Consider the following 55,419-nt stretch of genomic DNA (forward strand, 5'->3'; position numbering starts at 1 on the left):
GACGGCGGCACCGTCCTCAAGGCGAACGTCGTCACGCCCGCCGGAGCCGGCCCCGCCACCCGCCACCCCGTCATCGTGCTGCCCACCAGCTGGGCCATGCCCCAGGTCGAGTACCTCGCCCAGGCCCAGAAGCTCGCCGACTCCGGCTACGTCGTGGTGAGTTACAACTCGCGCGGCTTCTGGCAGTCCGGCGGGGAGATCGAGACGGCGGGTCCCAAGGACGTCGCCGACGCCTCCAAGGTGATCGACTGGGCCCTCGCGAACACCCCGGCCGACCCGGAGCACATCGGCATGGCGGGAGTGTCGTACGGCGCGGGGATCAGCCTGCTCGCCGCCGCCCACGACCCGCGGATCAAGGCCGTCGCGGCGCTCAGCGGCTGGGCCGACCTCATCGACTCCATCTACAGCGGCCGCACCCAGCACCTCCAGGCCGCCGCCCTGCTCGGCGGCGCCGGCTACCTCACCGGACGCCCCGGGCCCGAACTCCAGCAGATCCTGGGCGACTTCCTCTCCTCCGACCTGGCCAAGGAGGAGGACATGATCGCCTGGGGCCGCAAGCGCTCCGCCGCCGAGCAGGTCGACCGGATCAACGCCAACGGCGCCGCGATCATGCTCGGCAACGCCTGGGGCGACACCATCTTCCCGCCCAACCAGTACGCGAGCTTCTACGAGAGGCTCACCGGCCCCAAGCGCCTGGAGTTCCGTCCGGGCGACCACGCCACCGCCGAGGCCACCGGCCTCCTCGGTCTGCCCAACGACACCTGGACCAGCGCCCACCGCTGGTTCGACCGCTACCTCAAGGGCGTCGACAACGGCATCGACCGCGAGCAGCCGGTCCGGCTGAAGCCCCGGTCCGACGCCGGCTACGAGGGCTACCCCGACTGGAAGTCCCTCGACGCGAACCGGCGGAAGTTCGACCTCGACGGTACGCAGCGGATCTGGGCGAACGTAGACTCCGGCGCCGACGGCGGTGTCGTCCTGCTCTCCAACCTCCTGGACCAGTTCTTCCAGGCCCCGCCCGTCGTCTCCGTCCCCCTCCTCCCCCGCGCCTTCGCCGGCGTCTGGCAGTCGGAGCGGTACGACACACCACAGCGGGTGCGCGGCACGGTGAAGGTGCACACCACGGTCAGCTCCACCAAGGAGAGCGGCACCCTCGTCGCGTACCTCTACGACGTGGGCCCGCTCGGGCTCGGCAAGCTGGTGAGCAACGCCCCGTACACCTTCCACGACCGGACCCCGGGACAGCCGTTCGGCGTCGACCTGGAGCTCTTCTCGACGGCCTACGACGTCCCGGCCGGGCACCGGCTCGCGCTGGTCGTCGACACCGTGGACCCGCTCTACATCGAGCACAACCCGACCGGCGCGCAGCTGACCTTCTCGTCCCCCACGGCCGACCCCTCGTACGTGTCGGTCCCGCTGCGGGCTGAGTGATCACCGGCTGCTGCCGGGCGGGTGCGGCTCCCCGCCCGCTACCGCTGTCCCGGCAGCAGCGTCCCCGGTTCGGCCGGGGCGACGTCCACGGCCTTCGTCTTCGGGCTGCGGCGCTCCCTGCGGGCCACCCAGGTGGCGAACCAGGAGAGCAGCATGCACATCCCGATGTAGATCGGTGAGATGACGAGGACGACGGGGATGAACGGCAGGTCGTAGTCGAGGTCGGACGCGATCAGCTTGCCCGCGTGCAGGAACTCCTCGTAGGTGATGAGGAAGCCGAGCGAGGTGTCCTTGAGGGCGACCACGAGCTGGCTGATGATGGCCGGCAGCATGGCGCGGACGGCCTGTGGCACCAGGACGTACGCCATCACCTGGGTCTTGCGCATGCCCAGCGCGTACGCGGCCTCGCCCTGGCCGCGTGCGACGGCGTGGACGCCGGTGCGGAAGACCTCGGCGAGCACGGAGCCGTTGTAGAGGGTCAGGCCGGCGACGAGCGCGGGCAGCGGCTGCACCTTGAGCGCCACGAAGATGAAGAAGATCATCACGAGGACGGGCATGGCGCGGAAGAACTCGACGAGCAGGGTCGAGAGCCGGCGCGGCACCCGGTGCTCGGAGAGGCGGCCGGCGGCGAGGACGGCGCCGAGGGCGAGCGAGAGCACCGAGGCGCAGGCGAAGGCCTTGAGGGTGTTGCCCAGGCCCCTGAGCAGCAGCTCCTGGATGCCCTCGTACGCGAAGGGCGTCCACTTGGCGGAGGTGAACTGCCCGGTGTCGAAGAGGAGGTGCAGGACCCAGCCGGCCAGCGCGACGAGGACCGCGGTGGACGCGAGTCCGTAGAGGAGATGGCGCCGCCGGGCGGCCGGCCCCGGGATGTCGTAGAGGGCGGTGGACTCGGTCATCGGGCGACTCCCCAGCGCTTCTCCATGAGGTTGAAGACGGCGCTGATGGCGAGGGTGATGATCAGGTATCCGACGGCGATCCAGACGAAGGTCCAGACGATGTCGTAGCCGAGTTCGCCGAGGGTCTTGTAGGTGCCGAGGAGTTCGGTGACGCTGAACGCCCCGGCGATCGCCGAGTTCTTGGCGAGGGCGATCAGGGCGGAGCCGATGGGCGGGATGACCGTGCGGAAGGCCTGCGGCAGGACGATCGCGGAGAGGGTCTGGGAGAAGGTCATGCCCAGGCTGCGGGCGGCCTCGCCCTGGCCGCGCGGCACGGTGTTGACGCCGGAGCGCAGCGCCTCGCAGATGAAGGCGGAGGTGTAGCAGCCGAGCGCGAGGACGGCGAACGCCTCGAAGGGGAGCACGAGTCCGAAGCGGGGCAGGCCCAGCATGACGGCGAAGAAGAGCAGGGTCAGCGGGGTGTTGCGCAGGACGGTGACCCAGACCGTGCCGAAGACCCGGAAGGAACCGATGGGCGCGACCCGGAAGGAGGCCATGACGAAGCCCAGGACGAGGGCGAGCGCCGAGGAGTAGACGGTGAGTTCGACGGTGCCGAGGAAACCCTCGGCGTAGAGCGAGAAGTTGTCTGTCAGTACGTCCATGTCAGCGGTGGGGGTCCTCAGTCGGACGGGTAGCGGTCGATGGCGGGCGGCTTCGGGGCGGGGACCCCGGAGAGGCCGAGGGTGGCGTCGTACGCCTTCTTCCAGTCGCCGTTCTTCTCGTGGGCCGCGATGGCGTCGTCGAGGGCGAGGCGCAGGGCGGTGTCGCCGTGCGGGACGCCGATGCCGTACGGCTCCTCGGAGAACGGCCTGCCGACGACCTGGAGTTCGCCGGGGACCTTGGCGGCGTAGCCCATGAGGATCGTGTCGTCGGTGGTGACCGCGTCGACCTGGTAGGTCAGCAGGTTGTCCACGCAGACGGAGTAGGTGTCGTAGGCGACGAGTTCGGCCTTCGGGTAGTCCTTCTCGATGCGCTGGTACGGGGTGGAGCCGGCGGCCGAGCAGACCCGCTTGCCGGCCAGGTCCTGCGGCCCGTGGATGTCGTTCTCGTCGGTGCGGACCAGGAGGGACTGGCCGGCCTGGTAGTAGGGGCCGGCGAAGCCGACGAGCTTCTTGCGGTTGTCGTTGATGGTGTACGTGCCGACGTAGTAGTCGATCTGCCCGTTCTGCAGGGCCGTCTCGCGGTTGGCCGAGGCGATGGTGCGGAAGTCGACGCCGGCCGGGTCGAAGCCGAGGGAGGCGGCCGTCATCTTGGCGATCTCGATGTCGAAGCCGGAGTAGCGGCCGGTGGCCGGGTCCTTCTCGCCCATGTAGGGCTGGTCCTCCTTGGCTCCGACGACGAGCCGGCCTCTCCTCTTCGCCCGGTTCCAGGTGGCTGAGTCCGGCAGGGCGAAGCCCGACTCGACGCGGTAGAGGGGGATTTGGTCGGGCTGCGGGCCCTTGACGGGCGGGCTGCCCTCCTTGCCGCAGCCGCCGAGCGCCGCCGTCACGGCGAGCAGCAGGGCGAGCGCGGCGGGGGTCCGGTGCGTGCGCTGCATGGTTCCCACCCGGTCAGTGCTTGAGGATCTTGGAGAGGAAGTCCTTGGCGCGCTCGCTGCGCGGGGCGGTGAAGAACTCCTCCGGCGTGCGGTCCTCGACGATCTTCCCGTCGGCCATGAAGACCACGCGGTTGGCGGCGGAGCGCGCGAAGCCCATCTCGTGGGTCACGACCACCATCGTCATTCCCTCGCGGGCGAGTTGCCGCATGACCTCCAGGACCTCGTTGATCATCTCCGGGTCGAGTGCCGAGGTCGGCTCGTCGAAGAGGAGGGCCTTGGGGTCCATGGCGAGGGCGCGGGCGATCGCCACGCGCTGCTGCTGACCACCGGAGAGCTGGGCCGGGTACTTGTCGGCGTGCGCGGCGAGTCCGACCCGGTCGAGGAGTTCGCGCGAACGCCGGTCGGCCTCCTCCTTCTTGCGCTTGCGGACCTTGATCTGCGCGAGGGAGACGTTCGCGAGGACGGTCTTGTGCGCGAAGAGGTTGAAGGACTGGAAGACCATGCCGACCTCGGCGCGCAGCCGGGCCAGCGCCCCGCCCTCCTCGGGGAGGGGCCTGCCGTCGATGACGATCTCGCCGGACTCGACGCTCTCCAGCCGGTTCATCGCGCGGCAGAGGGTGGACTTGCCGGATCCGGAGGGACCGATGACCACGACCACCTCCCCGCGTCCGACGGTGAGGTCGATGGACCGGAGGACGTGCAGCGCGCCGTAGTGCTTGTTGACGCCACGCAGTTCGATCAGCGGATCGACGACGGCCATGCGCTGCCCTGCCCCGTTTCTCAGCGGTGTCGCGGTCAGCGCAAACTATCCATGAGAAAAAGGGACTTCACGCCCGACACGCATGAAAACGGAATAATCCGTATTTACTGCGGAAGGGTGGTGGGTGTGCGGTGCGGGGCGGCCCGGTACTCAGTGCTCGGAGGCCTCCGCGTACACCTGGGAGAGCTGCGGCACGCCCGTCATCGCCCAGTCGAGACCGGCCTCGACGACCCGGATCTCCCGGCCGGAGGCGAGCCGCACCACGGGGCCGCCGCCGGGCCACACCTGCCACCGGGCGCCCGGCACGTTCCTGACGATCACGGTGCCGAGGTAGAGCCCGGCGTCGTTCCCGAACCAGGGGAGCTCTTCAGGATCGTTTCGCCAGCGGGGCGGGAGCTGGTCGAGCTCCTGGAGGGAGCCGGGGGTGTCGTCCAGGGTCACTCCGGCCTCCGCGACGCGGGAACGCAGCAGCTCGCACTCGGAGAGGAGCTCGGCCACGCCCTCCGGGTCGCGGTCGAAGGCCGCGACCAGAGGGGAGCCCGCGGACTCGGGCTCATGTCGTTTGCGCCAGCCGTCCAGAAAGGGAATGTTCATCCGAACAGCGTCGCACCGCCACCTCCCGGTCGACCACCCGGCGCGCGGTGATCTTCGTGAGCCGGCGTCAGACGTCGAGGTCGACGACCACCGGCGCGTGGTCCGAGGCGCCCTTGCCCTTGCGCTCCTCGCGGTCCACGTAGCTGTCGGAGACCGCCTCGGCGAAGGACTTGTTCCCGTAGACCAGGTCGATGCGCATGCCCTTGTTCTTCGGGAAGCCGAGCGCGCGGTAGTCCCAGTACGTGAAGGGGTGGTCGTACTTGAGGGGGCGCGGGACCACGTCGGTGAGACCGGTCTCGCGGAGCCCGGCGAGCGCGGCCCGCTCCGGCTCCGTCACGTGCGTGGCGCCCTCGAAGACGGCGATGTCCCACACGTCGTCGTCGGTCGGGGCGATGTTGTAGTCGCCGAGGACCGCGAAGGGGCGCTCCCCCGCCGCGTCCTCCGCGACGGCCGCCTTGAGCGCCTCCAGCCAGCGCAGCTTGTACGCGTAGTGCTCGTGGGCCACCTCGCGGCCGTTCGGCACGTACACCGACCAGACGCGGACCGGGCCGCAGGTCGCGGAGACCGCCCGGGGCTCCTCGACACCGTCGTACTCCGGGCCGCCGGGCAGTCCGGTCGCCACGTCCGCGAGGCCGACCCGGGAGAGCAGGGCCACGCCGTTCCACCGCCCGGTGGCGTTGACCGCCGACTCGTAGCCCAGGGCGCGCAGCTCCTCGACGGGAAACTGCTCGGCGGTGCACTTGGTCTCCTGGATGCACAGCACGTCGGTGCCGCTGCTCTCCAGCCAGGCCAGGAGCCGGGGCAGCCGGGCGGTGATCGAATTGACGTTCCAGGTGGCGATGCGCATGGGCGCAAGCCTACTGGCGGGGTGTGACAGTGCGCGGACTCAGAGCTCGGCGGAGGCGCCGGAGGCCAGCCGCGCGTGGGCCGTGCCGCCCAGCTCGCCGATCTGGCGGTCGTAGATCGGCCGCGCGAGATCGGTGAGCAGGGCGTCGTGGATGTCGTACGCCCGGCGCGGCTTGACCTCGCGCACGTAGTCGATGACCTCGGAGATCTTGTTCCAGGGGGCCATGACGGGCAGCAGCAGCGTGTCGACCGGGTGGTCGGGCACGGTCAGCGCGTCACCGGGATGGAAGACGGCTCCGTCGACGAGGTAGCCCACGTTGGTGATGCGCGGGATGTCCGGGTGGATCACCGCGTGCAGTTCGCCGTGGACCTGGACGTCGAAGCCGGCCGCCGTGAAGGTGTCGCCGTGCCCGACCGTGTGCACCCGGCCCGGAAAGGCCGCCGAGAGCCGGTCGGCGACGCTGCGCAGCGTCCAGATCTCGGCGGCCCCGTTGGCCTCCAGGGCCGCGCGCAGCCGGCTCTCGTCGAAGTGGTCGGGGTGCTCGTGGGTCACGAGCAGCGCGTCCGCTCCGAGGACGGCGTCCTCCTCGGTGAACATGCCGGGGTCGAGGACGAGCGTGCGGCCGTCCTTCTCCAGCCGCACGCAGGCGTGGGACTTCTTCGTCAGCTTCACACCGTCAGGCTACGCCGGGGGCGTCGTCTCCTCCGCGATGACGCGGGCGACCACCCTCAGCGCCGTCTCGGCGGCCGGCAGACCGCAGTACACGCCCGTGTGGAGGACGATCTCGCGGAGCTCCTCGGGCGACAGGCCGTTGCGGAGGGCCGCCCGGGTGTGGTCGGCGAGGGCCTCCCGATGGCCCCCGGCGATGAGGGCGGTGAGGGTGACGGCGCTGCGGGTGCGCCGGTCGAGCCCCTCGCGGCTCCAGACCTCGCCCCACGCGTAGCGGGTGACGAGCTCCTGGAAGGCGCCGTCCGGGTCGTCGGCGAGGGCCTGGTCGACATGGGCGTCGCCGAGGACCTCGCGGCGCAGCCCGAGCCCCTTCTCGTACGGGTCGGGCCGGCCGGCCACGGCGGGCCCGGCCTCCGGGGCCGGGGCGGGCTCGACGACCGGCGCGGGCGGCACGGGCCGGGGCGGCACGGCCAGGATGCCGCCGGTCTCCTGGGCGGTGCCGGAGAAGTGCTCGGTGAGCAGGTCGGTGACGGCGGCCGGCTGCTCGACGGGGGCGAGGTGCGAGGCACCGGGGACGACGGCGAGCCGGGCGTCGGCGATGCCGGCGACCAGGGTGCGGGCCTCGGCGGGGCCGGTGACCTGGTCCTCGGAGCCGACGAGGACGAGGGCGGGGATGCCGATGCCGCCGAGGGCCTCGCGGACGTCGAAGACGGCGAGGGCCTCGCAGGCGGCGATGTAGCAGGCGGGGTCGGTGGTCCGGACCATCTGGACGGCCCAGTCGACGATGGCGGGCTGCGCCCCGGCGAAGAGCGGGGTGAACCACTGCTCGGGGGCGGTGCGGGCCATCGGCTCCAGGCCGTTGGTACGGACGATGACCCCCCGCTGGCGGAACTCGTCGGCGGTGCCGAACCGGGGCGAGGCGGCGACCAGGGCGAGCGAGGCGACCCGGTGGGGCGCGCGGAGGGCGAGGTCGAGGCCGACGGCGCCGCCCAGGGAGCAGCCCGCGTATCCGAAGCGCTGGACGCCGAGCGCGTCGAGGGTGGCGAGGAGCCGGTCGCCGAGTTCGGCGACGGAGGTGAAGGGCTCCGCGGGCGCGCCCCCGTGTCCCGGCAGGTCGAAGCGGACGACCCGCCACTCACGGCTGAGCTCCGGTATCTGCCGGTCCCACATGTGGAAGGTGGTGCCCAGTGATGGTCCGAGGACCAGGACCGGGGCGTCTTCTCGTCCGTCGACGCGGTATTGCAGGGTGTTCGTCGGTGTCTCGCTCACCCGCTCGACTCTCTCATCTCTCGTGCTGCCCCTGTGACGGAGGGCATGGTTGTACAGGCCCGACCAGGTGCAAGACCTCCCGGGCAGCGTAGCGTTCGAGGGCCGCCACGGTGCCGCCCCTCGTGGTGACCGGGTCCTGACCGGCGCGGAGCGAACGCCCCGTCACGCTCGACGCCCGGGATGTCCGGTCGATTGACAGGCCCCTCACTTGCGTGATCAATGGCCGTGCGCCGCTTCCCGGCGTGCTCGGGGGGGGGACCACCCGGCGATGTGCGAGCAGTTGACAGGAGAGTCCGATGCCGATCGTTCCCGAGGGGCACGTGAGCCCGCGCCCGGTGAAGAACCGGCTCTGGTGGCCCGCGGTCGGCCTGGCCGCCCTCACGGCGGTGACCGGCTGCGGATCGCAGCAGGACCCGGCCCCGGCGGCCGGACCCGTGAAGTCCTCCGCACCCGCCACGGCCACACCGGGGGTCCCGGAGAACGACCCGGCGGACCTGCTGTCACGGGCGCGGGCGGCCATGGACGCCGGGACCGGGTGGACCTTCGCGGTGACGGGCGAGGAGTCACTTGAACTGACCGGTGCGCCGAAGGAGCAGGGCAGCGCCGCCTCGTACTCCGCCACGGTGGAGCGGACCGGCAGTCCGGAGGCCCTGCACCAGAGCGGCACGGTGCTCAGCAAGGGCAAGCGCAAGGCCGAGGAGGTGTTCGCCGTGGACGGCACCGGATACGTACGGAAAGGCGCACCCGGCGCCCCGTGGACCAAGGGTCCACTGACCGACCCGGAGATCGCCGCCAAGGTGGAGGACCCGCTGGCCGCGCTCGCCTCCTTCGCCGCGTACGCCGAGCGGGACGAGCGGATCGAGGTCACCACGGTCGGCGGCGAGATCAGGCTCAGGCTGCGGATCCCCGCCGCGCACCTGGCCGACCGGACGGAGCGACCGGCCGTCGCGAAGGCCGCGCGGGAGTTCCGGCCCACCCTGGACAAGCTGCGGAAGGCCGGGGTCACGGCGGGCGAGGAGCGCATCGTGCTGACCGGCCTCGAGGAGGTCCTCGTCCTGGACGCGCGCACCCACCGGATGGCCTCCTACCGGTCCTCCTTCGGCTTCGCCGTCCCGCACGAGGGCCGGCAGCTCCGGTACGAGCAGGAGCTCCGGGCGGACACGCGGGGGTCCTTCACCGGCCGGATCGAGGTTCCCGCCGCAGCCCGGTAGGCCCGCTCGACCGGAACCCGGGTGTGAGGTACCGGTCGAGCGGGGGCTCCCGGGCGAGCACGGCTCCGATGGTGAACGCGAAGGTGAGGGCGGCGCACACCACGATGAGCCAGGAGAGCAGGGTCAGGACCAGGCCGAGGGAGCCGTAATCGCCCAGGGCTCTGTTGAGGGCGCCCGGCATGTAGAGGCGTGCCGTGAGGCCGAGGGCCGTGGCGGCGGTGCCGGCCAGGAGGGCGCCGGGCAGGAGCGGCAGCCAGTCGATCCGCTTGGCGAGCAGGAGGTGCTGGGTCCACAGCCACACTCCCGTGGTGACCAGGAAGTACAGCGGAAGGCCCAGCCAGCCCCCGGCCCCGAAACCGTCGCGGACGGGTGCCTGGAGGAGCACCACCACGACCAGCGCGAGCAGCCACACCAGCCACCGCCAGGCCGCGATCCGGGTCCCGGCCCTGGGCAGCCCCCAGGCCCGTTCGCACACCCGGGCCATGGCGCGGCTGAAGCTCGTGGCCGAGACCAGGGCGACGAGGGCGCCGACGATGCCGGTGGTCTCCCGGAGGCCGTCGGCGTCGGGCTGGTCGAGGACCTGCTGGAGTTCGTGGTCGGCCGCGCCGGTCAGCCCGAACATGACGCGGAGGGACTCGCGCAGCTGGTCGCGTACGGCGAGCGGGGCGAAGGCGGCCAGGGCGAACAGGAGGGGCACCGCGGCCAGGAACGCCTGGGCCGCGAGCCGCGTGGCCGCGTCCAGGAGGTTCCCGCTGACGAGTCTGCCGGTCAGTTCCGTGAGTACGGGGAAGCGGCGCTCGGCTCCGGTCCGGATGCTCCGCACCCGGGTCGCCCATGACATCCCGCCTCCCGACCCCACCCGGCCCGTCCAGTCATTGGACGCCGATGGCGGTGATCGCGCGAGCCGGGCGGGGCGATCGGGAGGCCCCGGTGTCAGGGACTGGTCGTGGAGACCGCGTACACCCGGGGGAAGGCGGGGTCGGTGAGGTCGACGGTGATGTCGGTCCGCGGCCGGGGGGCCTCGCGGGTGACGGTGGTGCCCGCCCAGGTCATGCCGTCGGCGAAGGTCCAGCCGGCGATGTCGGCGTCGCGCTCGCCGACGGTGATCCGGCCCGGGGTGAGCGCGGAGCGGGCGGTCCCGGACTCGGCGAGGAAGGCGTCGAGACCGCCGGCGGTCATCGTGAACTGGACGTACAGCCTGCTGGTCTTCCAGTTGCTGGTCTCGTAGTAGGCGACGCCCCAGGCCCCGGAGGGGATCGGGACCTCGAAGACCCGGCGCTTCATCAGCGAGGGCCAGTTGTCCTGGAGGCCGGCCGCCGAGGACTCGCGCTCCTTGTCGCGGCCGCTGTCGCGGCTCTGACCCGCGGAGATGACGAGGTAGCCGGCCGGGATGCCGACGAGGAGCACGATGATGACCGCCGTCAGCCAGCGGCGGCGGATCATGTGCCGGTGGTCCTCGGGCAGCTTGTCCTGCGGGGGGCGGGGCGGGGCGGACTGGTGGGGCAGGGTCATGAAGGGGGGTCCTCGGGGGTACGTGCGGCCCGGGCCGAGGTCCCGTTGCGCAGGGCCTGGGCGTAGCGCTCGTACCGTTCGTACCGCTCGACGCGGCGCCGGTTGGCACGGCGGAAGCGGCGGGCGACGAGCCGGGCGAGGTCGGCGGCGCCGACCATGCCGGCCTCGGGGCCGAGCTGGGCGCGGGTGATGCGGGCCTCGGGGCGGTAGCCGCGGCCGGTGAGGTGGCGGCGGAAGGCGTCCCTGGCGGGGCCGATGAGCAGGTCGTCGGCGGCGGAGACGCCTCCGCCGATGACGAAGCAGGAGGGGTCGAGGGCGGCGGCGAGGTTGGCGATGCCGACGCCGAGCCACTGGCCGATGTCCTGGAACAGCTCGACGCACATGGCGTCGCCCTCGCGGGCGAGCTCGGTGATGAGGGGGCCGGTGATCTCGGGGATGTTCCCCTTGACCCGCTCGATGATCTCGTACGCGACCGGGGAGTCGGCGGCGGCCAGCTCGCGGGCCTCGCGGACCAGGGCGTTGCCCGAGCTGTACTGCTCCCAGCAGCCGCGGTTGCCGCAGGGGCAGCGGTGGCCGCCGGGGACGACCTGCATGTGGCCGAACTCCCCGGCGACGCCGTACTTGCCCCGCTTGACCTGGCCGTCCTCCAGGATGGCGCCGCCGATGCCGGTGCCGAGGGTGATCATGACGAGGTGGTCCTCGCCTCGTCCGGCGCCGAAGCGCCACTCGGCCCAGGCGGCGGTGTTGGCGTCGTTGTCGACCATGACGGGGACGGCGAGGCGGCTCTGGAGGGCGTCGCGGAGGGGTTCGTTGCGCCAGGCGAGGTGCGGGGCGAAGAGGACCCTGGCCCGGTCTGCGTCGACCCAGCCGGCCGCGCCGATGCCGACGGCGTGCACGTCGTGCCGGTCGGAGAGGTCCAGGACCAGCTCGACGATGGTGTCCTCGACGACCTTGGGGCTCTTGGACTTGTCCGGGGTCTCGGTGCGGAGCTTCTCCAGGATGTTGCCGTCGGCGTCGACGACGCCGGCCATCACCTTCGTGCCGCCGATGTCGATGCCGACGGTCGGCACCCGGGGCGCCGTCAGGTGGGAGCGCCGCTCCCGGGTCCCGACGGTCCGCAGCACGGTCCCGCGGGCGGCTCCCCGGTGGGCGAGGTCACGGTAGGTACTCATCGGCTCCGATTCTGCCAGGTGGGGTGTGAAGGGGCCGTTACGCGCCGGTCGGCCGCTCCAGTTCGTGGCGCAGGTCCTCCAGCTCGCTGCCGCCCGCCATCTGCCGGGTCAACTCGTCGAGCGTGACGGAGTCCTTGGTGTGGCTCGCGGCCATGACGCCCCGCTTGAGGAGGACGAAACGGTCGCCGACGAGGTAGGCGTGGTGCGGGTTGTGGGTGATGAGAACCACTCCGAGGCCTTCGTCGCGGGCGGCCGCCACGTACTTCAGGACGACCCCGGACTGCTTGACGCCGAGCGCGGCGGTCGGCTCGTCGAGGACGAGGACCTTGGCGCCGAAGTGGACCGCGCGGGCGATGGCCACGCACTGGCGCTCGCCGCCGGAGAGGGTGCCGATGGGCTGGTCGACGTCACGGAGGTCGATGCCCATGCGGAGCAGCGCCTCGCGGGTCGTGGTCCGCATCAGCTCGACGTCGAGCCGCTTGAGCGGTCCCCTGCCCTTCGTGGGCTCGGAGCCGAGGAAGAAGTTCCGCCAGACCGGCATGAGGGGGACGACGGCGAGGTCCTGGTAGACGGTGGCGATGCCCCGGTCGAGGGCGTCGCGCGGGTTGGCGAGGGTGACCTCCTCGCCCTCGATGCGGAAGGTTCCGGCGTCGTGCCGGTGGAGGCCGGCGACGATCTTGATGAGGGTGGACTTGCCGGCGCCGTTGTCGCCGAGGACGCAGGAGATCTCGCCCGCGTTCACTTCCAGGGAGACGCCTTCGAGGGCGCGGATGTTGCCGTAGTACTTGCTGACGTCGTCCAGCTCCACGAGCGGAGTGGTCATTTCGTGGCCTCCACGCGCTTGCGGATCCAGGCGTTCAGCAGGGTCGCCAGGAGGAGCATCGCTCCCAGGAAGAACTTGAACCAGTCGGGGTTCCACTCGGCGTACACGATGCCCTTGCTGGTCATGCCGAAGATGAGGGCGCCGACCGCCGAGCCGATGGCCGAGCCGTATCCGCCGGTGATCAGGCAGCCGCCGATGACGGCCGCGATGATGTAGATCAGCTCGTTCCCGACGCCTTCGCCCGACTGGACGACGTCGAAGGAGAGGAGCAGGTGCTGGCCGGAGATCCAGGCGCAGAAGGCGACGCCCATGTAGAGGCCGATCTTCGTGCGGTGGACGGGGACGCCGACCGCGCGGGCCGCGTCGGCGCCGCCGCCGACGGCGAAGATCCAGTTGCCGAAGCGGGTGCGGAGCAGGATCCAGGTGGCGAGCGCGACGAGGGCGAACCACCACAGGATGGTGACCTTGAACTCGACGCCGCCGATCGTCGCCTCCGAGGCGAAGAGCTTCCGCGCGGAGGGGAAGCCCTCCATGTCGGCGATGGTCTTGGTGGAGACGGTGCCGCTGATCAGCTTGGTGAGGCCCAGGTTCAGACCGGACAGCATGAGGAAGGTGCCGAGCGTGATGATGAAGCTGGGCAGCTCGGTGCGGGTCAGCATGAAGCCGTTGAAGGCGCCGATCGCCAGGGTGACGAGCAGCGAGACGCCGACGCCGACCCAGACGTTCGCCGTCATCTGGTAGCTGAACATCGAGGAGACCAGCGCGGAGCTGGTGACCAGGACACCGGCGGAGAGGTCGAACTCGCCGCCGATCATCAGCAGGGCGACCGGGACGGCCATGATGCCGATGGTGGAGGCCGCGTAGAGGACCGTGCCGAGGCTGGAGGGCTTGAGGAAGCTGTCGGCGGCCACCGCGAAGAAGACGAAGACGGCGATCGCGCCGACGACCGAGCCGAGTTCGGGGCGGGCGAGCAGCTTCTTCAGGGGGGTGGTGCGCAGCAGCCGTTCGTCGACGTGGTCGACACCGTCCGACGGCGGGGCGGTGGAGCTCATCGGGTGCCCCGATCCGCGTACTCCTTCAGCGCGGCGGCCTGGTCCCTGGTGATGATCTGGGGACCGGTCAGGACCGGCTTGCCGCCGCCGAGGACGTCGGCGTTGTAGCGGTAGAGCCAGAGCAGGTCGACGGCCTCGTAGCCCTGGAGGTAGGGCTGCTGGTCGACGGCGAAGCCGAGGGTGCCGGCCTGCAGTGCGGTCGCGACCTTGGCGTTGAGGTCGAAGGTGTCGACCTCGGCCTTGCTGCCGGCGCCCTTCGCGGCCTGGACGGCGGTGTCGGCGAAGGGGGCGCCGAGGGTGACGACGGCGTCGACGTCCTTGTCGGACTGCAGCTTGGCCTCGATGGAGGCCTTGACGTCGGGCATGTTGGTGCCGTCGACGTACAGGTTCACCAGCTCGCCGCCGAAGGTCTTCTTCACTCCGGCGCAGCGCTGCTCGTGGCCGACGTTTCCCTGCTCGTGCAGGACGCAGAGGGCCTTCTTCCGGCCGCGCCTGTCGAGTTCCTCGCCGACGGCCTCGCCGGCGACGGTCTCGTCCTGGCCGATGTGGGTGAGCGCTCCGTAGGCCTTGGACTGCTCGGCGCCCGAGTTCACGGTGATCACCGGGATGCCGGCCTTGACGGCCTTCTCGACGGCGGCCTTCATGGCGTCGGGCTTGGCGAGGGTGACGATCAGTCCGTCGACGCCCTTGGCGACGTACGAGTCGACCAGCTGCGCCTGCTGCTGGGCCTCGTCGTTGTGGGCGTAGAGGAAGTTGATGTTGTCCTTGGCCGCGGCCTGCTTGGCGCCCTTCTGGACGATGTCCCAGAAGGTGTCGCCGTCGCCCGAGTGGGTCACCATCGCGAAGGTCCACCGGGGGGTGTCGACGGCCGCCCTGCCCTGGGCCTCGGCGGCCTTGCGGGCGTCCTCCGCCCGCTTCCCGCCGGTGCTGCTGCACCCGGCGAGCGCCGCGGTGAGTGCGAGGGCGAGCACGGCGCCGACTGCGGCGCGTACCCCTCCTGTCCGAAGCCTGGTCACGAGGCCGTGCCCTCCTTTGTGTCCTTCTGCGTGCATTGCAGTATCGGTCATGCGGGTGGTGGCGCTGGTGCGGGCCCCCCTGGAGCGGCTACGGACGGACCATCAGCTGGAACTCGAAGGAGTAGCGGGTGGCCCGGTAGAGGTGGGAGCCGTACTCGACGGCGCGTCCGGTGTCGTCCAGGGTGACGCGCTCCATGGTGAGCAGCGGCGCGCCCTCCGGCTCGTCGAGGAGCGCGGCCTCCTCGGCGGTCGCGGCGCGGGCGCCGACGGCCTGACGGGCGCTGTGCAGGGTGAGCGCGGCGGAGCGGAGCAGGTGGTAGAGGCCGGTGGTCTCCAGGCGTTCGGTGTCGGGGTCGACGAGACCCGGGGGCAGGTGGTTGCGCAGGTACGCCATCGGCTCGCCGTGCGCGGTGCGGAGCCGTTCGAGGTAGTGGACCTCGGTTCCCTCGGGTACGCCGAGGGCGGCCGCGACCGGCCCCGCGGCGGGTTCCGGGCGGTTGACCAGGACCCGGGTGGCGGGGCGCTGTCCGGCGGCGGCGAGGTCGTCGTAGAGGCTGCTGAGCTCCATGGGGCGGCGGACCCTGCCGTGCAGAACCTGGGTGCCGACGCCCCGGCGGCGGACCAGGAGGCCCTTGTCGACGAGGGACTGGATGGCCTGGCGGACGGTGGGCCGGGAGAGGCCCAGGCGGGTGGCGAGGTCGATCTCGTTGCCGAGGAGGGTGCCCGGGGTGAGCGTCCCGTTCTCCACGGCGCTCTCCAGCTGCTGGGCGAGCTGGAAGTAGAGCGGGACCGGACTGGTGCGGTCCACGGAGAGCGGGGGCAGGGGGGAGCCGGACTGCTTGGGCACGGGGGGAGCGTAGCCCGGGGCGTTGACGACCGGAAGCTGATGACGGGAAGTCGTGACGTCCGGTTGTCCTGACAAATCCTTGACAGTCGGGCCGCCCGGCTCCACGGTGGGGCCATGCGCATCGGACTGATCGGTACGGGACGGATCGGGAGTTTCCACGCGGGGGTGCTGGCCCGGCATCCGGAAGTCGAATCGCTGGTCGTGGCGGACGCGGACGCCGTCCGGGCGGCCGGGGTGGCGGAGGCGCTCGGCGCGGAGGCGGCGCCGGACGTGGACGCGCTGCTCGGGCACGCCCTGGACGCCGTGGTGATCGCCTCGGCGACGGCCGCGCACGCGGAGCTGATCGCCCGCGCCGCCCGGGCGGGCCTGCCGGCCTTCTGCGAGAAGCCGATCGCCCTGGACGTGCCGGGGACGCTGAGGGCGCTCGACGCGGTGACGGAGGCGGGCACGGCGCTCCAGCTGGGGTTCATGCGCCGCTTCGACGCGGGGTACCGGGCGGCGCGCGAGGCCGTGCGGTCGGGGCGGCTCGGCCGGCTGCACACGGTGCGGGCGGTCACCTCCGACCCGGAGCCGCCGCCCGCCGCGTACCTGCCGCTCTCCGGCGGCCTCTTCCGCGACTGCCTCGTGCACGACTTCGACGTCGTCCGCTGGGTGACCGGGCGGGAGGTCGTCGAGGTGTACGCGACGGGCTCGGACACCGGCCCGGCGATGTTCCGGGAGGCGGGCGACGTGGACACGGCCGCGGCCGTGCTCACCCTGGACGACGGCACGCTCGTGACCGCGACCGCGACCCGGTGCAACGGCGCCGGCTACGACGTCCGCATGGAACTGGCGGGCGAGCGGGACCAGATCGGGGTGGGCCTGGACGACCGGACCCCGCTCGCCTCGGTGGAGCCGCAGGGCCCGCCCGCCCCGGGCAAGCCCTGGCCCGGCTTCCTGGAGCGGTTCGCCCCCGCGTACGAGGCGGAACTGGACGCCTTCGTACGGCTGGTGCGCGGCGAGGCGCCCAACCCCTGTGACGGCCGGGAGGCCCTGGCGGCGCTCCGGATCGCCGAGGCGTGCGAGCGCTCGCGCCGGGAGCGGGGGCCGGTGCGGGTGGCTTAGGCTCCCCCGGCGGCCCGGTTTCTGGGGGTGGCGCGGTTTCAGGGGGCCGCGATTTCAGGGGGCCGCGGGCTCACCACCGGACCGGGAGGTGGCGGACGCCGCGCATGAGGAGACCCGGCAGCCACTCCCAGGGCGCGCCCTCGGGGTCGAGTTCCAGCCGGGGGAAGCGCTCCAGGAGCGTCCGTAGGGCGATCCTGCCCTCCAGGCGGGCGAGCGGCGCGCCCAGGCAGTAGTGGATGCCGTGGCCGAAGGCGAGGTGGCCCCTGGTGTCGCGGCGGATGTCGAAGCGGTCGGGTTCGGGGAAGCGGGCCGGGTCCCGGTCGAGCGCGCCGATCCCCACCAGGACGCTCTCTCCCGCCGGGATGACGGTGTCTCCGATGGCGAAGGGCTCCCGGGTGAAGCGGAAGGTGCCGGTCTCCACCGGCCCGTCGTACCGCAGGGACTCCTCGATCGCCCCGTCGAGGAGGTCCGGTTCGGCGCGCAGGGCGGCGAGCTGCTCGGGGTGGGTGAGCAGGTTGCGGACGGTGTTGGAGATCAGGTTGACGGTGGTCTCGTGGCCGGCGATGAGCAACAGGTATGCCATGGCGCGGAGTTCGGGCCCGGAGAGCCGGTCGCCGTCCTCGGCGCGGGCGGCGATCAGGCCGGAGAGCAGGTCGTCGGCGGGCCCGGCGGCCCGCTTGTCCTCGATGAGCTCGTCGAGGTAGCCGCCGAAGCCCTCCAGGGCGTCGAGGATGCCCCGGTCTCCGGTCGGGGTGACGAGCTCGTTGGACCAGCCGCGGAAGGTCTCGCGGTCCTCGGCGGGGACGCCGAGGAGCTCGCAGATGACGGTGATCGGCAGCGGGAAGGCGTAGGCGTCGACGAGGTCGGCGCGGCCGGCCGGTTCCATCGCGTCGGCGAGCTCGTGGGTGAGCCGCTCGATGCGGGGGCGCAGGCCCTCGACCCGGCGGCCGGTGAACTCCGCCGTGACCAGGCGGCGCAGCCGGGTGTGGTCGGGGGCGTCCGCCGCGAGGAGGTGGACGCCGATGACGTCCTCCTCCGGGGGCCGGACGCCGATGACGGACGGGGACTTGGCGAGCCGGGGATCGGCGAGCGCCGCGCGCCCTTCCTCGTGGCCGACGATCAGCCAGAACTGGAAGCCGTCGGGCATCCGCACCTCGTGGACGGGACCTGCTTCACGGAGCTTCGCGTAGTAGGGGTACGGGTTCGCGGTGAAGTCCGCGCCGTACTCCCCCAGTTCGATGACGGACATCGAAGCAGACTATCCGACTGGCCTCCGTCCACCTCGTCCAGCAGCCCCGCGTCATGGACCAGGAGCGCGGTCTGGACGCGGTTGTCGGGGCCGAGCTCGGCGAGGATCCGGGAGGCGTGGGCCTTGACCGTGGGGACGCTCGTGTACAGCCCGGCGGCGATCTCGGCGTTCGACCGGCCGCGCCCGACGGCGACGGCCACCTCCCTCTCGCGGGCGCCGGAGGACGCGGAACACCGCCCCGCCGCGTCCTTGATCACCGTCACCGTCGACGGCGTCGACGGCGGAGCCCGGGACCACTTCACCCGCCCGTCCCCGACCTTCGGTAATCGCGGATCCCCGCCGGGCGTGATCTTCCACTTGGCGTTGGCCGTGAACCGGACAGCCTGCCGGTTGTCCCGCTTGGACTCGAACCGGGGCGCACCTGTCCGGGGACGCTTGCCCTTCAGGCCGTCGAAGAAGTTGCGGTACGCGGTGTCCAGGTCCCGCGGCGACTGCCGAAGCACCACGTCGGACACCTCACCGAGCCAGGACCGATACGATCACCGAGCCGCGATCCGACACCGGAACGCTCAACAGCGAAGACCTGAGCGGGCGGCCCCCCGGCGGTCAGGCGCTCGCGCGGTCGAGGCGGGTGACCTCGGCGAGGTGCTCGGCCATGCGGTGGGACACGGAGCCGCTGGTGTAGAGGACGGATCCGATGACGGCCACGGGCACGGACGCGCCGAGAACGGCGAGGAGTTCGGGCCAGTCGCGCTCGTTGACGCAGCGGCTGTCGCTGTTGTGGAGGTTCTCGCTGGTGAACCGGGAGGTGCACTCGCGGCTGCGCTCACCGGTCTCGTAGGGCGTGAAGAGGAGCACCGCGAGCCAGATCCACAGGAGCACGGCCACGGCGAGGAGTCCGAGACCCCATGCCCGGGTGCGGCGGGCCCGGGCGCGGAACGCATTGTCGTACACCAGTGAACGCATGGTCGAAGAACTTACCCGGCGTCCTCGTCGGCCGTGCGGCGGCCCCAACTGGTGCCCGCGAGCACGAGGATCGCGCCCGCGAGGCCGAGGACGCCGGGGCGGTCGCCGGCGAGGGCGATGCCCGCGGCGGCGGCCCAGAGCGGTTCCGTGCCGAGGAGGAGGCTGACCCGGGAGGGCGAGGAACGGCGGACGGCCCACATCTGCACGAAGAAGGCGAAGAGCGTGCAGAAGACGGAGAGGAAGAGGAGCCCGGCCCACTCGCGCGGGCCGAAGTCGAGGGCGACGGCCCAGGGCGGGGCGCCGGTGCCGGGGAGGGCGGCGATGACGGCGAACACGGCCACGGCGGAGCCGAGCTGGACGGTGGTGAGGGAGAGCGAGTCGGCCGACCGGACCGCCTCGATCCGGGACATGGCCAGGACGTGGACGGTGCGGGCGAGGGCTGCGAGCAGCATGAGCAGATCGCCCGGGGAGGGGGCGGTGAAGCCTCCGCCCTGGGTCAGCAGGACGACGCCGGCGACGGAGAGCGCGGCGGCGGCGAGGAAGGCGCGGGGCGGCCTGACCCGGGTGACGGCGGCCTCGGCGAGCGGGGTGAAGATCATGGTGAGGCTGATGATCAGGCCTGCGTTGGTGGCGGAGGTGTGGACGACGCCGTACGTCTCCAGGAGGAAGATCCCGCTGAGGATCAGTCCGAGGGTCGCGGCGCCGCGCCACTGGGCCGCGCTCAGGGCCCGGAGCCTGCTCCACCCGGCGGCGACGAGGACGGGCAGCACCACCGCGAACCGCAGCACGAGGACCGCGACGACGGTGTGGCCGGTGGTGATGCCCTTGGCCGCGAGATAGCTGGCGCCCCAGACTACGGCGACGAGCAGGACGGGGAGGTCGGTGAGCCAGGCGCGGCGCGGGGCGCCGAGGGGCAGGGGTGCGGCGATCGACGACGAAGCTGACATCGCGGGCCGGTTCTCCAACTCTTCCGGAGGGGTGGAGACTTCGACGGCTCGCACTCGGGGCGATCACCGTAACCGGGACGGGCCCGTGGTGGCTACACCTTTTCCTCGGTCCGCATCAGTAGCTGCCGTACGCGGGGCGGCCGGCCAGTTCGTACGTGTGGAGGGCGACGCCCGTGGAGGTGGTGCGTGCGTCGGTGAGGCGGAAGGCGGTGGGACGGACCCCGTCGGTGAAGAGGCGGCGGCCGGTGCCCAGGACCACGGGGAAGACGTGCAGGTGGAGGGTGTCGATGAGGTCGTGGTCGAGGAGGGTCCGGGCGAGGCCCGCGCTGCCGTGCATCTGGATCTCGCCGTCGGTGCGCTCCTTGAGGGCGGCGACCTCTTCGACGACGTCGCCGCGGAGCAGGGTGGTGTTCTCCCAGTCGGCGGAGGTGAGGGTGGTCGTGGCGACGTACTTGGGGAGGGCGTTGAGCTTGGAGGCGACGGGGTCGGCGGGGTCGGTGTGCTTGGGCCAGTAGCCCGCGAAGATGTCGTACGTGCGGCGGCCGAGGAGGAAGGCGGTCGGCCGGTCGAAGATCTCGGTGATGCGCCGTCCGAAGTCCTCGTCGCCGAACGGCACGGACCAGCCGCCGTGCTCGAAGCCGCCGCTGGGGTCCTCCTCGGGGCCTCCGGGTGCCTGGATGACGCCGTCGAGGGTGAGGAACTGGGTGAGGCTGAGGGTGGCCATGGCGGGTGCCCTTTCTGTTCTCCGGACCATCGTGTCTCACCCCTTCCGACTCCACCGCCCGGCGGAAGTCATCGGTGACCGGGGCGGCATCTCGGTGATCGGGTCGGCGTCCGATTCCCGCCAGCGTCCGGGCGCCCCGCCCACTTTCATTGAACTCGCAACCAGTTGGTTCTTCTACGGAGGTTTCGGGATGTCCACGATGAACGGCACGGCGGTTCTGGTGACGGGTGGCAGCCGGGGGATCGGCGCGGCGACGGCTGTGCGGCTGGCCCGGGAGGGCGCCGACGTGGCCTTCACCTACGTCCAGGACGAGGCGCGGGCCAAGGAGGTCGCCGGGCGGATCGAGGCGGCCGGCCGCAAGGCGCTGCCCCTGCGGGCCGACGCGGCGGACGCCGGGGACGCGGCGGGCGCGGTGGAGTGGGCCGCGGACGCCCTCGGCCGCCTCGACGCCCTGGTGAACAACGTCGGCGCCGGCGTCCTCGGTCCGCTGGAGTCGCTCTCCCTCGCGGACGTGGACCGGGTCCTCGCGGTGAACGTCCGGGCGGCCTTCCTCGCCTCGCAGGCTGCTGCGGCGCGGCTGCCCGAGGGCGGCCGGATCGTCACCATCGGCACCTGCATGACCCAGCGGGTGCCGGGCCCCGGCGGGAGCCTCTACACGATGAGCAAGGCGGCGCTGATCGGCCTGACGAAGGCGCTGGCGCGGGAGCTGGGCGGGCGCGGCATCACGGCGAACATCGTCCATCCCGGTCCCGTCGACACCGACATGAACCCGGCGGACGGGCCGTACGCGGAGGGGCAGGCGGCCATGACGGCGCTCGGCCGCTTCGGCACCCCGGACGAGGTGGCGGCGATGGTCGCCTTCCTGGCGGGCCCCGGCGGGCGGTACGTGACGGGCGCCGAGTTCTCGGTGGACGGCGGGCACGCCGCGTAGGGCTCGGACGCGGGACGGAGCCCACGGAAAGGGGTGGCGCGAGGGCGCACCGGTGCTGTCGGGTCGGTGCGCCCTCGCGGGCCGGGCGGGGTGTCGTGCCCGCCCAGTCGGTGGAGGAGCCGGTCAGCCGCCGAGCTCCTGGTGGCGGGCGGTCAGCCGCGCCGTGCCGGCCTCCGTGAGGGAGCCGAAGAGACGGAGGCGGGAGATGCCGCCGTCCGGGTAGATGTCGATCCGGACGCGGGAGCCGACGGCCGGGGCGTCGAGCACGAACCGGTGGTTGGTGTCGGGCTGGAGGCGGGTCCGGGGCAGGATCTCGGTCCACTCCTCCGAGCCCTCGGCCGCGACGGAGAGGGCGGCCCAGCCCGCGCTGTTGCCCTTGAGGTAGGCGGTGTCGATCTCGACGGCGCGGATCTCGGACTCGGCGACCAGGCCGTAGCGGATCCAGTCGTTGCCCTTGTCGCGGCGGCGGCGGGTCTCCCAGCCGTCGTCCATCTTGCGGGAGCGGCCCGGCTGGATGGTGTTGGTGGCCGGGGAGTAGAAGCGGTCCGAGGCGTCCTCGACCCGGCCGCCGTTCTCCAGGGCCGCGAGGTCGAAGGTGCCGAGCACGCCGAGCCACGCCGGGTCCGGGGCGACCTCGCCGTAGACGCGGAGGCGGGCGATGCCGCCGTCGGGGTGCTGGTTGACGCGCAGGTGCGTGAAGCGCTGCTCGACGTCGACGGCGAAGCCGTTGGCGGCGTGGCCGCCGACCGCGGTGCGCGGGACCAGCGTCGTCCACTTCACGTCGTCGGCGAGGAGCTCCTCGGGCGAGGGCGAGCCGGCCACGGAGGTGGCCTCGACGGAGACGGCCTGCGGGTAGTTGCCGCGGAAGTGGGCGGTGTCGACGACGATGCCGCGGATCACGCCGGGCGCGCCGAGGCGTACGAGGGCCCAGTCGTGGTCGTCCTCGGTGGGGTGCGGCTGCTGGGCCGAGACACCGCGACGGCGGCGGGTCTCCCAGCCGTCCATGATCTTGCCCTTGTGGCCGAAGTGCTCGGGGTCGAACTCGGCGGACTCGGGCTTGAGGAGGTTCTCGCGCTCGGCGAAGAACTCGTCGTTGGCCGCGATGACGCCCGCGCCCAGGCGCCGGTCCGCGAGGTCCGCGTACTGGGTGAAGGGGAAGTCGGCCGTCCGGTAGTCGGCGTACGGGTCGCCACCGCCGTAGGGGCTGGCGTCACCGGTGAAGCTGGGTATGGACGACACGTCAGTTGTTCCTTTCGAGGAGGCGGCCGGAGGGCTCGGCGAGGGTGCCGTGGTCGGCGATCCGCTCTCCACGCAGCCAGGTGGAGGTGACGACGCCGCTGAGGGTCTTGCCCGCGTAGGCGGTGATGCGGTTGCGGTGCTGGAGCTCGGCCGGGTCGACGGTGAAGGTGGCGTCGGGGGCGAGGACGGCGAAGTCGGCGTCGCGGCCGGCCTCGATGGCGCCCTTGCGGGTGAGTCCGGCGAGCCGGGCCGGGCCCTCGGACATCCAGCGGACCACGTCCTCCAGGGTGTGGCCGCGGCGGCGGGCCTCGGTCCAGATGGCCGGCAGGCCGAGCTGGAGGGAGGAGATGCCGCCCCAGGCGGAGGCGAAGTCCGGGGTCTTCAGGTCGGCGGTGGACGGGGAGTGGTCGGAGACGATGCAGTCGATCGTGCCGTCCGCGAGCCCCTGCCACAGGGCGTCCTGGTTCGAGGCCTCGCGGATGGGCGGGCAGCACTTGAACTCGGTGGCGCCGTCCGGGATCTCCTCGGCGGTGAGCGTGAGGAAGTGCGGACAGGACTCGACGGTGATCTTCACGCCCTCGGCCTTGGCCGCGGCGAGGGCCGGCAGCGCGTCCGAGGAGGAGAGGTGCAGGACGTGGACGCGGGCGTTGAGCCGGCGGGCCTGGTTGATCAGGTTCTCGATGGCCGTGTTCTCGGCGTCGCGGGGGCGGGAGGCGAGGAAGTCGGCGTACGCGCCGCCCGACCGCTGGGGCGCGGCGGCGAGGTGGTGCGGGTCCTCGGCGTGCACGATCATCAGGCCGTCGAAGCCGGAGATCTCGGCGAGCGAGTTGGCCAGCTGCTCCTGGTCGAGCTCCGGGAACTCCTCGACGCCGGAGGGCGAGAGGAAGCACTTGAAGCCGAAGACGCCGGCGTCGTGGAGGGGGCGCAGGTCCTTGACGTTGTCGGGCAGGGCGCCGCCCCAGAAGCCGACGTCGATGTGGGCCTTGCTGCGGGCGACCTCCTGCTTGACGCGCAGGTGCTCCACGGTGGTGGTGGGGGGCAGCGAGTTGAGCGGCATGTCGAGCAGGGTGGTGATGCCGCCGGCGGCGGCCGCGCGGGTGGCGGTCCAGAAGCCCTCCCACTCGGTGCGGCCCGGGTCGTTCACGTGGACGTGGGTGTCGACGAGTCCGGGCAGGACGACGTCGTCGCCGACGTCCTCGAGCCGGGCGCCGGCGGGCACCTCGGCGTCGTACGGCAGCACGGCCGCGATCGTCCCTCCGGAGACGGCGATCGACGCCGGGCGCGTTCCCTCGGGGGTGATGACGCGTGTCGAGCGCAGGACCAGGTTGACGTCCACCCGTACCCCTTCTTCAAGCACTTCAGCGGAAATTTCAACGAACTGTTGAAAAGGAGTCTTCACTTCCGAACGAGGGGTCGTCAAGGGCACACTTCCAGCATCGGTCGCCGGTGGGCCCGACTCGGAGCTTTCCACAAAGTGGAATGGAAATTTCGTACAGTAGAACGTAGCTCCGCACATGCGAGCCGGGCCCGGACCGCTCCGGGCCGTCACCGACACCGGACAAACACCCCCTGACCGGCGCTGACGCCGATACCGGGACCGTGTGCCCCGGCCGGCGGCCCGGTAGGCTGCTGCCTTGCCCGCCTGCCCCGAAAGGACCGTTGACGTGCCGACGTCCAGCGCCAGCACCACCGACGCCGCCAAGCCCGCCGCGAGCGGAGGCGTCCAGTCCCTCGAGCGCGCCTTCGACCTCCTGGAGCGGATGGCCGACGCCGGGGGCGAGGTCGGCCTGAGCGAACTCTCCGCCAGCAGCGGACTCCCGCTCCCCACCATCCACCGCCTGATGCGCACCCTCGTCGCCTGCGGTTACGTGCGCCAGCAGCCCAACCGCCGGTACGCCCTCGGCCCCCGGCTCATCCGGCTCGGCGAGTCCGCCTCCCGCCTCCTCGGCACCTGGGCCCGCCCCTACCTCGCGCGGCTGGTCGAGGAGACCGGCGAGACCGCGAACATGGCGCTGCTCGACGGCGACGAGATCGTGTACGTCGCGCAGGTGCCCTCCAAGCACTCCATGCGCATGTTCACCGAGGTCGGCCGCCGGGTCCTGCCGCACTCGACCGGCGTCGGCAAGGCACTCCTGGCGCACACGCCGGCGGAGGAGGTGCGGGCACTGCTCGCCCGCACCGGCATGCCGGCCGCGACCGAGAAGACCATCACCACGCCGGACGGCTTCCTCGACGCGCTCGTGGCGGTCCGCGAGACGGGCTACGCGGTCGACGACAACGAGCAGGAGATAGGGGTCCGCTGCCTCGCGGTCTCCGTACCGGACTCCCCCACCGCAGCGGCCATCTCCATCTCGGGCCCCGCGGGCCGCGTCACCGAGGCGGCCACGGAGAAGATCGTCCCGATCCTCCAGGAAGTGGCCCGCGAGCTCTCGGCCGCCCTGGCGAACACGGCGGGCAACGGCCAGGGCTGAGGCCGCCGTGGGGGTGGACATCGACGGGGTGGTCGAGGTGCGCGGCCGCGACGGCCGCTGGCGGTGCGCGCTCGACCTCCCGGAGTCCGCGCTCCGGCGCGACCGGAACGCCAGGGAGGTCCTCTTCGGCTTCGGCAGCGGGGGCCTCCAGGTGGAGCGGCCCCTGTTCGACCGGCGGGGCTGCCCGGACGACGTCTCGGACCCCGTCCCGAGCACCTGCGAGGAGCTGCACCACGGCCACTCGTACGCCACCTGGGCCGAGATCGCGGCCGTCGACTGGGACGGGCCGCTCTGCGACGGTCCCGACCGGAACCACATCGGCGCGTGGCGGCCGGGCCCGGACGGCGAGCTCGTACTCGACCACACTCCCTGGACCCCGATCGAGGTCCTCGACCTGGCGGAGGACCTCTTCGGCGAGGACCTGATGCCACCGGAGTGGCCGCCGGGCGGCGAGGTCCACTGGAACGGCGCCGTGTACCGTCCCGTGACCTGGACGCCCCGCATGTTCGTTCCGCCGGACGGCGACTGGGGCCCCGTGTGGGCGGCGATGCGGGAGCTCGCGGCCACCCACGGGGACGAGAACGTCCGCCTGGTGGTCTGGTTCGGCTGACGGGGTACGACAGGGCGGCGTACGGCAGGGCTCGGAGGCCTCAGGCCCGTACCGACTCCGCCAGGCGTCCGTCCTGGACCGTCACCGTGCGGTCCGTGCGGGCCAGGTGCGTGCGGTCGTGGGTGACCAGGACCGTCGCCGTCCCGCGCTCGGCCGTCAGCGCGGCGAGGAGGTCCATGACCGCCGCCCCCCGCTCGTGGTCCAGGGCGCTCGTGGGTTCGTCGACCAGGAGCACGGACGGCTCGTTCATCAGCGCCCGCGCGATGTTCACGCGCTGCCGCTGACCGCCCGACAGCTGGTGGGGCCGCCGGTGGGCCTGGTCCGCGAGGCCCACCGCGTCGAGGAGGCCCAGGGCCCGGTCCCGTACCGCCTTCGGGGAACGCCCCGACAGATGGGCCATCACCTGGAGCTGCTCCGCCGCGCTCAGCGAGGGCAGCAGATTGGGCTGCTGGAAGACGATCCCGATGTGCTCGCGGCGCAGTTCCGCCTTGGCGGCGGGGGTGAGCGCCCCCGTGTCCGTGCCCGCGACGACGACCCGCCCCTCGTCGGGGGTCACCAGGGTGGCGGCGACCGCGAGGAGGCTGGACTTGCCGGAGCCCGAAGGCCCGACGACGGCCGTGAGCGTGCCCGCGGGGACGGTCAGGTAGACGGCGTCGAGGGCGGTGAGCCGGCCGTCGCCGTCGGGGTAGGTGAGGGTGACGGCGTCGAGGACGAGGCTCATCGGGCGCTCCCGAGGGCGGTGAGGGGGTCGACGGCGGTGATCCGCCGGATGGACAGGGCGGCGCCGAGGACACCGAGGACGACGATCACGGCGGCCGGCCCGAGGACGGTGAGCGGTTCGAGGACGAAGGGCACGTTCCCGCCGCTGACGAGGGCGCCGATGCCGACCGCGAGCGCGGTGCCGAGCAGGGTGCCGGCGGTGAGCATGAGGACGGCCTGTCCGAGGGCGTCCTTGAGGAGGTACGGGGTGGAGGCGCCGAGTGCCTTGAGGACGGCGACGTCACCGCTGCGCTGGATGGTCCAGACGGTGAAGAAGGCTCCTATGACGAGCGCGGAGATGGCGAAGAGGAAGCCGCGCATCAGCTGCAGCGAGCCGTTCTCGGCCTGGTAGGACCCTATGGCGGTGAGGGCCCCGTCGAGGGTGCGGGCCTCGGTGCCGGCGGCCTCGTCGCCGGCGGCCCAGTCGACGCCGTCGCCGCTGAGCGCGATGACGGTGGCCTGCTCCCGCGCGGTGGTGCCGGTGCGGCCGAGCTCCTGCCAGTCGCCGAGGGAGGTCCACACCACGGGCGTGTGGCTGTACGAGGCGTCGCCGGAGACCGCGGCGACGGTGACCTCCAGGGCGCCGAGGCGGACGCGGTCGCCGGCGCGCACGGCCAGCTCCCGGGCCGCCGACTCGGACAGGACGGCCCTGCCCGCGCCGACGGCGCCGGGGGCGAGTCCCGCGTCCGGTGCCGTGCCGAAGGCGGAGACGGCGGCGGTGCGGTCCCCGGCGGCGGCGTTGAGGGTGCGGATGCCGAGCGGATCGGCCCCCGTCACCCCGGGCCGCTCCGCCCAGCCGCGCCACTGCTCCTCCGTCACCGTCGAGTTGGTGAAGGAGACCGACTGCCCGGACGGCGGCGCCGCGAAGGCCAGCCGGTCGGCGGGCAGACCGGTGATCGCGGAGATGTTCTCTCGCGCGAGTCCGGCGGTCAGCCCGGACAACAACCCCACGAGCAGGGTGATCAGCACGATCACGGTGCCCATGAGGGTGAAACGCCCCTTGGCGAATCTCAGGTCTCTCCATGCCACGAACATGCTGACCAGAGTGGGTCCGCGAGGGCCCCACGGGCATCGCGCCGCGGATGGCTCCGTAATCAAACTTTCGGTTGAGTCCGGATCGTCGCCCGCTGTCTACGCTGGAGGGATCATGGATCCCCGCTCGCTCACCCCCGCTTTCCGCGCGCTGCGCCTCTGTCTGCACCTCCTCGTGGCGGGGCTGCTCGTCCTGGCGGCGGTACGGGCCGACTCGGCCGCCGGGACGGCGATGGCGGCGGTCACGGGCGCGGTCTACGCGACCGGCTCGTACCTGCCGTCCGTGCGGAGTTCGCAGCGCGCCGCCGCCGCGTGGCTGGCGGTCCTCGGAGCGTCCTGGCTCGGGCTGCTCTGGCTCACCCCGGAAGCGCTCTGGCTGGCCTTCCCCCTGTACTTCCTCCAGCTGCACCTGCTGCCCACGCGCTGGTCACTGCCGGCCGTGGCGCTGACGGCGGGCGCGGCGATCCTCTCGTACGTGGGGCACGGCGCCGCGCTCAACCCGGGGGTCTTCATCGGGCCGCTGCTCGGCGCGGCGGTCGCGGTGGCGACGGTCCTCGGCTACCAGGCGCTGTACCGGGAGAGCGAACGGCGCCGCCGGCTCATCGAGGAGCTGATCGAGACGCGGGCGGAGCTGGCGGCGGCGGAACGGCACGCGGGGACGCTCGCCGAGCGGGAGCGGCTGGCGCGGGAGATCCACGACACGCTCGCGCAGGGCCTGTCCTCGATCCAGCTGCTGCTGCGGGCGGCCGAGCGGGTGCTGCCGCCGGACTCCCCCGCCGCGGATCACATCGGCCGGGCCCGCGAGGCGGCGCAGGACAACCTGGCGGAGGCACGGCGCTTCGTCCGGGCGCTCTCGCCGCCGGACCTGGAGCACGGCTCCCTCGCGGCGGCCCTGGAGCGGCTGTGCGAGCCGGGTGCCGGGCCGGCTCCGGAGGGTCCGGAGGGTCCGGAGGGTCCGGCCGGTGCGGGCCCGTACGGGCCGGGGCCCCGGGTCCGCTTCTCGGTGAGCGGCACGCCGGTCGAGCTGCCCACCCCGTACGAGGTGGCGCTGCTGCGGATCGCACAGTCGGCGCTCGCGAACACGGTGCGGCACGCCTCGGCCTCGCGCGCGGAGATCACCTTGTCGTTCATGGACGCGTCGGTGACCCTGGACGTGGTCGACGACGGCCGGGGATTCGACCCCGTGTCCGTGCGCCCTTCCTCGGACGGCGGTTTCGGGCTTCCGGCGATGCGCTCGCGGGCGGAGTCGCTCGGCGGCACGTTCACCGTCGAGTCGGCGCCCGGCCAGGGCACCGCCGTCGCCGTCTCCCTCCCCCTCCCCGCTGGAGCCTGAAGCATGACCATCCGACTCCTCCTCGCCGACGACCACCCGGTGGTACGGGCGGGCCTGCGCGCGGTCCTCGACACCGAGCCGGACTTCGCGGTGGTCGCGGAGGCGGCCACCGCCGAGCGCGCCGTGGAGCTGGCCGGCGCCGGGGGCGTGGACGTGGTCCTGATGGACCTGCAGTTCGGCGCCGGGATGCACGGCTCGGAGGCGACGGCGGCGATCACGGCGGCGCCGGGCGGCCCGAAGGTGCTGGTCCTGACGACGTACGACACGGACGCGGACATCCTGGCGGCAGTGGAGGCGGGCGCCTCCGGCTACCTCCTGAAGGACGCGCCGCCGGAGGAGCTGGCGGCGGCGGTCCGGACGGCGGCGGCCGGCCAGTCGGCCCTCGCGCCGGCGGTGGCGCACCGGCTGATGGACCGCATGCGGACACCGGCGGAGGCCCTCACCAAACGCGAGCTGGAGGTGCTCCAGCTGGTGGGCGAGGGCCTCTCGAACCAGCAGATCAGCAAGGCGCTGTTCCTGAGCCAGGCGACGGTGAAGTCCCACCTGGTGCACGTCTTCGCGAAGCTGGGCGTGGACTCGCGCACGGCGGCGGTGGCCGCGGCGACGGCACGACGGCTGATCAGGCGGTGAGACCGTCCGGACGGCCCTCGGCCGCCCCGTCGGCCCGGGCGGCCATCAGGTCCTGCAGGGACTGCATGCACGGCAGGCAGTGCCGGTCCGTCCGCATCCCGTCCGCTTCGCGGTCGACGGCCTGACCGCAGAGGCTGCTGCCGGCCTGCTTGGCGATCACGTGCCAGACCAGGAGTCCGCTGGAGTTGTCGGGCGCGATGTGCATCTCGTACATGCCGGGGTTCCGTTCTCGGGGGTGTCCGGCTTCCACCCAACGCGCGCCTGGCGGCACCAGCACGGTGGCCAGGTCAAGTGGGTGAACTTCCGGGACCCCCGAGGCCGGGTCCGACTCATGCGGACTTCACCGCGGTGCGCCTGGACCTGGCGGATGACGTGGCCTTTCGTCTCCGGGCGGCCGGTGCGGCCGGCCCGCTCCCGGCCTCGGCCTTCTTCGGCACGGCCTTCTTCGGTCCGGTCCTGGTTCTCGGCTCGGGCTCCGGCTCCGGCCCGGCCTCCGGCTCGGAAGCCTGCGCCTCGTCGGCCTCACCCGCGGGGGCGGCCCTGCCGCGCGAACCGCCGCCCGTCCGCCACTTCAGCTCGATCTCCAGCTCGATCTCGCCGTCGCCGACCTCGAACTCCACCTCGCTGCGGAGTTCGTCGGGCACCCGCAGGCTCAGCACGCCGGGTCCCATCGGGATCTCGGCCTCCTCACCCGCCCTGAGCGCCTCGGCGAGCGCCTCCAGCTGGTCTGCGGCCTCGGTCCGGGTCAGGGAGCTCTTCTGCTCGAACTTGAGGTCCTTCACGGCTGCCTCCCACCGGTGGAGCGGCCGGTGAGACCCTCGTCCTCTCCCCGGTCGACGCACAGGGCCCAGATGATGAACCCGGACATCACGATCATGATGACGGACCACCACGGGTAGTACGGCAGCGACAGGAAGTTGGCGATGATCACGAGCGCGGCGATGCCGACGCCGGTGTACCGCGCCCAGGCGGCCGCCGTGAAGAGTCCGAAGCTGACCAGCAGGGCGACGATGCCCAGGCCGAGGTGGACCCAGCCCCAACCGGTGAGGTCGAACTGGAAGACGTAGTTGGGCGTGGTGACGAAGACCTCGTCCTCGGCGATGGCCATGATCCCGCGGAAGATGCCGAACAGACCGGCGAGGGCGAGCATGACCGCGGCGAAGACCCTCAGGCCCCCGGCCCAGGCGTACTTCGCCGATGACGCGTGAGCCGTGTGCATGGCGTTCATCTCGGTGTCTCCTTCCCGGCCCGTCTCACCGAGGGGCCGTGGTGGCGCCGACGGGCGTGGACGGACGGTCGTCGCTCAGGACGAGTGCCTTGGCCCGCTGGAACTCCTCCTCGCTGATGTCGCCCCGGCTGCGGAGGTCGGCGAGCCGGCCGAGTTCCTCGGTCCGGCTGGGGCGGCTGCCGCCGCCGGCGGTCTCGCGGACGTAGGCGTCGAAGGCCTGCTGCTTCTCGCGGGCGTGGTCGATCTCCCGGCGGCCCATGCTCTTGCCGCGGGCGATCACGTAGACGAGCACGCCGAGGAACGGCAGCAGGATGACGAACGCCAGCCAGCCGGCCTTGCCCCAGCCGCCCATGGTGTCGTCGCGGAAGATGTCGGCGATGATCCGGAAGAGCAGGATGAACCACAGGACCCACAGGAAGAGCCACAGCATGGTCCAGAACATGCTCAGCAGCGGGTAGTCGTAGGCGAGGTACATCTGTGTGTCCATGTCTCCGCTCCGTTTCCGGGTCCTTCTCCCGCCGGGATCCCGCCGGGCTCCCCCTCGGTCATTCCGGCAGCCGCCGCAGTTCCACCACCTGCAGTCCGAGGGACTGGAAGCGGGCCAGCAGCCCGTAGAGGTGGGCCTCGTCCACGAGAGGGCCGTACAGCACCGTCTGGCCGGAGATCATCACGTGCTCCAGCTCGGGGAAGGATCCGATCAGCGTCTCCGACATGAGTCCGTCGACGCGGATCTCGTACTGCATGGCGTGCCCCTCCCGTGGTGGGGGTGGCTGTCACAGGGCCGGTGGGGCCTTGATGCGATGGTCCGTCTCCGCGTCTCCGGCGGCCTCACCCCGAGCGGGTGATTCATGGGGCCGCGGAGCCGGGCTCCGGCGGCGTGGGGCCCTCGGTGTCCCGGCGGCGGCTCATACCCGTGGGCCCGTCCGCCGTGGCCCCACCCGTCCCTGTGGCTCCGCCCGTCCCTGTAGCTGCGCCCTCCCCTGCAGAGCCGCCCGCACCGGGGAGGCCGCGCGTCACCAGGAAGCTCGCCAGGGTGATGCCCCCGGTCGCGAGGACGGCCGCCTTGAGACCGGCCAGCTGGGCCGAGGCGTACGAGTCGGTGACGGCGTCCACCTCGTGCGGCGGGAGTCCGGCCTCCTCGGCGGCCGAGCGGACCTGGTCGGTGGGGACGAAGCTGACCCCGGCCTCCAGGGCGACGCTCGTCTGGCGGCGCGCCTCGTCCGAGATCCGGGGATCGTCCTCCACCCGGGTGGTGAAGGCCTGGGCCAGGGCCCCGATCAGCAGCGAGCCGATGAGGGCCGTGCCCAGCGCGGATCCCAGGTTCTGGGCGGTGAACTGCAGACCTCCGACCTCGCTGCGCTCCTGCTCCCCCACGCTGGACTGGACGACGTTGCCGAGCTGCGAGGCGAGCAGCCCCATGCCCAGGCCGAGCAGCGCCATGGCCGCGAAGAACTGGGCGTCGTCGATGACGGGGTCGATGGTGCCGAGGAGCCAGGCGATGGCGGCGAGGAGCAGCACCAGGGCCGTCCGTACGATCCGCCGCGGGCCAAGCCTTCGCCCGAGCTTCGCCGCGCCCAGGGAGGCCACGAGCATGGTGACGGAGACCGGCAGCAGCCGCAGTCCCGTCTCGAAGGCGTCGAGGCCCTGCACCACCTGCAGGTACAGCGGGATGGTGAAGAACAGTCCCAGCAGGATGAGGTTCTGGCTCAGCAGGGTCATCAGCCCCGAGCGCAGGGTGGGCCTGCGGAACAGGGACAGATGGACCAGGGGGTCGGCGCCGCGGGCCTCCCGCCTCTCCTCCCAGATCCGGAACAGGAACAGGACCGCCACTCCCGCCCCGACCACGAACAGCGTGGGGGCGAAGCCGAAGACGGTGAAGGGCGGGTTGCGCGGCTCCACCCATCCCCAGGTGCTGCTCTGCAGCACGCCCAGCACCCCGAGGCCCAGGCCGGCCGCCGACAGCACGGCGCCGACGCCGTCCAGGCCGGGACGCCGGCTCGCCCGGGGCGGTTCCGGGATCACGCGCCGCAGGAGCAGCACGGCCAGCACCACCACGACCTCGCCCGCGAAGACCAGGCGCCAGGTGAGGTACGTCGTCACCCAGCCGCCGAGCAGCGGACCGACCGCGATGCCGGCACCGGCCAGACCCCCGATGACGCCGTACGCGACGGAGCGGTCGCGCCCCCGGTAGGACTCGGCGACGAGGGCCGCCATGGACGGGAGCACCAGGGCGGCGCCGAGCCCCTCGATGACCGACCAGCCCAGGGCCAGGACCCACAGGGTGGGTGCGACGGCGGTCAGGGCCGATCCGGCGCCGTAGACGGCCATGCCGATCAGGAAGACGCGGCGCCGGCCCAGGATGTCCCCGAACCTGCCTCCGATGATCATGAAGGCGGCCATGACCAGGGCGTACAGGGTGATGACGGCCTGGATGGCGGTCACCTCGGTGTCGAAGTCCTCGACCAGCTGACTGATGGAGACGTTCATGACGGCGGTGTCCAGCACCATCAGGAACTGGGCCGCCCCCAGCACGATCAGAGCGCGCCATTTTCTCACGGTCGCCACCTCACCGGGCCTGGCTGCCGGGGTCAGCGGCAGCGGATGGGATGAGCCCACCCTCGCCGCCATCACATCCGAAACGGTCGCCGGCCGCCTCACCCGCCGCGGGTGAGGGCCGGTGGCGTTCGTCGCCTCGGCGCCGGCCGCCGGTCACAGGAGCCGCCGGTCACAGGAGCCGCAGCTCACGGGCGCGGCGGACGGCGTCGTTGCGCCGATGGACCGACAGCTTCCGGTAGACGCTCTTGAGATGGGTCTTGACCGTGTTCACGGACACGCACAGGTCGGCGGCGATGTCCTCGGTCGACATCACCCGGGCGAGCCGCTCCAGGACCTCGCGCTCCCGCTCGCTGAGCTCCTCCACCGGCGTTCCGGGTCCGGGCCCGCCCCGGGCCGGTCCGTCCGACGGCTCCGGGCCGGGCAGGAGCCATCCGGCGGCCAGTGCCCGCAGCGGGGGCTCCGCCAGGAAGGGGCCGATCCACGGCCCGGCGCTCCGGAAGGTGCTCCTGAGCCCCTCGCGGCGGCCCTCGACGAGAGCCTTCGCCAGCAGTCTGCGGGCGGTGGCGGGATCCCCCTCCAGCGCCGCCGCCCGAGCCCGTACCAGCGCGGCCGGTACGGCCACCCCCGGCCCTGACCGCCCGCGGGCCGCGAGGCCGTCGAGCAGGTGTACGGCCGTGCCGGGGTCCCCGGCGGCGAGGTGGGCCCGCGCCGCGCCGACGGTGCACAGCGGCTGGTCCCCGGCGACCTGCCGGAGGGCTTCGACGGCCGCGTCCGGGCGGCCCTCGGCCAGATGGGCGTCCGAGACGACCAGGGCGGCGCGGCCCTGCGCCCAGGGCGACGCCTCGGCTGCGGGGACGGGCCGGGACGCGACGTCCAGCGCCTCCCTCGCGCGGCCCCTGGCCAGGAGCACGCCGGCCGTCACGGCCCGCCTGGCGGCGGCCGTCACCGGGGTCGTCGGCTGTCGGCCGGACGTCTGGGCGAGGAGGGCCTCGGCGCGGTCCACCTCGTCCCGGTCGAGGGCGACCGCGGCGAGCACCAGCTGTCCGAGTCCGGAACCCGACGGCTGGGCGAGACCGTACCGCTCGGCCTCGGCCGTCATCGCGAAGACCTTGCGCTCCGCCGCGCTCGGCGACCCGTCGAGGTGGTCGACGAGCGCCAGGTGTTCCAGTGCCTCCATCCGCGGGAGCACCGTGACCGCCGTACGGGGACCGCGGACCACGGCGGTGAGGGCGGCCCGGGCCTCGTCGAAGTGTCCGGCCCACAGCCGCGAGGAGCCCACGTGGCTCAGCAGCAGGGCGTCGAACTCCGGATGCTCCTCCAGCAGCCGGGAGGGCATCAGCGGCATCAGCCGCCGGGCCGACCGGGCGGCCTGTTCGGTCAGACGCGCCGAACCGGACAGCCGCCCGGCCAGTGCTTCGAGGAGGGCGCGGCTCAGCCGGGTCGCAGGGGAGCCGCGGTCGTCGGCCGCCAGCCGTTCCGCCACGTGGCGCAGGTGCGTCAGGCCGCCGTCGAGATCCGGGCGGGACAGCTCGCACGCGGCGCGGACGAGGTTCACGGCCGGGTCGGGCGTCTCTCCTTCCATCCCGGCGAACCACTCCGCCGGTTCCCGGGAGCCGAGACCGGTGAAGAGCTGTCCGATCGCCAGGTCCTCGACCAGAGCTCGGGCGAGGTACGTCCAGTCCCGGGCGGCGGCGCCATGGGCCAGCATCTCGGGGAGCGTGCCGGAGCGCCGCAGCCAGTGCGCGGCGCGCCGGTGCAGTTCCGGCTCGAGGTTGGGGGCGCGCCGGCGCAGATGGGCCCGGAGGATCTCCCGGAACAGCGGGTGGAGCCGGTACCAGCCCTGGCCGAAGTCCTCGACGAAGGCGTTGGCGCCGTGCAGCGCGGCCAGGATCGTCGCGGCGTCACGCCGCCGGGTCAGCTCGTCCGCAAGGTCGGGGCAGAAGCGGTCCAGCACGCTGATCCGCAGCAGCAGGTCCTTCGTCTCGGGCGTCTGCCGTTCCAGCACCTCGGCCAGCAGGAAGTCGGCGATCGTGCCCCGCCCCGCCTCGAACTCCTTGAGGTAGAGCTCGGGATCCGGGGCGGACCGCGCGGCCAGGGCGCTCAGCCGGAGGCCGGCCGCCCATCCCCGGGTGCGTTCGACCAGCGCCCGGACCACCGGTACGGCCAGTGGCAGCCCGTGCAGTTCCAGGAGGTCGACGGCCTCCTCGGTGGTGAAGGCCAGTTCGGCGCCCCGGATCTCGGTCATCTCACCGGCGAGGCGGTAGCGGTGGAGCGGGAGGAGGGGCTCGGTGCGGCTGACGAGGACGAGGCGGAGTCCCGGGCTCGCGTGCCGCAGGACGAACTCCAGTTGCCGCCCGACCTCGGGGTCGGTCATCCGGTCGAACTCGTCGATCACCACGGTGACGGGCCGGTCGCGCCCGGCGAGTTCCCAGGCGAGCCGGCTCAGCAGCGTGTGATGGACCCGCGTCGCGTCGGCGGGGAAGCCGACGGCGGTGGGCACCGGTACGCCGCCGGCGTTCAGGGACTGGAGCAGATGGGCCCAGAACATCCCCGGCCCCTCGACCGCGGCGTCGAGGGTGAGCCAGGCGACCGGCCGCCCCAGGTTCGCGGCCCAGTCGGCGACCAGGAGGGTCTTGCCGGCCCCCGCGCTGCCGTTGACCAGGGTCAGCGGGGTCAGCAGGGCCTGTCCGAGGTGTTCGACCAGCCGGTCACGGCGCAGGAACGTGCCGGGACGGCTCGGCAGGGCGAATCGTGTCCGCAGGTACGGATCTCCCAGCGGGTCGACGCCGCCGGAGACCGGGGCGCCCCGTGGAAATTCGTCATCCGTGGCCCCCACGTCCACCACCACCTTCCGGTCGGGCCCGCGGGGCGGGACCTTCCTTCAGGATGGAAGCATTCTCTCCGGATCGGCCAGCGCACAGTGCCCTGTGAACCCCTCCCGGGTATCCGGAGGTCCCGGTCCGGGGCGGCCCCCGGGGACCTCGCCGGGCTGCCGGGGCCGACCGCCGGCCTACTGTCCGGGCTGTGGCGGGCCGAAGAGCTCCACCGCGCGCCGGACCCCGGCGAGGCCCTCGGCGAGGGCGCTGACGGAGCCGACGGAGCCCGCGACGAGCAGCAGGGAGCGGCGCAGCCGCCACACCTCGGGGGCGCCGCTGAGCGCCATGGCGTCGAGCGCGGCGAGCTCGTCCTCGGCGATCCCCCGGTCGGCGAACTCGACCCGGTGGGCGGCCAGTTCGCGGCGGAGCCGGGACACGGCGGACCGCAGTTCGACCACCCTGGGGTCCGCGCCCTCGCCGGTCACTCGCCTCTGCCCCACGCTTCGCAACATGGTTCTCCCCCCGCACGACACTGTGCGCAGAACTCCGTACGGCGAACACTCCGGACACCCCGGGCCGATCCCCCGGACGACGGCCGTGCGCCGTGAGTCGCGGGCCAGTTAACTCCTTCGCCACCCCGGCGCGCCACCCTTGGTGGACGGAATTCAGGCGACCGTGTGATTCCGCTCCGTGAGGTATGCAGTCCCCATGACATCTGCGGAAGATCGAAGCCCCGTCGTCGCCGGACTGCTGCTCGCCGCGGGGGGCGGCAGGCGTCTCGGGGGGCGGCCGAAGTCCTTGCTCACGCACCGGGGGCGGCCGCTGGTCGAGCATGCCGTGGGGGTGCTGCGCGGGGCCGGCTGCGAGGTGGTGCACGTGGTGCTGGGGGCCTCGGCGGACGCCGTACGGGAGCGGGCGGAGCTGCCCGGGTGCGTGCTGGTGGACAACCCGGAGTGGGCGGAGGGGATGGGCTCCTCGCTGCGGGCCGGGCTCGCCTCGCTGGCCGCCGACCCGCGCGGGGTGGACGCGGCGCTCGTCCTGCTGGTCGACCAGCCGGGGATCGGGGTGGAGGCCGTGGCGCGGGTGCGGGCGGCGTACGGCTCGCGGGATTCGCTGGCGGCCGCCTCGTACGACGGAGTGCGGGGCCATCCGGTGCTGTTCGGCGCCGGGCACTGGGCGGGGATCGCCAGGACGGCGGTGGGCGACCGGGGCGCGCGGGACTATCTGGCGGCGCATCGGGATGCGATCACCCCGGTGGACTGTTCGGATGTGGCCGAGCCCTACGACATCGACACGGAGGCGGATCTGTCCCATCTGGAGTGAACGGGCTGGCACCGAGCGCCATGTTCTGTCGATCCGGAGAATCTCGACATCAACAAACCATTGAACTTCCACCATGAGGAAACTAGTATCCACTGTTCAGAAGCGCCTGCTCGTTCAGAAGGCGCTCGCGGCCGTATCTCGGCAACCGCGGCACTCCGTGCCGTCCCGTGACGCCCGGCGGCCGCCTGGCACCGCCCGTGAAGTCCGCTGAAGGAAGTGACAGTTCATGTCCGCACCAGCGCCGTCCCCCCTGGCCGTCGTCGATGCCGAGCCCCTGCCGCGTCAGGAGGAGGTGCTCACCGAGGCCGCCCTGGCCTTCGTCGCCGAACTGCACCGGCGGTTCACCCCGCGCCGGGACGAGCTCCTCGCCCGCCGAGCGGAGCGTCGCGCCGAGATCGCCCGCACGTCCACCCTGGACTTCCTTCCGGAGACCGCCGCGATCCGCGCCGACGACTCCTGGAGGGTCGCGCCGGCCCCGGCGGCCCTGAACGACCGCCGCGTCGAGATCACCGGTCCGACCGACCGCAAGATGACGATCAACGCGCTCAACTCCGGCGCGAAGGTCTGGCTCGCCGACTTCGAGGACGCCTCGGCGCCGACCTGGGAGAACGTCGTCCTCGGCCAGGTCAACCTGATCGACGCGTACACCCGGAAGATCGACTTCACGGACCCGCGCTCGGGCAAGTCGTACGCCCTGAAGCCCGCCGACGAGCTCGCCACCGTCGTCATGCGGCCGCGCGGCTGGCACCTGGAGGAGCGTCACCTCACCTTCGACGGACGGCCGGTGCCCGGCGCGCTCGTCGACTTCGGCCTGTACTTCTTCCACAACGCCCGGCGTCTGATCGACCTCGGCAAGGGCCCCTACTTCTACCTCCCGAAGACGGAGTCGCACCTGGAGGCCCGCCTCTGGAACGACATCTTCGTCTTCGCGCAGGACTACGTCGGCATCCCGCAGGGCACCGTCCGCGCCACGGTCCTCATCGAGACCATCACGGCCGCGTACGAGATGGAGGAGATCCTCTACGAGCTCCGCGACCACGCCGCCGGCCTCAACGCGGGCCGCTGGGACTACCTCTTCTCCATCGTCAAGAACTTCCGTGACGGCGGAGCCAAGTTCGTCCTGCCGGACCGCAACGCGGTCACGATGACGGCCCCGTTCATGCGCGCGTACACCGAACTCCTCGTGCGCACCTGCCACAAGCGCGGCGCGCACGCGATCGGCGGCATGGCGGCGTTCATCCCGTCCCGCAAGGACGCCGAGGTGAACAAGGTCGCCTTCGAGAAGGTCAAGGCCGACAAGGACCGCGAGGCCGGCGACGGCTTCGACGGCTCCTGGGTCGCCCACCCCGACCTGGTCCCGATCGCGATGGCCTCCTTCGACGCCGTCCTCGGCGACAGGCCGAACCAGAAGGACCGCCTCCGCGAGGACGTCTCGGTGGCCCCGGGCGACCTCATCGCCATCGACTCGCTCGACGCGAAGCCCACGTACGACGGCCTGCGCAACGCCGTCCAGGTCGGCGTCCGCTACATCGAGGCGTGGCTGCGCGGCCTCGGCGCCGTCGCCATCTTCAACCTGATGGAGGACGCGGCCACCGCCGAGATCTCCCGCTCCCAGATCTGGCAGTGGATCAACGCGGGCGTCGTCTTCGAGAACGGCGAGAAGGCCACCCCCGAGCTGGCCCGCAAGGTCGCCGCCGAGGAGCTCGACGCCATCCGCGCCGAGATCGGCGAGGAGGCCTTCGCGGCCGGCAAGTGGCAGCAGGCGCACGACCTGCTCCTGCACGTCTCGCTCGACGCGGACTACGCGGACTTCCTGACCCTTCCCGCGTACGAGCAGCTGGTCGGCTGACCACCCTCCGCTTCGGCTGATTCGGCTGCCCGCACAGCCGCCGACAGCAACCCGAGCAGGGCTTCGTCCCCGGTGTCGCACAGCACCGGGGCGGGGCCCTGTTCCCGTTCCTGTGACCCCACAGGCGACGTGACGGAACCGAGATATGCAGCTACCTAGCGGTAACAAGCCACGCCGTGCGAGATTCCGCCATGCCACCGGCCGGCGGCTGTCCCCCACGTCACTGCGTACCGCAGGAGCACAGCCATGCCTTCGACCCCCCACCGTGCGCTGCGCGCACTCCTGGCACTGTGTACCGCCGCCGGGCTCGCCTCCGTCGCCGCCCCCGCCGCCCACGCCTCCCCCGGCTCGGGCCCCACCGCCGTCGTCGCCATGGGCGACAGCTACATCTCCGGCGAGGCCGGCCGCTGGTTCGGCAACAGCCTCACGAACTCCGGCAGCCGCAACGGCACCGACCGTGCCTGGACGGGCAGCGCCTACGACCCGTCCCGGGTGTACGGCGCCACCGCGGGCGGCTGCCACCGCTCGGACGTCTCCGAGGTGAAGAGCGCCGGTCCGATCGCGAGCTCGCTGATCAACCTCGCCTGCTCCGGGGCGACCACGAAGAACGTCTTCCGTGCCTCCCAGGGCGGCCAGGTCTTCAAGGGCGAGGCGCCCCAGGCCGACCAGCTGGCGGCCGTCGCCGCCGCCAACGACGTCAGGCTGATCGCGCTGTCCATCGGCGGCAACGACCTCGGCTTCGCCGACATCATCTCCACCTGCGCGACCGACTACATCGTCTGGTACTCGTACTGCCACGACGACCAGCAGGACGTCGTCGACGCGAAGATCGACGGGGTGATGGCCGACGTCGGCCGGTCCGTCGACGAGATCCGGGCGGTCATGTCCGCCGCCGGATACGCCGCCTCCGACTACCGGATCGTGCTCCAGTCGTACCCCTCCCCCATCCCGCGCGCCGCCGAGAACCGGTACGCGGAGAGCGGCTGGACCCGTACCAACACCGGCGGCTGCCCCTTCTGGAACGCCGACTCCGACTGGGCCCGCGACTCCCTGGTCCCCCAGATCGCCAACCGCCTCAAGGGCGTCGCCACCGCCAAGGGCGTGCAGTTCCTGGACCTGCGGGACGCGCTCCAGGGCCGTGAGGTCTGCGCGAGGACGAGCAAGCAGGTCACGTCGACCGTGCCCGCGTCGGCGACGACGAGCGAGTGGGCGCGCTGGATCGACAGCCAGAGCACGCAGGGCCTCGTCCAGGAGTCGATGCACCCCAACGCCTACGGCCAGCAGGCCCTCGGCCGCTGCCTGGCCCTGATCGACGCCGTCCCCACGGGGAACCGCAGCTGCCGGAACACGGCGGGGACGGGGGCGTCGGGGATGTACCTCACCACGGGGTGACACCCGCCGGAATCACGGGAGCGCGATGCCGAGCGGGCGGAGGACCCGCTCGGTCTCGTGCCGGTCCGCCGCCGCCATCGCGCGGACCAGGGCGGCGGAACCGCCGGGCCAGGCGGCCGCCGCCTCGTCGAAGGCGGCACGGCGGGACTCCAGGGGGCCCTTCTTGGCCGGCAGCCCGTCGAGGACGTGCAGGGCCCGGGCCGAGGCCCGCACCTGGATGGGGTCCGCCGGCTCGCCCCGCTCGCGCAGGGCCTCCAGGGCGTACGCGCCGACGACCGGGTCGCGGAGGGCACCGCGCAGGGCCTCGGGCGGCGCCCCGGCCGTGTCCAGGACGGCGAAGAGCCCGCGGGTGGCGGCCGCGTCGGAGGTGCCGGCATGGACGGTGCCGAGGGCGGCGAGCAGTTCGGACCAGGCGTCGGCGGTGTCCACGCGCGCGTGGAGCCAGTCGGCGAGCACGCGGGCGGCGACGGAGGTCGGCCACCCCCCGGCCGCGGCGACCACCTCCGGCGCGGTCCAGGCGGCGGCCTCGGCGGCGTCGGGCGCGGTGACCCCGCGCACCGCGAGCAGGTAGCGCACGGTGCCCGCCCCGCGCGGGGTGAGCCCGAAGGCGTCGCCGCGGCGGAAGACCAGGCCGGTGGCGGCGAGGCGGTCGAGGACCGCGGCGAGCTCACGGGCCGGCCCTTCGAGCCGGGCCCGGTCGGCCTCGGTCAGTCCGGCCGTGCCGAGGAGCCGTACGAGCTCCGGCAGCGGCGGGACGGTGTACGCCTCGGACACCGCGTCCGGCACCGGCACGGGCAGGTCCTCCAGGGCCGGGTCGACGGTCCAGTCCTCGTACTCGGCGGCCTTGCGGGCGACGGACTCGGCGGCGCAGCCGCGCTGGTAGACCACGTACAGCAGGTGCGGCGCCTCGCCCCCGTAGGGCTCGAACTCCTCCTCCGCGAGCTCCTCGACGGCGCCGATGAGGCTGTCGGCGTCCTCCTCGACGGGCCCGGCCTCGATCGCGGGCGGCGGGGGCACGGGGGCGGCGGGGTCCCCGTGGTAGTCGAGGTGCTCGTCGAGGAGGGCGTCGGCGAGGACGAGGTGGGGGAAGGCGTCGGGTCCCGGCGCGAACCGCGCGTACGGCCCGGCGAGCTGTTCGGCGAGCCCGGCGGCGGTCCACCGGTCCTGGAGGGCGGCGGCGAGCTGCCCGATGCCGGTCGCGACGGCGTGGTCGGTGAGCAGCGGCCCGGCGGCCGGCGGCGCTTCGGCGTCCCGCACGTACGCGCGCGTGAGCGCCTCGGCGAGCAGGACGTCGGCGAGGGCGGTCCGCCCCATGAGGTGGGCGCGGCGCACCCCGTCGGGCAGCGGCGCCCCGTCGAGGGCGGCGAGCCGGCGCCGCACGTCCTCGGGGTCGGCGAGGTCGGCGCCGCAGGTCCGCAGCAGCGAGGCGTACCAGCGGTGCCAGGTGAGGTTGCCCGGGTCGTTCATGGCGCGCTCGAAGTCGGGCGCGGACTCGGCGACGGCCGCGGCGATCCGCTCGCGCCGCCCTCCGTCGAACCGCGCCGCGAGGGCGCCGAGGACGGCCGGGTAGGCGGCGAGCTGTCCGGGTGGCGCGTACACGAAGGTCGGCAGGTCCTCCACCAGGAGCTGCCGCACGAGGCCGGGCGTCGGCTCGGGCAGCCCCGTCGCCCGGTCGGCGCCGCGCAGGGCGAGCAGTCCCAGGACCGCTTCGGCTGCCCGCGCGAACGCGGGGTCACGATGCTCGGGCGCTCCGTCGAGGAAGCTGTCGAGCCCGGTGTTGGTGAGAACGGTCTCGGCCACGCTTCCCAGGGTAGTTCCGGGGAGCCGGTTCCGGCGGGCAAGCACCACGGCTCAGGAGTGTCGCCGCAGTTCACGGGCGACGTGGGTCAGGTGCTGGCTGTGGCCGGCCAGGATCCAGAGGTCGGGGTGCCCGGTGCCGGGCAGGCCCCCGCCGTCGGCACAGGCCTGGAGCCAGCGGTCCCCCTCGCTGTACCGCGCTCCCCTGAAGGAGGGGGAGGAGACGATCTCGCGGGCGAGCGCGCGGACCGTGAGGTGGTGACCGGTCTCGGCGGGCACTTCGCCGATGAGGAAGGTCTGTTCGGCGGTGTAGCGCAGGGCTCCGCGGAAGGGGTCGTCCCCCGTGTCGGAGACCCGGTCGGCGCCGGCCGGGTCGTGCGCGCCGTAGTCGCCGTGGACGGGGCGCGGACCGCTCGCGCCGCCGGTGTGGCGGAGCAGCTCGGGGAGGAGGCGGTCGGCCCGGTACGTCTCGGCCAGGGGCGCCCCGTACGCCTCGGGGCCGGTGCGGGGGAAGGCGCCGGCCAGGAGGACGACGGTGCGCCAGGGATGAAGGGGGCCGAGGAGGTTCAGCGCGTGGAGGGCGGTGCGGTCCGCGCCCCGGTCCTCGTCGACGGCGCCCAGGTCGAGGAGGAGGTCCACCGGGCACCGGGCGAACGCGATCCGCTCCAGGAGACGGTGGAGCGCTTCCGCCTTCCCTTCACGGGTGTTCGGGCGCACCCGGACGCCGAGGCCGGTGCCGCCGGCGCGGGCCGTCTCGGCGCAGGCCAGCTGCTGTGCGGGGTCGCGCTCGACGCCGGTGACGGGCCGCAGCGGGGGCCGGACGGCGCCGAGGCCGGGGAAGCCCGGCTCGCGCTCGACGTGGCAGGTGTCGACCCAGGCGGGCCGGTCGCGCTGGACCCGCGCGACGAGATCCAGGGCGCGGTGCGCGTGGCGGCCGAGGGCGGCGGGGTCGGGGTCGAGGGGACGGGGCGGCGGGCACGTGGGGGTCCGCTCGCGGCCGAAGCGGGGCGGGACGGTCCAGAGCGGTGCCACGACGGCCCGGACGTCCGGCGCCAGGCCGTCGTACGCGGCGAGTGCGCTCGGGCGGGCCGGCAGCGCGGGTACGTAGAGCGGCTCGGTCGTCGGCTCGGATGCGGGTCCGGACCACGGGCCGGATGCGGGTCCGGACCACGGGCCGGATGCGGGTCCGGACCACGGCTCGGACGACGGCTCGGACATCGATTCGGACATCGGCTCGGACATCGGCGCCCCCCAGCGGCCCGTCGCTTCCCCTGATCGCAGGGTGAGGGGCCGTCAGGTTGCGCGAAAGGGTGCGATTCCAGCCAAAGGAAGGGGAGTTCAGCGGACCACCACGGTCCTCGGTGCCGAGAAGTCGCCCCAGGTGCCGTCCGGGAGCCGGGCCCGGAGGGTGACGGTGTGACGGGTGCCCGGGGGGTCCTGGACCGAAAAGGTGTAGGTGGCGCGGCCCGGGGGTGGCGTGGTGCCCCAGACGATGGTGGTGGCGAAGCGGCCGTCGAGGTGGAGTTCGTGGTGGGTGACGGGGGCGCCCGTCTTCGGCGGGGTCCAGGTGAGGGTGATCTCTCCCTCGGCGGCCGTGGCGGTGAGGTCCCTGGGGGCGGTGTTCGGCGGGGCGCCCGGGGACGGGGCGGTGGTGAGGTCGGCCGGGGCGCTGTCCGGGGAGGAGTTCTCGGCGGCGTCGCGGGCACGGACGGTGAACGCGTAGGCGGTGCCGGGGCGCAGGCCGGTGAGGTGGGCGGTGGTGGCGGTGCCGGGGACGGTGTGGACGCGGGTGTCGGCCCGGTAGACGTCGTACGCGGTGACGCGGGTGTCGTCGCGGGCCGGCGACCAGCGCAGGGTGGCGGCGCGGCTGCCGTCGGCGGTGGCGCGGAGGGCGGTCGGGGCGGTGGGCGGCGTGCGGTCCTCGGCGGCGGGAAGGGTGGTGGCGGTGACGGCGGCGCTGGGGGGCGAGACGTTGCCGGCGGCGTCGCGGGCGCGGACGGTGAAGCGGTGGCGGGTCGCGGGGGCGAGGCCGACGACGTCGGTCATCAGGGTGGTGGCGGGAAGGTCCTTGACCTTGCTGCCGTCGCGGTAGACGGCGTATCCGGCGACGGCACGGTCGTCGGTGGCCGCGCTCCACATGACGTGGACGCTGCTCGCACTGCCCGCGGTGGCGGTGACTCCGGCGGGGACGGTGGGCGCCCGGGTGTCCTTCGGAGCGGGGGCGGGGGTGGAGCAGGCGGCGAGGGCCGCCGCGAGCGCGAGGGCGGTCAACAGGCTTGCGGCGAGCGGGCGTTGCACGGGCCGGCCTCCGTCCGTCGAAAAGGTCCAGACCTATATCGCACAGTCGGCGCGGGGTCGGCAAGGGGGCGTTGTCAGTGGGGTGCGCTTCACTGGAATCGTCACGCTCCGTAGTCGAACCAGGGGGAATCATGACGGACCGTACGACCTATGTGACGCTCGCCGGAGTGCGCCGGCGCGGCTGGACGGACGCGATGGTGCGGGAGCTACTCGGCACGCCCGACGTGCAGGGGCGCGATCCGCGCCGCTGGTCCCTCGCGCCCGTACGGCTCTATCTGCTGGCCCGGGTGGAGACGGTGGAGCGGACGCCCGAGTTCGCCGAGACGGCGGCGCTCTGCCGGGCCCGGGCCTCGGCCGCCGGGATCCACGCGGAGCGGCGGCGGGCCGCCGTCCTGGCCGCGATCCGCGCGGAGCCGATCGAGGTGCCCCGGCTGCCCCGGCCCGAGCTGGAACGGCGGGCCGTGCGGCACCGGCACCTTCTGGGGGCGCGAAGTCCCGGGTCCCGGCGGGAGGGGGCACCGGCCGGGGAAGCTGTACCCGGGACCGGGGCCGGGGTGTCCGCATCCGGTGGCGGAGCCGGATCCCCGCCCGCGTCCATGCCCACGCGTGTGCCCACGCCCGAACCCGTGCCCCCGCCCGCCGGGGCGCTCGTGCGGTGGCAGGTGAGCTATCTGCGGCACGCCCTGTCGCGGTACGAGGCGCTGCTCGACGGTCTTTACGGGGAGGCCGGGCGCGGCGAGGCGGAACGGCTGCTGAGGCGGCGGTTGTACGAGGCGATCGCCGCCGCCTACCCCTCGCTGGCCGGGGAGTGCCGTCGGCGGATCGCGGTGGAGCGGTGAGCGGGGCGTGTCCGCCGGCGGCCCGTCAGCCCGTCGGCCCCCGGCCCGTCAGCAGGCGGGTGATCGCCCGGCAGGCCGCCGGGATCGGGGCCACGACGCGGACCGCGCAGCGGGCGCGGAGTTCCTCGGCGGCCTCGCCGAGCGGACCGCCGCCGATGACGACGGCGCGGGCCCCGTCGCGTTCGGCGCAGGCGCGTACGGCGCGTTCCAGCCGGTCGAGGAGGAGCACCGGGTCGGCGGAGAGGCGCTCGGGGGCGCCGGCGGTGAGCCGGATCCCGGTGTACCGGTCGGCGAGGCCGAGGGCGGTCACGCGCGCGTGGATGGCGTCGGCGAGGAGCGGGGTGGTGGTGGCGATTCCGAAGGGCGCTCCGCCGGCGGCCGCTTCCAGGAGCGCCGCCTCGCCGAGGCCGACCACCGGGACCCCGGTCGGGGCGACCGCCTCGCGCAGCCGTGTGAGGCCCGGGTCCCCGAAGGCGGCGACGAGGAGGGCGGCGCAGTCGCCCCCGGCCGTGGCGCGGAGGCCCGCGGCGAGGACCTCGGGCGCCGCGGCCCGCAGGGCCTCCGGGTCGGTGAGCATGTGCGGGCCCCTGGCGACGGTCACGCCCCTGACGGGCCGGGCGGGATCGAGGGAGCGCCGGGCGATGGCGGTCATCATCGCGGTCGTGGTGGTGGAGGTGTTGGGGTTGACCAGCACCACGGCCCCGGGCTTGGCGTGGCTGTTCCGGGCCGTGCCCGCGGGAGCGGTGCGGTCGGCCGACACCACGGCCCCGGGCCCCGCGGCGTGCGCGGGGACCGGGGCGGGCGGCGGGACGAGGAGCGGGTTCAGTGGGCGTGCGCCGCCTTCGCGGTGTGGCTGCCGGAGATCTCCTCGCCCGGCTCCATGGGCGCGGTGACCTCGTCGGCGTCGCGGCCCCGGCCCAGGTGGTTGAAGACCACGTTGAGCAGGACGGCGGCCACGCAGCCGGTGGAGATGCCGGAGTCCAGGATGATCTTCGCGGTCTCCGGGAAGGCGTGGTAGAACTCCGGCGCCGTGATCGGGATGATGCCGACGGCCAGCGAGACGGCCACGATCAGCACGTTGTTGTCCTTCTCCAGGCCGGCCTTGACCAGGGTCTGGATGCCGCTGGCGGCGACCGAGCCGAAGAGGACGACGCCCGCGCCGCCGAGGACCGGCCGGGGCACGACCGAGATGAGCGAGGCGGCGACCGGCGAGAGGCCCATGAGGACCAGGAAGCCACCGCCGCAGGCGACGACGAAGCGGCTGCGGATCCTCGTCATGGCGACCAGGCCGATGTTCTGCGCGAAGGCGCTGCACATGAAGCCGTTGAAGAGCGGGCTGAGCGCGGAACCGAGGGTGTCGGCGCGCAGTCCGGCCGCGATGGTCTTCTCGTCGGCGGGCCGCTCGACGATCTCGCCGAGCGCCAGCATGTCGGCGGTCGACTCGGTCATGGAGACGAGCATGACCACGCACATGGAGATGATCGCGGCGAGGGCGAACTGCGGGGCGCCGAAGTGGAAGGGGGTCGGGAAGCCGACGACGTCCGCCTCGGTCACCGGGGAGAAGTCGGTGACCCCGAAGGGTATGGCGATGAGCGTGCCGATGACGAGGCCGACCAGGACGGCGACCTGCTTGAGGAAGCCGCGGGTGAAGCGGCGCAGCAGCAGGACCACGACGAGCGTGATGCCGGCGAGCGAGAGGTACGTGGTCGAACCGTAGTCCTCGGCCCCGGGGTTGGGCCCCTGGGCCCAGCCGAACGCGACCGGGAGGAGGGAGACACCGATGAGGGTGATCACGGTGCCGGTGACGACCGGCGGGAAGAACCGCACGAGCCGGGAGAAGAAGGGGGCGGCGGCGAAGCCGAGGAGTCCGGCGACGATGATCGCGCCGAAGATCACGGGGAGCGCGTCGGCCTTGTTGTCGGTGGTGTCGACGATCGCCAGCATCGGCGCGACACCGGCGAAGGTGACGCCGTTGACGAACGGCAGCCGGGCGCCGATCTTCCAGACGCCGAGCGTCTGCAGGAAGGTGGCGAGGCCGGCCGTGAAGAGGCTGGCACCGGTGAGGAAGGTGAGCTCGGTGCCGGAGAGGCCGACGGCCGCTCCGACGATCAGGGGCGGGGCGACGACGCCCGCGTACATGGCGGCGACGTGCTGGAGGCCGCTGGTGAGCATCTTGAGTGGCGGCAGCGTCTCGTCGACCGGATGCTTCTCGCGGTCTTCGGGGGCGGGGCCTGCGTCTGGTGCATTGCGAACCTGGGGCTTGGCGGCCACGGCGGTTCCTCCGGTCGGTTACACGTCGGCGGCGACGAGGGGTTCAGGGAGGTGGTGCGATGCGGTGCGAAGTGCAGGAGGTGCGGCTCGATGCGGGGTGAAGAGGGTGGAGCGGATGTGCCGCGGAGGGGCTGCGGCGCGGGGACGGGTGCCCGGTGTGGGGGTGCGGGCACGTTTCACCGTCCCGGGTGGTGCCGTGCGCACGAGACGTACGGCACCACCCGGTCGGGCTGCCGCGGACCCCGCTCGGGTCCGCGGCGACCGACCGAGGGCCGTCCCCCTCGGTCGGACTCCATGGGGAGGGTCAGCTCTGGGCCGTGATGCGGGCCAGGCGCTGCGCCTCCGCGCGCGCGTCGCGCGCGATCTGCTCCTCGTCGGCGAACAGGAGCCGGTTGTTCTCGACGATCTGCCTGCCGTTGACGAAGGAGGCGGTGACCGGGGCCGCCGCGCCGAAGACGATGGCGGTGACCGGGTCGGCGATCGAGGAGTGGCCGAGGCCGTCGATCTTCCAGAGGACGAAGTCGGCGAGCTTGCCGGCCTCGAGCGAGCCGATGTTGTCGGCGCGGCCGAGGACCTGGGCGCCGCCGTAGGTGCCGAGGCGCAGGGCCTGGCGGGCGTTGAGCGCGGCCTCGCGGTGGGCGCCGAGGCGGTTGATGAGGAGCGCGTTGCGCAGCTCGGTGTGGAGCTCGCCGGACTCGTTGGAGGCGGTGCCGTCGACGCCGAGGCCGACGGGGACGCCCGCCTTGAGCATGTCCGGTACGCGGGCGATGCCGGCGGCGAGGCGCGCGTTGGAGGACGGGCAGTGCGCCACACCGGTCTTGGTGCGGGCGAAGGCCTCGATGTCGGAGTCGTTCATGTGGACGCAGTGCGCCATCCACACGTCCTCGCCGAGGAAGCCGGTCGACTCGAAGTAGTCCGTCGGACCCATGCCGAAGAGCTCGTGGCAGAACTTCTCCTCCTCCACGGTCTCCGAGCCGTGGGTGTGCATGCGCACGCCGAGGCGGCGGCCGAGCGCGGCGCCCTCGCGGAGCAGCTCGGTGGAGATGGAGAAGGGCGAACAGGGGGCGACGGCGACCTGGGTCATCGCGTCGAAGGAGGCGTCGTGGTACTTCCGCACCGTCTCCTCGGTCGCGGCGAGCGCGCCCTCGGTGGTCTCGACGGCGAAGTCCGGCGGCAGGCCGCCGTCCTTCTCGCTGCGGTCCATGGAGCCGCGGGCCAGGGTGAAGCGGACGCCCATGTCGGAGGCCGCGCCGATGATGGCGCCGGACAGGTCGCCGGAGCCCTGCGGGTAGACGTAGTGGTGGTCCATGGCCGTGGTGACACCGCCGCGGGCCATCATCGCCAGGGAGCCCTGCGCGGCCACGCGGACCATCGACTCGTCGATCCGGGACCACGTCGGGTAGAGCGCGACCAGCCAGTTGAAGAGGTTGTGGTCGGTGGCCAGGCCCCGGGTGATCCACTGGTAGAAGTGGTGGTGGGTGTTGACCAGACCGGGCGTCACCAGGTGACCGGTGGCGTCGATCCGGCGGACCACGTTCTCCAGGCCCTCGGGCGCCTTGCCGGCGCCGAGGGACTCGATCTTGTTGTCGGCGACGACGAGGTACCCGGAGGCGTACTCGGTGTCGTTCGCGTCGACGGTCGCGATCGCCGCGTTCTCGATGACGATGCGCTGGGCTGCCGAAGGTGCTGCCATGGCGGTGCTTCCTTCATTCCTCGGGGATGGTTCGGGCACGGCAGGACCCTAGGAGGATTTGAGTGCCGGAGCGGTGTGACGGCTCCGGGTGCCGAGATGGTGGAAGAACAGGTTCAGCAGGACGGCCACGAGCGCGCCCGCGCTGATGCCGGAGCCGAGCACCGTCTGCGCCCAGGCGGGGAAGCCGGCGTAGAAGGCGGGCGCGGCGAGCGGGATGATGCCCGCTCCGAGCGCGACGGCCACCAGGATGATGTTGGAGCTGTCGTCGAGTCCGGCCTCGGACAGGGTACGGATGCCGCTGACCGCGATCGAGCCGAAGAGGACGATGCCGGCGCCGCCGAGGACGGGCATCGGGACCATGGAGACGACCGCGCCGAGGACGGGGAAGGCGCCCAGGACGAGCAGGGCGCCGCCGGCGACGGCGACCACGTACCGGGAGCGGACCCGGGTCAGCGAGACGACGCCGACGTTCTGCGCGAAGGCGGAGGTCGGGAAGCCTCCGAAGACGGGGCCGAGCAGGGTGGCGATGCCGTCGGTGCGCAGACCCCGGGTGATGGTCCTCCCGTCGCTGCGGCGCTCGCAGATCTCGCCGAGGGCGAGCATGCCGGCGCTGGACTCGGTCATGAGGACCAGCATCACGATGCACAGGGAGAGGATCGCGGCGGGCTGGAACTCGGGGGCGCCGAAGGCGAAGGGGGCGGGCAGGGCCGCGACGGGAGCCTCGCGCAGGGCGCTGAAGTCGGCCATCCCGAAGGGGATCGCGGCGAGGGTGCCGATGAGCAGGCCGAGCAGCAGGGCGATCTGCTTGACGAAGCCCTTGCCGAAGCGCTGGAAGAGCAGGACGACGACGAGCGTGAAGCCGGCGAGCGCCAGGTACTTCATGGCGCCGAAGTCGGCGGCGGTCTTGTCGCCGCCCTGGGCCCAGCTGACGGGCACCGGCATCAGGGTGACGCCGATCAGGGTGATGACGACGCCGGTGACGAGCGGCGGGAAGAAGCGCAGGAGCCTGCCGAAGAAGGGTCCGACGGCGAGGCAGAAGACTCCGGCGACCATCACCGCGCCGTAGATGGCGGGGAGCTGGTGTCCGGGGGCGCTGGTCTCGGCGATGGCGAGCATCGGGGCGATGCCGGCGGACGAGGCGGCGTTGACGAACGGGAGCCGGTTGCCGGCGAAGCGTCCGAGGCCGAGGGTCTGCAGGATGGTCGCGCAGCCGGCGATGAGCAGGCCGGCCGCGATGAGCCGTGTCATTCCTGCGGCGTCCAGGCCGACGGCCTGGCCGATGATGAGCGGAGGGGTGACGACGCCGGCGTACATGGCGGCGATGTGCTGGAGTGCCGCGGGGACGAGCCGCGAGGCGGGGAGCTTTTCGTCCACCGGATGGACCTGGGTGGTGTCCGGCGGGGTGGAACACGGGCCTTCGGCGTGCGCCGGCCCCTTTGCGGGCTGTGCCATGGGATGCCTCCGCTCTGGTGCGGCCCCCGCCCGACTGCGGGCGGGCGGGAGCCGTCACTCAGATGCCGCTTAGAGGTTGGTCATGTCGACCGGGATCTGCGCCGTGGCTCCGTCGCGGAGGACGGTGGCCTCGATGAGGCCGTACATGCGGTCGGCGGCGTAGTAGACCTCGTTGTCGTTCTTCAGGCCGAAGGGCTCGAGGTCCACCAGGAAGTGGTGCTTGTTCGGGAGCGAGAAGCGGACTTCGTCGATCTCCGAGCGGTGGTTGATGATGCGCGTGGCCATCTGGTACAGCGTCTGCTGCAGGGAGTACGAGTACGTCTCCGAGAAGGCCTCGAGCATGTGCTTCTTGGTCTGCTCGTAGGACCGCTCCCAGTTGGGCATGCGCTGGTCGTCGTCGGTCCAGTTGAACCGCCAGCGACCGGACACCTGGGTGGCCAGGATGCGGTCGTACGCCTCCTGGAGCGTCGTGTACTTGTCCTTGATGTAGCCCCAGAACTCCGAGTTGGTGGAGTTCATGACGACGAGGTCCTTGAGGCCGGAGATGACCTCCCACTTCTCGCCGTCGTAGGTGATCTGGGTGACGCGGGTCTCCTGGCCCTTGCGGGCGAAGGAGTGGTTGACCTCGTCGGCGCCGATGAACTTGGAGTTGGCGTCGGAGGAGGCGATGCGCTCCCAGGCGTACTCCTCGATCCGGATGCGCGCCCGGTGGATCGGCTCCTGGCTCGTCACGAAGTGGCGGGCGAGGTGGATGCCGAACTGCTCGGCGGACTCGATGCCGTACTCCTTGGCGAACGCGAAGACGGTGTTCTTCGTCGTGTCGGTGGGGAGGCAGTGGGCGTTGGAGCCGGTGAGGTGGACGTCGTCGAGGTCGCCGGAGAGGGCGACGGAGACGTTCAGGTCCTTGATGTGGTGGGTGGCGCCGTCCCGCGTGATCTTGACGACGCGGTTCTCTGCTTTGCCGTACTGGTTCTGGCCGAGAATCGTGGGCATGTCTGCTAGCTCCCTCGGTAAACGGAGTAGCCGAACGGGTTGAGCAGCAGCGGTACGTGGTAGTGCTCGCCCGGCTTGACGGCGAACGTGATCGCCACCTCCGGGAAGAACGCACCGCTGTCCCTTACGCGGGGGGCGTCCTGCTGCGCCTCGGCTTGCTTCTTGGCGAAGTACGTCTCGGTCTCGAAGTCGAGACGCACGTGGGTGGTTTCTTCCGGCAGCGCCGGCAGGTCCTTGCAGCGCCCGTCCGCGTCGGTGGCGGAGCCGCCGAGCGTGACCCACTCCGCGTCGGAGCCGCTGCGGGCCGCGAGCGTGATGGCCACGCCCTCGGCCGGGCGGCCGATGCTGGTGTCCAGGATGTGTGTGGACACCGAGGCGGTGGTGTCGGTGCTCATGCGGAGCTCTCTTCCTCGGAGGTCTCGGGGCCCTCGGGGGTCTCCACGAGACGGGTCAGCCGGATGCGGTTGATCTTGCCCAGCTCGGTGCGGACGATCTCCCGCTCCTTCTCGGGCGAGTTCCCGATCCGTTCCCGGACCGCGTCGCGCATCTGCTCGCCGGTCCTGCCGGTGGCGCAGATGAGGAAGACATGACCGAACTTCTCCTGATAGGCCAGGTTGAGTTCGAGCATCTCGGCCTTGAGCTCCGCGGAGGCGCCGGCCATCCCGCTCTGCTCGCGGGAGGAGGTCGGGTCCCCTGCCTTCGGACGACCGATCGGCGGGTGCCCGGCCATCGCCTCGGCCAGGTCCTCGGTGGTCAGCTCGGCCATGGCGGCGTCGCTGGCGAGGAAGAGGGCTTCGGCGGTGGAGTACGGGCGCTGGGCGAGAAGCTTGCTCCCCCACGCCGAACTGGAACACACCTCGTGGAGCGCGGCGACGGCCTCGCTGTCCGAGGAGGTGTTGAACCGGGTGAGGCCCGGTGTCGTACCTGAAGTCACGGGAAGCCTCCGTGGCTGTTTTTCGCTGTGCGTCGGACGGGCTGCGGATAGCTAACGCCCTCCGCAACACAACGTCAACACTTTGTTGAAAACTCGGCCACACAAAAGCCGTCGTCCCGACATCTGGACGACGGCTCGTGGGCACGCATGATCAACTACTCGCCTTTGGTGGCCTTTTCCCTGTTCAGGGCGGTCTCCCGGTTCAGGTAGTTGTAGACCGTGAAGCGGCTGACGCCGAGCGCGCCCGCCACCGTCTCCACTCCGTGGCGCACCGAGAAGGCACCGCGTGCCTCCAGGATCCGGACGACCTCCTGCTTCGCCTTGCGGTCCAGTTCGGCCAGCGGCATTCCGTGCCGTCGCTCCATCGCCGCGAGGATGTGGTCCAGGGAGTCCGAGAGCTGGGGCAGGCGCACGGCGAGCACGTCCTCGCCCTCCCAGGACAGGACCACGTCGTCGCCCTCCGCCTGCGCGGGGCCGAGCAGCTCGGCGCCCATGGCGTCCACCAGGGGCTTCACCGCCGCCACCAAGGGGTGCTCGCTCACTTGTCGCCCTCCCCGATCACGTTGACCTGGAGCGAGACGCGCGTGGCGCCGGCCTCGAGCGATTTGCGCAGCAGGGCGTCGACGGCGGTGAGCACCGCGTCGGCGCCGCCTTCCGCCGTGTTGCCGAAGGGGCCGACGTCGACCGCGTCCAGCTCGGCCGACTGGATGACCTCACGGGCCACGACCGCGTGCGCCGGCGCCTCGTCGAGGTCGAACGGCTCGGTCGTGAACTCCACTCTCAAACGCTCCATGGCCCCCACGCTACGGCCCCGCCCCGCCCCACGGGAGCCCCGGACCTGCGGGGACCTCTTGACAAGTACGCCGCCCGCCTTGCAGCATTCCGTCAGACAGAAACTTACTTCCGCAATACGGAAGGAGCGCCGCCCCTCATGGGATACTCGGACCAGCGCTTCGATGTGAACCTGTCGATCCTCTTCACGGAACTCCCGCTCCTGGAGCGCCCCGCGGCCGCCGCCGCGGCGGGCTTCACCGCGGTCGAGCTGTGGTGGCCCTGGATCGACACCGCCACCCCCGAGCAGAGCGAGCTCGACGCCCTCAAGAAGGCCCTTGAGGACGCCGGCACCCAGCTGGTGGGCCTGAACTTCTACGCCGGGCAGCTCCCCGGCCCGGACCGCGGAGCCCTCTCCGTGCCCGGGGAGGAGTCGGACCGCTTCCGCGCCAACATCGAGGTGGCCGCCGACTTCGCGGCCTCGGTCGGCTGCAAGGCGCTCAACGCGCTCTACGGCAACCGCGTCGAGGGCGTGGACCCGCAGATCCAGGACGCCCTGGCCCTGGAGAACCTGGTCCTGGCCGCCCGTGCGGCCGACCGCATCGGCGCGATCCTCCTCGTCGAGACCCTCAACAAGCCGGAGTCGCCGCTCTACCCGCTGGTGAGCGCCCCCGCCGCGATCGAGGTCGTCGACAAGGTGAACGCGGCCACCGGCCTCGGCAACGCCAAGTTCCTCCTCGACATCTACCACCTGTCGATGAACGGCGAGGACGTCAGCCGGGTCATCGCGGAGTACGCGGCCAAGACCGGCCACGTCCAGATCGCGGACAACCCGGGCCGCGGCGCGCCGGGCACCGGCGACCTGCCGCTCGAGCAGCTCCTCGACGAGCTGAAGAAGGCCGGTTACGACGGCTGGGTCGGCCTGGAGTACAAGGCCGCCGACGCCGCCGCTTCCTTCGAGTGGCTGCCCGCCGAAGCCCGCCCGGCTCGCTGACGCAGGACTCCTCCCCGTACCACCTTGCTTTGAGAGGCACCCTCACCATGAGCACTCTTCCCAAGATCGCTTGGATCGGCCTCGGCATCATGGGCTCCCCCATGTCCGAGAACCTGATCAAGGCCGGCTACTCCGTCACCGGCTTCACCCTGGAGCAGGACAAGCTGGACCGCCTGGCCGCCGCCGGCGGCACCGCGGCCGGCTCGATCGCCGAGGCCGTCAAGGACGCCGACGTCATCATCACGATGGTGCCCGCCTCCCCGCAGGTCGAGGCCATCTCCTACGGCCCCGAGGGCATCCTGGAGAACGCCAAGCAGGGCGCGCTGATCGTGGACATGTCCTCGATCACCCCGCAGACCTCCGTCGACCTGGCGAAGAACGCCAAGGAGAAGGGCATCCGCGTCATCGACGCGCCCGTCTCCGGCGGCGAGGCCGGCGCCATCGAGGCCGTGCTCTCGATCATGGTCGGCGGCGAGCAGGCCGACTTCGACGAGGCCCTTCCGATCCTGGAGGCCCTGGGCAAGACCATCGTGCTCTGCGGTC

Annotated in this window: 58 protein-coding genes (1 of these 58 only partly in view); 14 read left to right on the top strand and 44 right to left on the bottom strand. The window is 72.6% G+C overall.

From position 1 onward, the window contains the following. Window positions 1-1,431, top strand: a 1,431-nt coding sequence (locus K7G60_RS18615; protein ID WP_225802057.1) for an alpha/beta fold hydrolase, incomplete at its 5' end; no start/stop codon positions are given. Between the two features lie 38 nt (window positions 1,432-1,469). Here K7G60_RS18615 and K7G60_RS18620 read toward each other — a convergent pair. The 8 genes from K7G60_RS18620 to K7G60_RS18655 form a co-directional block, all read right to left on the bottom strand. Continuing rightward, entirely contained in the window at window positions 1,470-2,327 is an 858-nt protein-coding gene (locus K7G60_RS18620; RefSeq protein WP_225802058.1) for an amino acid ABC transporter permease, read from the bottom strand. Next, entirely contained in the window at window positions 2,324-2,968 is a 645-nt protein-coding gene (locus tag K7G60_RS18625; protein ID WP_225802059.1) for an amino acid ABC transporter permease, read from the bottom strand. Before K7G60_RS18625 ends, K7G60_RS18620 begins: the two co-directional genes overlap by 4 nt. A 17-nt stretch (window positions 2,969-2,985) precedes the next feature. Continuing rightward, window positions 2,986-3,903, bottom strand: a complete 918-nt coding sequence (locus K7G60_RS18630) for a glutamate ABC transporter substrate-binding protein (RefSeq protein WP_225802060.1) — start codon at window positions 3,901-3,903, stop codon at window positions 2,986-2,988. 13 nt (window positions 3,904-3,916) lie between these two features. Next, a complete protein-coding gene (locus K7G60_RS18635) occupies window positions 3,917-4,663 on the bottom strand; it encodes an amino acid ABC transporter ATP-binding protein (RefSeq protein ID WP_225802061.1) in 747 nt (248 codons plus the stop codon). Between the two features lie 150 nt (window positions 4,664-4,813). Then, a complete protein-coding gene (locus K7G60_RS18640; RefSeq protein WP_225802062.1) occupies window positions 4,814-5,257 on the bottom strand; it encodes a DUF6278 family protein in 444 nt (147 codons plus the stop codon). Between the two features lie 67 nt (window positions 5,258-5,324). Then, complete coding sequence (locus K7G60_RS18645; RefSeq protein WP_225802063.1) at window positions 5,325-6,104, bottom strand: exodeoxyribonuclease III; 780 nt, start codon at window positions 6,102-6,104, stop codon at window positions 5,325-5,327. Window positions 6,105-6,143: 39 nt separating this feature from the next. Next, window positions 6,144-6,776, bottom strand: coding sequence for an MBL fold metallo-hydrolase (locus tag K7G60_RS18650; RefSeq protein ID WP_225802064.1), 633 nt, complete (start codon window positions 6,774-6,776; stop codon window positions 6,144-6,146). Between the two features lie 9 nt (window positions 6,777-6,785). Then, on the bottom strand, window positions 6,786-8,042 hold the full coding sequence (locus K7G60_RS18655; RefSeq protein WP_225802065.1) for an alpha/beta fold hydrolase: 1,257 nt from the start codon (window positions 8,040-8,042) through the stop codon (window positions 6,786-6,788). Window positions 8,043-8,338: 296 nt separating this feature from the next. On the opposite strand from K7G60_RS18655, the gene K7G60_RS18660 reads away from it, so the two are divergent. Next, a complete protein-coding gene (locus K7G60_RS18660; protein WP_225802066.1) occupies window positions 8,339-9,253 on the top strand; it encodes a hypothetical protein in 915 nt (304 codons plus the stop codon). Here K7G60_RS18660 and K7G60_RS18665 read toward each other — a convergent pair. From K7G60_RS18665 to K7G60_RS18695, 7 genes are all read right to left on the bottom strand, one after another. Further along, window positions 9,216-10,094, bottom strand: a complete 879-nt coding sequence (locus tag K7G60_RS18665) for a YhjD/YihY/BrkB family envelope integrity protein (protein WP_225802067.1) — start codon at window positions 10,092-10,094, stop codon at window positions 9,216-9,218. The two genes, K7G60_RS18660 and K7G60_RS18665, sit on opposite strands and share 38 nt — an antisense overlap. Before the next feature lie 92 nt (window positions 10,095-10,186). Further along, window positions 10,187-10,765, bottom strand: coding sequence for a hypothetical protein (locus K7G60_RS18670; RefSeq protein ID WP_225802068.1), 579 nt, complete (start codon window positions 10,763-10,765; stop codon window positions 10,187-10,189). Beyond that, window positions 10,762-11,937, bottom strand: coding sequence for an ROK family glucokinase (locus K7G60_RS18675; protein WP_225802069.1), 1,176 nt, complete (start codon window positions 11,935-11,937; stop codon window positions 10,762-10,764). The genes K7G60_RS18670 and K7G60_RS18675 overlap by 4 nt, the downstream gene beginning before the upstream one ends. 37 nt (window positions 11,938-11,974) lie before the next feature. Continuing rightward, window positions 11,975-12,760, bottom strand: a complete 786-nt coding sequence (locus K7G60_RS18680; RefSeq protein WP_225802070.1) for an ATP-binding cassette domain-containing protein — start codon at window positions 12,758-12,760, stop codon at window positions 11,975-11,977. Beyond that, entirely contained in the window at window positions 12,757-13,812 is a 1,056-nt protein-coding gene (locus K7G60_RS18685) for an ABC transporter permease (protein ID WP_225802071.1), read from the bottom strand. The genes K7G60_RS18680 and K7G60_RS18685 overlap by 4 nt, the downstream gene beginning before the upstream one ends. Further along, window positions 13,809-14,828, bottom strand: a complete 1,020-nt coding sequence (locus K7G60_RS18690; protein WP_225802072.1) for a sugar ABC transporter substrate-binding protein — start codon at window positions 14,826-14,828, stop codon at window positions 13,809-13,811. The genes K7G60_RS18685 and K7G60_RS18690 overlap by 4 nt, the downstream gene beginning before the upstream one ends. Before the next feature lie 88 nt (window positions 14,829-14,916). Continuing rightward, window positions 14,917-15,675, bottom strand: a complete 759-nt coding sequence (locus K7G60_RS18695) for a GntR family transcriptional regulator (RefSeq protein WP_225802073.1) — start codon at window positions 15,673-15,675, stop codon at window positions 14,917-14,919. Between the two features lie 114 nt (window positions 15,676-15,789). Here K7G60_RS18695 and K7G60_RS18700 point away from each other — a divergent pair, with 114 nt between their 5' ends. After that, the gene (locus K7G60_RS18700) at window positions 15,790-16,779 is read left to right on the top strand and encodes a Gfo/Idh/MocA family oxidoreductase (protein ID WP_225802074.1); all 990 of its coding nucleotides are present in this window, start codon (window positions 15,790-15,792) and stop codon (window positions 16,777-16,779) included. Between the two features lie 70 nt (window positions 16,780-16,849). Here K7G60_RS18700 and K7G60_RS18705 read toward each other — a convergent pair whose 3' ends face one another. The 5 genes from K7G60_RS18705 to K7G60_RS18725 all read right to left on the bottom strand — a co-directional run bounded on the left by K7G60_RS18705 (window position 16,850) and on the right by K7G60_RS18725 (window position 20,665). Next, window positions 16,850-18,013 (bottom strand): cytochrome P450, encoded by a 1,164-nt coding sequence (locus K7G60_RS18705; RefSeq protein ID WP_374115648.1) that lies wholly within the window; start codon window positions 18,011-18,013, stop codon window positions 16,850-16,852. After that, window positions 17,899-18,543, bottom strand: coding sequence for a LuxR C-terminal-related transcriptional regulator (locus tag K7G60_RS39420; RefSeq protein ID WP_374115643.1), 645 nt, complete (start codon window positions 18,541-18,543; stop codon window positions 17,899-17,901). Before K7G60_RS39420 ends, K7G60_RS18705 begins: the two co-directional genes overlap by 115 nt. Window positions 18,544-18,634: 91 nt before the next feature. Further along, window positions 18,635-18,994: a hypothetical protein gene (locus K7G60_RS18715; protein WP_225802076.1), complete on the bottom strand. Its 360-nt coding sequence runs from the start codon at window positions 18,992-18,994 to the stop codon at window positions 18,635-18,637. 11 nt (window positions 18,995-19,005) lie between these two features. Next, entirely contained in the window at window positions 19,006-19,941 is a 936-nt protein-coding gene (locus K7G60_RS18720) for a DMT family transporter (RefSeq protein ID WP_225802077.1), read from the bottom strand. Window positions 19,942-20,056: 115 nt separating this feature from the next. Further along, window positions 20,057-20,665, bottom strand: a complete 609-nt coding sequence (locus K7G60_RS18725) for a dihydrofolate reductase family protein (RefSeq protein ID WP_225802078.1) — start codon at window positions 20,663-20,665, stop codon at window positions 20,057-20,059. Window positions 20,666-20,855: 190 nt separating this feature from the next. Between K7G60_RS18725 and K7G60_RS18730 the strand changes: the two genes are divergently transcribed. Continuing rightward, window positions 20,856-21,596: an SDR family NAD(P)-dependent oxidoreductase gene (locus K7G60_RS18730; protein WP_225802079.1), complete on the top strand. Its 741-nt coding sequence runs from the start codon at window positions 20,856-20,858 to the stop codon at window positions 21,594-21,596. Between the two features lie 123 nt (window positions 21,597-21,719). On the opposite strand, the gene alc is transcribed toward K7G60_RS18730, so the two are convergent. Both alc and allB read right to left on the bottom strand, forming a co-directional pair. Continuing rightward, the gene (gene alc / locus K7G60_RS18735) at window positions 21,720-22,835 is read right to left on the bottom strand and encodes an allantoicase (protein WP_225802080.1); all 1,116 of its coding nucleotides are present in this window, start codon (window positions 22,833-22,835) and stop codon (window positions 21,720-21,722) included. A gap of 1 nt (window position 22,836) precedes the next feature. Next, complete coding sequence (gene allB, locus K7G60_RS18740) at window positions 22,837-24,171, bottom strand: allantoinase AllB (protein ID WP_225802081.1); 1,335 nt, start codon at window positions 24,169-24,171, stop codon at window positions 22,837-22,839. 328 nt (window positions 24,172-24,499) lie between these two features. Here allB and K7G60_RS18745 point away from each other — a divergent pair, with 328 nt between their 5' ends. Then, complete coding sequence (locus tag K7G60_RS18745; protein ID WP_225802082.1) at window positions 24,500-25,306, top strand: IclR family transcriptional regulator; 807 nt, start codon at window positions 24,500-24,502, stop codon at window positions 25,304-25,306. Between the two features lie 7 nt (window positions 25,307-25,313). Then, window positions 25,314-25,916, top strand: a complete 603-nt coding sequence (locus tag K7G60_RS18750; protein ID WP_225802083.1) for a hypothetical protein — start codon at window positions 25,314-25,316, stop codon at window positions 25,914-25,916. A gap of 40 nt (window positions 25,917-25,956) precedes the next feature. Here K7G60_RS18750 and K7G60_RS18755 read toward each other — a convergent pair whose 3' ends face one another. Together K7G60_RS18755 and K7G60_RS18760 are read right to left on the bottom strand one after the other, a co-directional pair. After that, complete coding sequence (locus tag K7G60_RS18755) at window positions 25,957-26,637, bottom strand: ABC transporter ATP-binding protein (protein ID WP_225802084.1); 681 nt, start codon at window positions 26,635-26,637, stop codon at window positions 25,957-25,959. Next, complete coding sequence (locus tag K7G60_RS18760; protein WP_225802085.1) at window positions 26,634-27,710, bottom strand: ABC transporter permease; 1,077 nt, start codon at window positions 27,708-27,710, stop codon at window positions 26,634-26,636. The genes K7G60_RS18755 and K7G60_RS18760 overlap by 4 nt, the downstream gene beginning before the upstream one ends. 112 nt (window positions 27,711-27,822) lie before the next feature. Here K7G60_RS18760 and K7G60_RS18765 point away from each other — a divergent pair, with 112 nt between their 5' ends. Together K7G60_RS18765 and K7G60_RS18770 are read left to right on the top strand one after the other, a co-directional pair. Further along, window positions 27,823-29,040 (top strand): sensor histidine kinase, encoded by a 1,218-nt coding sequence (locus tag K7G60_RS18765; RefSeq protein ID WP_225802086.1) that lies wholly within the window; start codon window positions 27,823-27,825, stop codon window positions 29,038-29,040. Window positions 29,041-29,043: 3 nt separating this feature from the next. Further along, window positions 29,044-29,670 (top strand): response regulator transcription factor, encoded by a 627-nt coding sequence (locus tag K7G60_RS18770; protein ID WP_225802087.1) that lies wholly within the window; start codon window positions 29,044-29,046, stop codon window positions 29,668-29,670. Here K7G60_RS18770 and K7G60_RS18775 read toward each other — a convergent pair. The 8 genes from K7G60_RS18775 to K7G60_RS18810 form a co-directional block, all read right to left on the bottom strand. Next, window positions 29,660-29,884 (bottom strand): hypothetical protein, encoded by a 225-nt coding sequence (locus tag K7G60_RS18775; protein WP_225802088.1) that lies wholly within the window; start codon window positions 29,882-29,884, stop codon window positions 29,660-29,662. The two genes, K7G60_RS18770 and K7G60_RS18775, sit on opposite strands and share 11 nt — an antisense overlap. 115 nt (window positions 29,885-29,999) lie before the next feature. Further along, window positions 30,000-30,452 (bottom strand): amphi-Trp domain-containing protein, encoded by a 453-nt coding sequence (locus tag K7G60_RS18780; RefSeq protein WP_225802089.1) that lies wholly within the window; start codon window positions 30,450-30,452, stop codon window positions 30,000-30,002. Beyond that, entirely contained in the window at window positions 30,449-30,898 is a 450-nt protein-coding gene (locus K7G60_RS18785) for a hypothetical protein (RefSeq protein ID WP_225802090.1), read from the bottom strand. The genes K7G60_RS18780 and K7G60_RS18785 overlap by 4 nt, the downstream gene beginning before the upstream one ends. Before the next feature lie 25 nt (window positions 30,899-30,923). Further along, entirely contained in the window at window positions 30,924-31,385 is a 462-nt protein-coding gene (locus tag K7G60_RS18790; protein ID WP_225802091.1) for an SHOCT domain-containing protein, read from the bottom strand. A gap of 58 nt (window positions 31,386-31,443) precedes the next feature. After that, window positions 31,444-31,641, bottom strand: a complete 198-nt coding sequence (locus K7G60_RS18795) for a hypothetical protein (protein WP_225802092.1) — start codon at window positions 31,639-31,641, stop codon at window positions 31,444-31,446. Between the two features lie 103 nt (window positions 31,642-31,744). Next, the gene (locus K7G60_RS18800; RefSeq protein WP_225802093.1) at window positions 31,745-33,454 is read right to left on the bottom strand and encodes an MFS transporter; all 1,710 of its coding nucleotides are present in this window, start codon (window positions 33,452-33,454) and stop codon (window positions 31,745-31,747) included. A 169-nt stretch (window positions 33,455-33,623) separates the two neighbouring features. Next, a complete protein-coding gene (locus K7G60_RS18805; RefSeq protein WP_374115644.1) occupies window positions 33,624-36,290 on the bottom strand; it encodes a LuxR C-terminal-related transcriptional regulator in 2,667 nt (888 codons plus the stop codon). A gap of 174 nt (window positions 36,291-36,464) precedes the next feature. Continuing rightward, entirely contained in the window at window positions 36,465-36,782 is a 318-nt protein-coding gene (locus tag K7G60_RS18810) for a DUF5955 family protein (RefSeq protein ID WP_225802095.1), read from the bottom strand. 196 nt (window positions 36,783-36,978) lie between these two features. On the opposite strand from K7G60_RS18810, the gene K7G60_RS18815 reads away from it, so the two are divergent. From K7G60_RS18815 to K7G60_RS18825, 3 genes are all read left to right on the top strand, one after another. Beyond that, window positions 36,979-37,593, top strand: coding sequence for an NTP transferase domain-containing protein (locus K7G60_RS18815; protein WP_225802096.1), 615 nt, complete (start codon window positions 36,979-36,981; stop codon window positions 37,591-37,593). Between the two features lie 226 nt (window positions 37,594-37,819). Further along, complete coding sequence (gene aceB, locus K7G60_RS18820; RefSeq protein WP_225802097.1) at window positions 37,820-39,442, top strand: malate synthase A; 1,623 nt, start codon at window positions 37,820-37,822, stop codon at window positions 39,440-39,442. A gap of 246 nt (window positions 39,443-39,688) precedes the next feature. Next, complete coding sequence (locus K7G60_RS18825; RefSeq protein ID WP_225802098.1) at window positions 39,689-40,834, top strand: GDSL-type esterase/lipase family protein; 1,146 nt, start codon at window positions 39,689-39,691, stop codon at window positions 40,832-40,834. A 12-nt stretch (window positions 40,835-40,846) separates the two neighbouring features. Here K7G60_RS18825 and K7G60_RS18830 read toward each other — a convergent pair whose 3' ends face one another. The 3 genes from K7G60_RS18830 to K7G60_RS18840 form a co-directional block, all read right to left on the bottom strand. Beyond that, window positions 40,847-42,634: a hypothetical protein gene (locus tag K7G60_RS18830; RefSeq protein ID WP_225802099.1), complete on the bottom strand. Its 1,788-nt coding sequence runs from the start codon at window positions 42,632-42,634 to the stop codon at window positions 40,847-40,849. Window positions 42,635-42,685: 51 nt separating this feature from the next. After that, entirely contained in the window at window positions 42,686-43,873 is a 1,188-nt protein-coding gene (locus tag K7G60_RS18835; RefSeq protein WP_225802100.1) for a beta family protein, read from the bottom strand. Between the two features lie 96 nt (window positions 43,874-43,969). Beyond that, window positions 43,970-44,929 carry a fibronectin type III domain-containing protein gene (locus K7G60_RS18840; RefSeq protein WP_225802101.1) on the bottom strand — a complete coding sequence of 320 codons (960 nt, stop codon included), beginning with the start codon at window positions 44,927-44,929 and terminating at the stop codon, window positions 43,970-43,972. A 131-nt stretch (window positions 44,930-45,060) separates the two neighbouring features. Here K7G60_RS18840 and K7G60_RS18845 point away from each other — a divergent pair, with 131 nt between their 5' ends. After that, window positions 45,061-45,768, top strand: a complete 708-nt coding sequence (locus K7G60_RS18845; protein ID WP_225802102.1) for a hypothetical protein — start codon at window positions 45,061-45,063, stop codon at window positions 45,766-45,768. A gap of 25 nt (window positions 45,769-45,793) precedes the next feature. Here the strand turns inward: K7G60_RS18845 and K7G60_RS18850 are convergent, their stop codons facing one another. From K7G60_RS18850 to K7G60_RS18890, 9 genes are all read right to left on the bottom strand, one after another. Continuing rightward, the gene (locus K7G60_RS18850; RefSeq protein WP_225802103.1) at window positions 45,794-46,531 is read right to left on the bottom strand and encodes an aspartate/glutamate racemase family protein; all 738 of its coding nucleotides are present in this window, start codon (window positions 46,529-46,531) and stop codon (window positions 45,794-45,796) included. A 59-nt stretch (window positions 46,532-46,590) separates the two neighbouring features. Beyond that, complete coding sequence (locus tag K7G60_RS18855) at window positions 46,591-48,039, bottom strand: nucleobase:cation symporter-2 family protein (RefSeq protein ID WP_374115645.1); 1,449 nt, start codon at window positions 48,037-48,039, stop codon at window positions 46,591-46,593. Between the two features lie 304 nt (window positions 48,040-48,343). Next, complete coding sequence (locus K7G60_RS18860; RefSeq protein WP_225802104.1) at window positions 48,344-49,732, bottom strand: 8-oxoguanine deaminase; 1,389 nt, start codon at window positions 49,730-49,732, stop codon at window positions 48,344-48,346. 48 nt (window positions 49,733-49,780) lie between these two features. Beyond that, window positions 49,781-51,184 (bottom strand): nucleobase:cation symporter-2 family protein, encoded by a 1,404-nt coding sequence (locus K7G60_RS18865; protein WP_225802105.1) that lies wholly within the window; start codon window positions 51,182-51,184, stop codon window positions 49,781-49,783. 69 nt (window positions 51,185-51,253) lie between these two features. After that, entirely contained in the window at window positions 51,254-52,177 is a 924-nt protein-coding gene (pucL, locus tag K7G60_RS18870; protein ID WP_225802106.1) for a factor-independent urate hydroxylase, read from the bottom strand. Between the two features lie 5 nt (window positions 52,178-52,182). Then, the gene (uraH, locus tag K7G60_RS18875; protein WP_116158141.1) at window positions 52,183-52,572 is read right to left on the bottom strand and encodes a hydroxyisourate hydrolase; all 390 of its coding nucleotides are present in this window, start codon (window positions 52,570-52,572) and stop codon (window positions 52,183-52,185) included. Next, window positions 52,569-53,111, bottom strand: a complete 543-nt coding sequence (uraD, locus tag K7G60_RS18880; RefSeq protein WP_225802107.1) for a 2-oxo-4-hydroxy-4-carboxy-5-ureidoimidazoline decarboxylase — start codon at window positions 53,109-53,111, stop codon at window positions 52,569-52,571. The genes uraH and uraD overlap by 4 nt, the downstream gene beginning before the upstream one ends. Before the next feature lie 155 nt (window positions 53,112-53,266). Further along, window positions 53,267-53,605 (bottom strand): helix-turn-helix domain-containing protein, encoded by a 339-nt coding sequence (locus K7G60_RS18885; protein ID WP_225802131.1) that lies wholly within the window; start codon window positions 53,603-53,605, stop codon window positions 53,267-53,269. A gap of 44 nt (window positions 53,606-53,649) precedes the next feature. After that, entirely contained in the window at window positions 53,650-53,904 is a 255-nt protein-coding gene (locus tag K7G60_RS18890) for a thiamine-binding protein (RefSeq protein ID WP_225802108.1), read from the bottom strand. Window positions 53,905-54,042: 138 nt separating this feature from the next. Here K7G60_RS18890 and K7G60_RS18895 point away from each other — a divergent pair, with 138 nt between their 5' ends. Together K7G60_RS18895 and K7G60_RS18900 are read left to right on the top strand one after the other, a co-directional pair. Beyond that, window positions 54,043-54,876, top strand: a complete 834-nt coding sequence (locus K7G60_RS18895; protein ID WP_225802109.1) for a TIM barrel protein — start codon at window positions 54,043-54,045, stop codon at window positions 54,874-54,876. Window positions 54,877-54,923: 47 nt separating this feature from the next. After that, on the top strand, window positions 54,924-55,419 hold the 5' portion of the coding sequence (locus tag K7G60_RS18900) for a 2-hydroxy-3-oxopropionate reductase (RefSeq protein ID WP_225802110.1). It continues 395 nt past the right edge of the window; 496 of the gene's 891 nt are visible here — the first part of the coding sequence; its start codon is at window positions 54,924-54,926; the stop codon falls past the right edge of the window.

Origin of the sequence: Streptomyces sp. NK15101 (genome assembly GCF_020400725.1) — a bacterium.
Classification (GTDB): Bacteria; Actinomycetota; Actinomycetes; order Streptomycetales; family Streptomycetaceae; genus Streptomyces.

Bases quoted from the DNA above. Each gene is read 5' to 3' on its own strand.
- K7G60_RS18620 (WP_225802058.1), bottom strand. From the start codon at position 2,327: ATGACCGAGTCCACCGCCCTCTACGACATCCCGGGGCCGGCCGCCCGG.
- K7G60_RS18625 (WP_225802059.1), bottom strand. From the start codon at position 2,968: ATGGACGTACTGACAGACAACTTCTCGCTCTACGCCGAGGGTTTCCTC.
- K7G60_RS18630 (WP_225802060.1), bottom strand. From the start codon at position 3,903: ATGCAGCGCACGCACCGGACCCCCGCCGCGCTCGCCCTGCTGCTCGCC.
- K7G60_RS18635 (WP_225802061.1), bottom strand. From the start codon at position 4,663: ATGGCCGTCGTCGATCCGCTGATCGAACTGCGTGGCGTCAACAAGCAC.
- K7G60_RS18640 (WP_225802062.1), bottom strand. From the start codon at position 5,257: ATGAACATTCCCTTTCTGGACGGCTGGCGCAAACGACATGAGCCCGAG.
- K7G60_RS18645 (WP_225802063.1), bottom strand. From the start codon at position 6,104: ATGCGCATCGCCACCTGGAACGTCAATTCGATCACCGCCCGGCTGCCC.
- K7G60_RS18660 (WP_225802066.1), top strand. From the start codon at position 8,339: ATGCCGATCGTTCCCGAGGGGCACGTGAGCCCGCGCCCGGTGAAGAAC.
- K7G60_RS18665 (WP_225802067.1), bottom strand. From the start codon at position 10,094: ATGTCATGGGCGACCCGGGTGCGGAGCATCCGGACCGGAGCCGAGCGC.
- K7G60_RS18670 (WP_225802068.1), bottom strand. From the start codon at position 10,765: ATGACCCTGCCCCACCAGTCCGCCCCGCCCCGCCCCCCGCAGGACAAG.
- K7G60_RS18675 (WP_225802069.1), bottom strand. From the start codon at position 11,937: ATGAGTACCTACCGTGACCTCGCCCACCGGGGAGCCGCCCGCGGGACC.
- K7G60_RS18680 (WP_225802070.1), bottom strand. From the start codon at position 12,760: ATGACCACTCCGCTCGTGGAGCTGGACGACGTCAGCAAGTACTACGGC.
- K7G60_RS18685 (WP_225802071.1), bottom strand. From the start codon at position 13,812: ATGAGCTCCACCGCCCCGCCGTCGGACGGTGTCGACCACGTCGACGAA.
- K7G60_RS18700 (WP_225802074.1), top strand. From the start codon at position 15,790: ATGCGCATCGGACTGATCGGTACGGGACGGATCGGGAGTTTCCACGCG.
- K7G60_RS18715 (WP_225802076.1), bottom strand. From the start codon at position 18,994: ATGCGTTCACTGGTGTACGACAATGCGTTCCGCGCCCGGGCCCGCCGC.
- K7G60_RS18720 (WP_225802077.1), bottom strand. From the start codon at position 19,941: ATGTCAGCTTCGTCGTCGATCGCCGCACCCCTGCCCCTCGGCGCCCCG.
- K7G60_RS18725 (WP_225802078.1), bottom strand. From the start codon at position 20,665: ATGGCCACCCTCAGCCTCACCCAGTTCCTCACCCTCGACGGCGTCATC.
- K7G60_RS18730 (WP_225802079.1), top strand. From the start codon at position 20,856: ATGTCCACGATGAACGGCACGGCGGTTCTGGTGACGGGTGGCAGCCGG.
- K7G60_RS18755 (WP_225802084.1), bottom strand. From the start codon at position 26,637: ATGAGCCTCGTCCTCGACGCCGTCACCCTCACCTACCCCGACGGCGAC.
- K7G60_RS18760 (WP_225802085.1), bottom strand. From the start codon at position 27,710: ATGTTCGTGGCATGGAGAGACCTGAGATTCGCCAAGGGGCGTTTCACC.
- K7G60_RS18765 (WP_225802086.1), top strand. From the start codon at position 27,823: ATGGATCCCCGCTCGCTCACCCCCGCTTTCCGCGCGCTGCGCCTCTGT.
- K7G60_RS18770 (WP_225802087.1), top strand. From the start codon at position 29,044: ATGACCATCCGACTCCTCCTCGCCGACGACCACCCGGTGGTACGGGCG.
- K7G60_RS18775 (WP_225802088.1), bottom strand. From the start codon at position 29,884: ATGTACGAGATGCACATCGCGCCCGACAACTCCAGCGGACTCCTGGTC.
- K7G60_RS18785 (WP_225802090.1), bottom strand. From the start codon at position 30,898: ATGAACGCCATGCACACGGCTCACGCGTCATCGGCGAAGTACGCCTGG.
- K7G60_RS18790 (WP_225802091.1), bottom strand. From the start codon at position 31,385: ATGGACACACAGATGTACCTCGCCTACGACTACCCGCTGCTGAGCATG.
- K7G60_RS18795 (WP_225802092.1), bottom strand. From the start codon at position 31,641: ATGCAGTACGAGATCCGCGTCGACGGACTCATGTCGGAGACGCTGATC.
- K7G60_RS18810 (WP_225802095.1), bottom strand. From the start codon at position 36,782: ATGTTGCGAAGCGTGGGGCAGAGGCGAGTGACCGGCGAGGGCGCGGAC.
- K7G60_RS18815 (WP_225802096.1), top strand. From the start codon at position 36,979: ATGACATCTGCGGAAGATCGAAGCCCCGTCGTCGCCGGACTGCTGCTC.
- aceB (WP_225802097.1), top strand. From the start codon at position 37,820: ATGTCCGCACCAGCGCCGTCCCCCCTGGCCGTCGTCGATGCCGAGCCC.
- K7G60_RS18825 (WP_225802098.1), top strand. From the start codon at position 39,689: ATGCCTTCGACCCCCCACCGTGCGCTGCGCGCACTCCTGGCACTGTGT.
- K7G60_RS18835 (WP_225802100.1), bottom strand. From the start codon at position 43,873: ATGTCCGAGCCGATGTCCGAATCGATGTCCGAGCCGTCGTCCGAGCCG.
- K7G60_RS18845 (WP_225802102.1), top strand. From the start codon at position 45,061: ATGACGGACCGTACGACCTATGTGACGCTCGCCGGAGTGCGCCGGCGC.
- K7G60_RS18860 (WP_225802104.1), bottom strand. From the start codon at position 49,732: ATGGCAGCACCTTCGGCAGCCCAGCGCATCGTCATCGAGAACGCGGCG.
- K7G60_RS18865 (WP_225802105.1), bottom strand. From the start codon at position 51,184: ATGGCACAGCCCGCAAAGGGGCCGGCGCACGCCGAAGGCCCGTGTTCC.
- pucL (WP_225802106.1), bottom strand. From the start codon at position 52,177: ATGCCCACGATTCTCGGCCAGAACCAGTACGGCAAAGCAGAGAACCGC.
- uraH (WP_116158141.1), bottom strand. From the start codon at position 52,572: ATGAGCACCGACACCACCGCCTCGGTGTCCACACACATCCTGGACACC.
- K7G60_RS18885 (WP_225802131.1), bottom strand. From the start codon at position 53,605: ATGGGCGCCGAGCTGCTCGGCCCCGCGCAGGCGGAGGGCGACGACGTG.
- K7G60_RS18890 (WP_225802108.1), bottom strand. From the start codon at position 53,904: ATGGAGCGTTTGAGAGTGGAGTTCACGACCGAGCCGTTCGACCTCGAC.
- K7G60_RS18895 (WP_225802109.1), top strand. From the start codon at position 54,043: ATGGGATACTCGGACCAGCGCTTCGATGTGAACCTGTCGATCCTCTTC.